The following is a 56,559-nucleotide window of genomic DNA, read 5'->3' as shown; positions in this document are numbered from 1 at the left end:
GCCGCAAGCTGGGAGAAACCGAGCCCCAGCAAGAACTTCAAAGCCATAGGCAGAACGACTGCGTAGGCAAAAACGCCGCCCATGACGAAGAGCAGAACCGAGGAAAGGAGCAGGGGTATAAAGAGCTTCTTCTCCTGGGGGTAAAGAGCTGGCTCAACGAACCTCCAAATCTCAAAGAGTATCACGGGAGAGGCTATTATCAGTCCCACCGTAAGAGATATCTTTATGAGTATAAAGAGGGGTTCCGTTGGAGAGAGAGTTATCAGCTCCACATCGGGATAGGACTTGACAACCGGCTCTTTCAGGAACTCAAAGACGTAACGGGCGAAGTAAAAGGAGCCACCCGCAGCGATCAAAAAGGCGATTATAGACCTAATCAGTCTTGTTCTGAGTTCCCTCAGATGTTCCGTGAGGGGCATCGTCGGGAGCTGATTGTTCTCTGTGCTCATCCTCTTCCAGTTCCTCCTTCTCTTCTTCAACCACGAGCTCTTCGTTCAGGTAGTCTTCATTATAATCTTCGGTTACAACGTCAGGTAGGGGCTCATCAACCTCGTCGTACTCATCTGCAGTCTCGTCCTCGGTTCTTTCATCAAGCTCCTGAGCCTTCTGCTCTTCCTCAAGCACCTTCTTGTTTATCTCCTCCATGTAAGCCTGCATCCTTACCTCTTCCCACATCTCTCTGACCTTCCTGACCGCTTCCCCGAGCTTGACAGCGAGATCCATCATCCTCTCAGGACCCAGAACTATGAAGGCTATTATCAGGACTATTACCAGCTGGATTTCCATAGCTTAACTATTATAGGAGCTTGTGAAAGCCGTTGGAAAGGCACCTTAACAGCATGATCTAAATCATTATTTATGAGTTTTGAGGGCTATATCCTTTTTAAAACGGCGTTTTATTTATAAACGAAGCGGGAGGGGAGCTTCGGCAGTACGGGGGGCAGGTGAAAACCGCCCCCTCTTTTTATACACTATCTCTTATGCTCTTTCATAAAGTTCCCCGACATCTCTGGAGAGATTACAGCTGGCAGATAAGGAACAGGATAAAGAGCCTGGAGGAGCTTCAAAGATATGTAAGGCTCACTGAAGAGGAGGTGGAGGGGATAAGGCTTACGCAGGGTCTCTACCCCTTGGCCATAACGCCCTACTACCTTTCCCTCATGGATCCCGATGATACAGAAGACCCTATAAGATTACAGGCTATACCGAGAAGGATTGAGGTTGACGAGGAGGCTCAGAGTGCTGGTGAGCCCGATGCCCTCAGGGAAGAAGGTGACATACCCGGTCTGACCCATCGCTATCCCGACAGGGTATTGATGTCCGTTACCACCTTTTGCGCAGTTTACTGCAGGCACTGTATGAGAAAGAGGATATTCGCTGAGGGGGAGCGAGCGAGGACGAAAGAGGAAATAGACAGGATGCTTTCCTACATAAGGGAGCATGAGGAGGTAAGGGACGTCCTTATATCGGGAGGTGAACCCCTGAGCCTGAGCAACGAAAAGATAGAGTACATACTTAAAGGTTTGAGGGAGATAAAGCACGTGGAGATCGTGAGGTTTGGCACGCGGCTGCCCGTACTCGCCCCTCAGAGGTTCTTTGACGAAGAGCTCCTCTCGATACTTGAGAAGTACTCACCGATATGGATAAACACCCACTTCAACCACCCGAAAGAGGTGACGGAGCTTGCCGAGGAGGCTGTGGATAGACTTCTGAGGCACGGTATTCCCGTAAACAACCAGACGGTTCTCCTCAAAGGCGTAAACGACAACCCAGAGATCATGCTATCTCTCTTCAGGAAGCTCCTGAGGATAAAGGTTAAGCCCCAGTATCTCTTCCACTGCGACCCGATAAGGGGAGCAGTCCATTTCAGAACGACTGTAGATAAGGGTCTTGAGATAATGAGATTCCTGAGGGGTAAAATATCGGGGATGGGTATACCAACCTACGCCGTTGACCTGCCCGGTGGTAAGGGAAAGGTACCTCTCCAGCCCAATTACGTCGTCGGAAGGGAGGGGAACAGCTTTCTCTTTGAGAGCTTTACCGGTGAGCTCGTGGAGTACACTATAGATGAACTTATTTAGGGCTTTTTTGCAGGGAGCTGTCCTCAGCCTGTTTGACCTCCTCAGGAACAACTACACCTACCACTCGGGAGCCTTAACGTACCACTTCCTACTCTCAATGGCTCCCCTGACAATAGTCCTTCTGAACCTTGTCAGCCTCCTGCCCATGGTTGAGCTTTCCGAGATTGAACGCACCCTTGACCGGTTCTTTCCCCAGTACACCAACAGGGTGGTTCAGGAGATATTGGAAGTCCAGAAGAGGAGCGGACAGACATCCCTCATAGCCTTGGGGATTTCCTACTTCTTCTCGGTCGGTTTTATAAAGTACATGGGTAGAGCGTTCGCTTTCGTATCTGAGGGAGAGCTCGGGGAAAAGAGGGAGCTCTTCTACTGGCTGTTCATGCCCGTGTTCCTGCTCGGGACGGTACTCGTTATATCGCTATCGTTCCTGCTCAGCATATACATTAAGCTCGTGATACCCACAGGGTACTCACTGCTCCTTGACCTCTCTTACGTCCTGCCGGGGGCACTAATGCTATCCCTTATATACAGGAGCTTCCTTAAAAGGGGAATAGGTGTAACGAGGCTTTTTCTCCTGTCCACATACATATCACTGCTTATGTTCCTGAGCCAGCTCGCCTTTACCTGGTACATAGCCCACCTGTTCAAGGGTAGCCTGCTTTACGGCTCGCTGAGCACCATAGTTGTATCCCTGCTATGGATAAACCTGATATTCCTAATATTACTGTACGGAGCCCGCCTCATACACAGACTCAGGGAGTTTGAGGACGCCAAGGGGAGCTAAAGACCCGGCACATCTGTTAAAATACTGTTTTATTCCTCAGGAGGAAGAAGATGGAAAGAAACTGGAACGTTGGAACCAAGTACCTCAACGACAAAACGAGGGTCATAGTGATAGGTATTACGGGAAGGGAAGCCTCCCAGGTGGTTTCAGAGACAGAAGCCCTGTACCCTGGAACGATAAAGGTCGGCGTTACCCCCGGAAAGGGCGGACAGGAGGTATCTGGAGTTCCCGTCTTCAACACGGTAAAGGAAGCCCTCAACTCCCCCGAAGGTAGAGACGTAAACACGGGACTCATATACGTTCCTCCTGCCTCCGTGAAGGATGCGGTCATTGAACTCGTTGACGCAGGAATAAGCGTAATATACATAATCACCGAGCACGTCCCCATAAGGGACACCGTTTACTTCTACCACTACGCCAAGGAAAGGGGTGTGACCATAGTGGGTCCTACCTCTCTGGGTTGCATTGTCCCGAGGGTGCCTGCAAGGATCGGTGCGATAGGTGGTAAGAACCCCTCCATAGCCTACAGAGATGGTGGTCTCGTCATACTCTCCAAGTCCGGAGGATTGACCACCACCACCGCAGAGATGTTTATGAGAAGAGGTTGGGGCGTTTACATGGCTCTTGCTCTCGGCGGTGACATAATAGCCTGTACCACCTTCGCGGATGTTCTTGAGGAGATAAAGGACGACCCCAACGTAAAGGGCGTGATAATTCAGGGTGAGGTCGGTGGAACATACGAGGAGCAGGCTGCTGAAACCATAAGGAGACTTTATAAGGAAGGTAAGTGGAACATACCCGTTGCAGCCTTCGTGGCGGGAAGGTTCCAGGAAGGGCTTGAGGGTGTGTCCTTTGGACACGCAGGTGCGATAGTGGAGAGAGGTAAAGGAAAGGCTACCGACAAGATAAGGCTCTTCAACGAAGTTGGGAAAGAGACGGGACTAGTCAAGGTGGCAGAGTTCTACCACGACCTCGTTAATTGCATAGAAGAGCTCGGAGTTGAGAGGGACTTTGAGGACTCAACGCCGGAAGGAAGGGTACAGCCCCTCTACTCAACCATAGACCCCGAAAGCTGTGAGTTTAAAGGTGATTGATGACCGACTGAGATGGAACAGGAGATATTTGGAGGGTAGGGAGTCTGCCCTCCATGCCACGCTCACACGCTTTTACCACCTTGCACCTTATGGAAGGGCACTTGATATAGCCTGTGGCACCGGAGAGACTTCCATATACTTGGCAAAAAAGGGATTCAGTGTTGAAGCCTTTGATGTTTCCGATGTAGCCATAAGGAAGGCACGTCTGAAGGCTAAACGTGAAGGTGTGAGCGTCAAGTTTAAACCCCTGGATGCGGACAGGTTCTCCTTTGGCGTTTCAAGGTATAACCTTATACTCAACTTCTATTTCCTGAACAGGAACACATTTCCTAAGATAAAGAGGTCATTAAAGAGCGGAGGAGTACTCATCTTTGAGACCTATAACGAAGACCACTCCTCAGTTAACCCATCCTTCAATCCAAGCTATCTACTGAGAAAGGGTGAGCTGATTGAAGAGTTCGGTGATATGGAAATCCTCTACTACTGTGAGGTCTCAAACATAACCACTCTGGTCGCAAGGAAGCCTTAGAAGAACCACCTTCTCTTCTTTTCTCTGCCAGCCTCCTTCCTGAGCTGTTCGTTTTCCTTGGAAAGCTCCGCAACCTTAGCCTCAAGCTCACTTATCCTCCTGAGGGCGTCCTTCAGCTCCTCGTTCACCTTCTTATACTCTAAAAAAGGGACAAAACCCTCCGAACTATTCTTACGATGAACATGCTGGAGATAGTATCTTATAGCCTCCTTTATTACTCCTGTTCTGGTCTTACCTTCTTCCTTAGATACCCTGTCCAGCTCCTCAAGAAGAGAAGGCTCCAGTCTAAAGGATATAACCCCCTTCATGGCACCTGATCTTACCACATTTGTGTATTACTTAGCTTTTTAAATTACTCACCGCCAAAGAGTATACAAGATCAGTCTGTAAATTATATGTATTACATTGTATATTGCTAATATAATCACAATTATATTAACAAAACAGGGGTGTTTTAGCCTTATCTGGGGGGTTATACTTAATAGAGGGTATGAAGAATAAGCTGAGGGTAGGGGTATTCAAGCTCTCCTCCTGCGATGGGTGTCAGGCGATTTTCCTTGACCTCCCTTCTCTATGGGAACACCTGGACTTCAGGTATTGGTTCCTGGGAAAGTCCGAAAACAAACTTGAACCTATAGACATAGCTTTCGTTGAAGGGTCTGTATCCACCCAAGAGGAGGCTGAGTTTATAAAAGAAGTTAGAGAGAAGGCACGCCTTCTTGTAACGATAGGAGCGTGCGCTACCTCGGGGGGAATCCAGGCTCTGAGGAACTTCGGCAGTTTGGAAGAGTTCAGCTCTGTATACCCGAAACCAGAGTTCATAAAGGTCCTTAAGAGATCAACCCCCATAAGTGAACACGTGAAGGTGGACTATGAGATATACGGATGTCCGATAAACCCCCACATACTTGAAAATTTCGTTAAGGCGCTACTTCACAGCAGGAGACCCGAGATCCCCAGCTACCCACTCTGTATGGAGTGCAAGCTGAGGGGAAACATCTGCGTAATGGACGCCTACCGAATACCCTGTTTGGGACCTGTTGTGAGGGCTGGTTGCGGGGCGCTCTGTCCGTCTGTGGGAAGAGGGTGCTATGGATGCTTTGGTCCCTGCAAAGGGGCAAACGTTGAGTCCCTTGTGAACTGGTTTGAGCAGATCGGTATGTCCAAAAGGGATGTGGTAAGGCTCTTTGAGAACGAAAACGCTTACTCGGAGACCTTCAGAAAGGTTTTGGAGGAAAAGGTTGAGTGAGGTCAGGATAGACCCTCTTACGAGGGTGGAGGGTCTGGGAAGGCTGTCTGTTCTCACGGAAGGTGAAGAGGTAAAGGACGTTCGGCTTGAGATATTTGAACCACCGAGGTTCTTTGAGAGGCTCCTGAAGGGGAAGAAACCCGATCAGGTCATAGACACAGTTGCGAGGATATGCGGTCTCTGTCCGGTCGCTTACCAGCTGACAGCAGTGGAAGCCTTTGAGAGTATATTTGAGCTGAAGGTTCCGAGGCATATAAGGGAGCTCAGGAGGGCTATCTACTGCGGTGAGTGGGTCTCAAGCCACTCCGCACACATATTCTTCCTGCACCTTCCGGACTTCTATGAGAGGGAAAGCTTCCTTGAGCTGATGAGGGAAAAGAGAGAACTTCTGGAGGCCGGTTTACAGATAAGAAAGACTGGGAACTCAATAATAGAACTCCTAGGAGGGAGGCATATACACCCAGTAAACATAAGAGTAGGTGGTTTTTACAAAATCCCTTCAGCCCCAAGGATAGAGAACACCCTCGCGGAGATAGAATCTGCGCTACCCTTCGCGGAGAAAGCCCTTGAGCTCTTCCTGAATTTTGACTACCCGGAGATGGAAAAGGAGAGAATTTTCGTCTCCCTGGGAAATCATGAGGTATATCCGATAACGGAGGGGAGTGCGGTCTCTTCAGAGGGTATGAACATAGAAAAAAATGAGTACGAAGAGTACTTCGTAGAGTACCAGCTGCCCCACTCAACCGCACTCTACTCCAGACTCAAGGACGGGAAAGCCTATGAGGTTGGGGCTCTGGCGAGGATTTACAACAACTTCGGCAAGCTGCCGCAGGACTTGAGGGAAAAGGTTGAAGGCGTTTTACCTGCCAGAAACCCCTTCAAGAGCATAATCGCAAGGATCGTTGAGGTCATATACGCCCTGAGGGAAGCGAAACACATCCTTGAGAAGTTTGAGGGTGGAGAACCTCATGTGGAATACAGCATTAGGGAAGGAGAAGGTGTTGGAATAACTGAGGCTCCGAGGGGAATTCTCTACCACAGATACAGAGTGAACTCTAAGGGAGAGGTCGTATTTGCGAACATAGTTCCTCCCACCTCCCAGAATCAGAGGGCAATGGAGGAGGACGTGCTGTTAGGTCTGAAAACTCTCAAGAATGGAGACATTAGGGTATTGGCTGAGAAACTTGTGAGGAACTTTGACCCCTGTATCTCCTGTGCGTCTCACTTCCTTGAGGTTATCAGAGTTCCTTAACGCCGAAGATAGGCTTTATCCTCTCGTAGGAGAATATGGGTCCGTCCTTGCAGACGAAGGTGTAACCGAACTGGCAGTGCCCGCAGGTTCCCACAGCGCACTTCATGTGTCTCTCCATTGAGAGGTAGATGTTCCCTTCGGAAAGACCGAGCTCCAGGAGCTTCTTGGTCGTGAAGTACATCATTACCTCCGGACCGCACATCATCCCGACGGTTCTGTCAGGATTGAGCTCCACAAACTTAAATAGCTCCGTGACAACGCCGACGTGTCCACTCCAGTCATCCGTAGGCTTATCAACGGTAAGAAGAAGCCCAATATCTCCTTCCTCCCATTTTTTGTATTCCTCTTTATAGAGAAGACCCGAGGGGTTCTTAGCACCAACGAGGAGAAATACCCTCCCGTAAGCTCCCCTTCTTTCTATCAGGTACTCAACCACCGGCTTTATGTCCGCAAGACCGAGACCACCCGCAACAAGGACTATATCCCATCCCTCGTACCTCTCAACTGGAAAGTGGGTTCCGTAGGGTCCCCTTATGCCTATACAATCACCTTCCTTCAGAAGGAAAAGGTCTTCAGTAACCTCCCCGACGAGCCTGACGGTGTGCTCTATAAGGTCTCTCCTAATTGAGCTTATGGATATGGGGACCTCACCCTGGGCGTAAACGTAGAGCATGTTGAACTGACCCGGCTTGAACTCTGGAAAGTTTTCAACTTCAAGGAGAAAGCGCTTCGTGTTCTCGTTCTCCTCAACCACCTTCCTTATAAGGGCTTTCCTCAGCACGAAGGGGCTATCCATCGGAGAGGAGCCTCCCTACTTCCTCAGTTATGTCTATCCCAACGGGGCACCAGGTTATACACCTGCCGCAACCAACACAGCCGAACTCACCGAACTGACCAACCCAATAGGAGAACTTGTGAAGGAGCCACTGCCTGTACCTTGAAGCGATGCTTGACCTTAGGGGAACGCCATGTATGGCAGAGAACTCCTCCCTGAAGCAGACGTCCCAGCTTCTGAACCTGACGGACTCCGAACCGTCAAGGCTGACTTCATCAACGACCTCGTAGCAAAAGCAGGTGGGACACACCATGGCACAGCTCCCACAGGCGAGACACCTCTTCGCAACCTCTTCCCAGAGGGGGCTCTCAAGCCTTTCCAGAAGTTTCTGCGGTAGCCCCTCCGTTTCCACCTTTCTTTTTATTCCTGAGATAGCACGCTCTCTGAGCGTCCTTTCCTCCCTGTAATCCTTTCCTTTGGGGGCTTCAGCCCTCAGCCCTTTAAGAATCTCCTCTCCCTTCTCCGTAAACGCCCTGACAAGGAATCCATCCTTAAGCTCAGTAATCGTAAGGTCACTCTTCCCTTCGGTAAAGGGACCTGTTCCCATAGATGTGCAGAAGCAGGTCTTTGCGGGTTGGGTGCAGTTAATAGCGACCGTAAAGACACCTTCCCTCAAAGCACTGTAATAGCTGTCCTTATGGGGATTTTTCTTTATGAAAACGTAGTCCAGAATTCTCAGCGACGCTAGATCACAGCCCCTTACGCCGAAGAAGGCGTACTTCTTTCTTTCAAGGTGTACCTCCTGAGAGAGGTCGGGCTTTATCCTGAGGAGCTCCGTTCTTGGAGGATGGAGAAAGTGCTTCAGAGAGTTCGGTCCGTGGACGTAGCCGAACCAAAATCCTGACTCCTTCACCCTGTAATGCCCCTTCTCCTGCTCCTCCTCTATACCCTTTGCCACCTCCGAGAAGTCATTAATCTCCTCAAATAGGACTACGCCGTCCTTCAGAACGGGTGCTACAACTGCATAACCCCTTTTCTTCAGGAGGTCTATGAGGACTCCAAGCTCTTCCTTGGGAACCAGCTTTTTAAGCATTAAAGGTTCAGATCCTCTCCTCGTAGGTGGGCTTTTCGGTTTTATAAAAGACCCCTATGGGTATTTTCACGTCCTCCCTGTTGTAGTCCCACTCCTTAGCCCTCCTGTAAGCCTGATCGTAGTCGGTGGGGTCGTGTCCTACATCTTCAAGCTTGTAAACGTGCTGGTTATAGAACTCGTAAGTGTTGAAGAAAACTACGCAGGGCTGGAGGACGTCAATGAAGGAAAAACCCCTGTGGAGTATAGCCTGCTTTATGAGCTCCTTCAGGTGGTCGGTGTATCCTGCGTAACCCCTCGCCACGAAGGTGGCACCAGCCTCAAGCATAAGGACTATCGGGTTCATGGGGTCTTCTGGGGGTCCCTCGGGCGTTGACTTCCCCTTGAAGATACTCGGGCTTGTGGGTGTAAACTGTCCAGTGGTTAGGCTGTAAGACCTGTTATCGTGGACTATCACAGTTATGTCGGAGTTCCTCTTCGCAGAGAATATGAGGTGAGATACGCCTTCGGCGTATATATCTCCATCTCCAACGAAGCATACGGGGTATAGCTCTGGGTTCGCCAGCTTTATGCCCGTTGCGGTGGCAGGCGCCCTCCCGTGAATAGAGTAAAAGCTGTTCAGGTCTATGTAATCAACTATCTTCCCGTGACAGCCTATCCCCGAGAGTATTACGAACTTTTCCAGAGGGATAGTATCGGAAAGCTCCTCAACCGCCCAGGCAAAGGCGCTCATCAAACCGAAGTTTCCACAGAGCCTGCACCAGGTTATCTCTGCACCGGTGTATAAACTCTTCGTTACAGCCATACTATACCTCCCCGAGCATCTCAATGAGCTCGTCCCTGAAGAAGGGTCTTCCGTCGTACTTCTTTATGTTCCTGTGAGACCTTATACCGTGCATGTTGAGGAGCCTCTCAAACTGCCCAGATGCAGAGCACTCCAGAGAGATTACGAGCTCCGCAGAGCCGATCTCCTCCATAACCCTGTCTGCGGGAAAGGGCTCAAGAAATAGGGGTCTTACGACCTTGTAGCCGAGCTCCTTGGCAACGTCAAGGGCTGTTCCCCAGGTGGAGCCCCATGTTACTATGACCTTCCTTGAACTTTTATCTCCACCAACGACCACAGCATACTCACGGAAGAGGATGTACTCCCTAAGGGTCTCTCCCTTTCTTAGCCTCTTGTCCTGCATTCTTTTGACGAGTTTTGCATCCTCAACGGTTATTCCCCTCTCGTCGTGCTCGTAGCTCGTCCCCTTCACGACGACTCCTTCCTGACCCGGGAAGGCGAGGGGTGATATTCCGTCCTCAGTTATCTCGTAACGCCTGTACTCCCCATTTCCCCTCCAGAGCTTCGGCTCTTCAACAACCCTTTCTCTCTTTATGTCCGCAAGGAAGTAGCTCTCACCGAGGTGCTTGTCTCCCAGAATTAACACGGGGATCTGATACCTCCAAGCTATGTTAAGGGAGTCCCTCGTTAGGTAGTAGGCTTCCTCGGGTGTTCCCGGTGCCACAACGACCCTCGGGAAGTCCCCGTGCCCCGCAAAGGTAACGAAGAGGAGGTCTGCCTGAGCGGTGTAGGTGGGGACGCCGGTGCTTGGTCCAGCCCTCTGGGCTTCGTATATGACCATGGGGGTCTCGCTCATTCCTATCAGGCTGAGGGTCTCTGTCATGAGGGCAAAACCACCTCCGGAGGTTCCGACCATTGAACGCTTCCCGGCGTAGGCAACGCCCACAGCCATGTTTATTGCGCCTATCTCGTTCTCGGGATGAACTACCTTTATACCGAACTCGGACTTCTTCTTCGCAAGATAGTGGAGCACGGGAGATGCAGGCGTCATGGGGTAGGCTATATAGAAGTCAAGCCCTCCATCAACGGCACCCAAGGCTATGTTCTCGTTCCCCGTCATTATCTCTCCCTTTCTTTCTCCGACCTTCTTCACCTCAAAAACGCTGTCCAGGGAGTTATAGACTTCCCTGTATATCTGCTCGTTCTTCTCCCTCTGGGGAAGGCTGAGGATAAAGGGGAGACCCTCTTCAAGGGGTATGCCAAGGAGCTTAAGGACAGCTCCAAGCACGGAGGAGCTCTTGAAGAACCCCGGAGCTACCTCTTTGAAGGGTACCCTTATTGCACCCTCCTTTTCCTCCTTCTCGTTTATGAGCCAGACGGTATCACCCTTTGCATCCTCTTCATGGGCTTTTATGCTTCTTCCATCCGTAGCGACTATTATGTCCGCCTTCTTGTTCACGCTGTTCACTGGTCTTTCAGAGAACCTGAGTGTAACGAAGTTGTGCCCGCCCCTTATTAAAGAGGGGTAGTCCACGTAACCGAAGACGTGATAGCCGAGGTTTGCAAGGACGCCAGCGAGCATCCTCCCCGCTTCCTTTATTCCTGCTCCTGCCTTCCCCCCGATTATTATCGTCTTATCCATAAGGATATCTTAACTCTCAGACCTCCATATGTGAAGATACCAGTAAAGGGGCATGCTGAGCACGGAGAAAAACAGGAAGGCGAAAGCCCAGAGAGCCTTCCTCTCCTTGCTCAACTCTCTGTTGCCGAGGAGGTGTATCACGTAAAAGGCAAACAGCAAACCCGTGTAAAGGTACATGAAGAAGTGAAAGGCGGTGAAGTAAAGGAACCAGTCGGGTGCGTCTGGGGACGCCGGGTCACTCGTGAATACAACCCTGAGTGGTGTAAGTACCACCACGAGCAGGTATAAGAGGGGTATCAGGGATGCGAGCCCTAAAGCTAATCTCTGCCCCTTTGTCATCGTCATCAAAAGCCGGCGGCGGGACTTGAACCCGCGACCTAGGCATTACGAGTGCCTCGCTCTGCCGACTGAGCTACGCCGGCTGGGTATTTAATTTTAACTTCATTCGGGGCTTAGCTCAATAAGAACCCTTGCCGGACCTACCCTTCTCTGGCTCTCTTATTAAGGGCAGCCTCTATGAAGGATACGAAGAGGGGGTGGGGATCAAAGGGTTTGCTCTTGAACTCGGGGTGAAACTGACAACCTATGTACCAGGGGTGGTCTGAGAGCTCCATTATCTCAACGAGCTTGCCGTCGGGCGATAGACCCGAAAATCTAACTCCGTTACTCTCAAAGGGTTCTCTGAACCTGTTGTTGAACTCGTACCTGTGCCTGTGCCTCTCGTATATCACCTCCCTGCCGTATATCTCACGGACTTTCGTCCCCTCCTGAAGGACGCAGGGGTAGGCACCCAATCTCATAGTTCCTCCGAGCTCGTTTATGTTCTTCTGCTCCTCCATAAGGTCTATGACCGGGTAGGGGGTGTCCGGGTCAAACTCGGTGGAATTGGCTCCCTCAAGACCGAGGACGTTCCTCGCAAACTCCACAGCCATCAACTGCATCCCAAGGCATATACCGAAGGTGGGTATGTTCCTCTCCCTACCGACCCTGAGGGCGTCTATCTTCCCCTTCGTTCCCCTCTCTCCGAACCCTCCCGGTATGAGTATGCCGTCCACCTTCAGTAGCCCTTCCTCGTCAAACCTCTCGGAGCTCATCCAGGCTATGCTCACCTTTGAGCTGTTCGCTATGCCCCCGTGGGTGAGAGCTTCTATTATGCTCTTGTAGGCGTCCTTAAGCTCAACGTACTTCCCTATGACCGCTATGTTCACCTCCCTCTGGGCTGTCCGGAGGACGTTGACCACCTTCTTCCACTTGGAGAGGTTCGTGTCCCTGAACTCAAGCCCGAGCCTCTCCGCCACGAGCCTGTCAAGACCCTCCTCCTTGAACTTGTTGGGAAGGTCGTATATGTAGTCAAGGTCTGGTGCGGATATTACCGCCGACTCCTCCACGTTTGAGAAGAGGGCTATCTTGCCCTTTATCCCCTTTGGTAAGTCCCTGTCAGCCCTGCATATCAGGGCGTCCGGCTGGATACCTATAGCCCTGAGCTCTTTCACGGAGTGCTGGGTGGGTTTTGTCTTGAGCTCTCCTGCGGTCTTTATGTAGGGGACGTAGGTAACGTGTATGAACATGGAGTCGTTTCTCCCGAGCTCAAGGGAGAGCTGTCTGACCGCCTCAAGGAAGGGGAGTCCCTCAATGTCCCCGACAGTCCCTCCGACCTCAACTATGACAACATCGTGGTCGTCAGAGACCCTCTTTATGAGCTCCTTTATCTCCTCCGTTATATGGGGTATGACCTGAACGGTCGCACCGAGGTAATCTCCCCTCCTCTCCCTCGTTATCACGTTGAAGTAAACTTTCCCCGCGGTAACGTTGTTGTCCTTGCTCATCACCGCGTCGGTAAAGCGTTCGTAGTGCCCGAGGTCAAGGTCTGTCTCCGCCCCGTCCTCGGTGACGTAAACCTCACCGTGCTGGTAGGGACTCATAGTTCCAGGGTCAACGTTCAGGTAGGGGTCAAGCTTCTGGAGGGTTATCCTGTAGCCCATCCCCTCAAGTATCGCCCCTACGGACGCTGAGGTTACACCCTTTCCGAGGGAGGAGAGAACCCCTCCGGTCACGAAGATAAATTTGCCCATGTGAGAAAATTATATTATGGAGATACCCTCCCGGTGGTGGGATACCGCAGAGCGAAAGCTCTTCAATCCTGAAGAGGCAAGGAGGCACTTTGAGAAGCTCCTGAGCCTACACCCGGAACCCAGAAGCCTCATAGACTACCTGAACGAGAGGCGCTTCACCCTCCTCCTTGAGCTCCTTGAACAGTCCGAGTGCATAAGGAGTTTCCTCTTCAGACATCCAAAAGAGTTTCAGGAGACTATACCGGAGCTATGGTATCTCGCAAAGGACAGGGAGCTGTACTTATCCGAACTGAGCGCTCTTGTGGGAGAGTCCCTTGACGACGAGAAGTTCTCCGAAAAGCTTGCCTACTATAGACACAGGGAGCTCATGAGGCTCTTAGCAAAGAGCATACTCCAGACAGCGAAAACGGAGGACATACTCAGAGAGTACTCTTACCTGCCCGATGCCATGCTTGAGCTGTCCTACCGGAGGGCATACAGGGAAACTGTTGAGAGGTACGGAAAACCTTTATCAGAGGAGGGGAAGGAGGTTCACGGTGTTGTGATAGGGCTGGGAAAACTGGGTAGCGAGGAGCTGAACTTTTACTCGGACATAGACGTTATCTTTCTTCATTCCGATGACAGGGGTTCTGCGGGGAAGCTATCCCTAAACGAGTTCTTCTCAGAGGTTTTCAAGAAGACCTTTAAGCTGATGACCACCCAGACGCAGGAGGGAAGACCCTACGAGGTTGATTTAGACCTAAGACCCTTCGGGAAGACGGGACCCATAACCATGTCTCTGAGAAGCGCAGAGCTGTACTACGAGTCCTACGGGAGAGTGTGGGAGAGGTTCGCCCTCCTCCGTGCGAGACCGGTCGCCGGGGATATGGAGCTCGGGGAGAGGTTCATGAAGGAAGTAGTCACGCCCTTCGTTTACTCCTCCGCGGACTACAAGCTTGTTGAAGAGATAAAGCTCATGAAGCAGAGGATAGAAGCAGAAGCGAAGAAGAGGTTTTTAAAGGGATACAACGTGAAGACGGGAGAGGGAGGCATAAGGGAGATAGAGTTTACCGTTCAGTCTCTCGTGATACTCCTCGGGAACAAGAGCAGGTTCGTTAGAGATAGCAACACCTTCAGGGCTATATGGAAGCTGAACCAGAAGGGGGTATTTTCGGACGAGGAGGCTCTTTTTCTTGAGAGAGCCTACGCCTTCTTGAGAGAGCTTGAGCACAGGATTCAGCTGAGGAAGTGCCTCCAGACACAGGTTCTAAACGAGAGAGAAACCCCTTACTACGCAAAGGTTCTCGGCTTTGAGAACGAAGAAAAGTTCAGAAAGGAGTTGGGAAGTATAAAAGAGGGAGTGAGGGAGATATTTGAGGGGCTTATTCCGGAAAGAAAGGAGGAAGAGCTTGAACCCATACAGATAGCCCTTATAACCGCAGACCAGGACTACGGGGCTCACATACTCAAGGAGAAGGGATTCTCAAACCCAAGGCAGTCCTTCTCAATACTTACGAGCTACCTTTACGGGAAGGAGGGGATGAAACTATCCGATAGAGAGAAGGAAAAGCTCATTTCTTTAACGCCGAGACTCATAGAGCTGTCCTCAAGCTCCTCAGACCCAGACGAGACCTTAAAGAACTTTGACAAGTTCTTCTCAAACCCAACGGGTAAGAAGGTCATACTGAGCGACCCGAGGGAGGACTTTTTGGAGGGTCTCTTCAACGTGTTCTCCCTATCCTCAACGCTATCCTCTCTCGTTAGCAAAAATCCCGACCTCGTAGAGGACGTTCTGACCCTCTACAGGGAGTATCCAAACTGGGAAAAGCTTGAGGAGGAGTTCAGGAAGTACGAAGAGACCCTGAGTCTTTCGGAGGAGAACCTCTTCAGGAGGTTCAAGAGGGTGTGGGAGGTGAGGATAGGGCTCGTTTACCTGATGGGTGAGAGAAATTACGAAAACCTGAGGGGGCTTTTTAATGCCCTGAGCATGCTTGCAGACTTCCTTTTAACAAAGCTGTGGGAGAAATTGACCCTTGCAGGAAACAGGGCGGTTTTATGCTCCCTGGGAAAGCTGGGGAGCAGAGAGCTGAGCTTTGGCTCAGACCTTGACATAGTTTTCGGAGTTGAGAGCTACGATGAAAAAGAGGAAGTAACTAAGAAGGTTCAGAGGCTCGTGAGGTTTATAACGGCTCACACTTCGGAGGGATACCTCTACGACGTTGACTTCAGGCTCAGACCGATGGGCTCAAAGGGGGAGCTTGTTCCCGCCCTTGAGTTCTACAGACGTTACTTTGAGAAAGAGGCGAGAACTTGGGAGAGACTCGCCTGGACGAGGGCACGTTTCATAACGGGAGACGAGAATCTAATGGAAAAACTTGAGGATGAAATAGAAAAGCTCCTCTTTGAAAAGCCCTGGGGTGAGGAGGAGAGGAGAGAGGTCTATGAGATGAGGATGAAACTACAGGAACAGGCAAAGAGGAGAAGGGATGTGGTAGACCTTAAGTTCGGTGTTGGGGGGATAGTGGATGGAGAGTTTCTGGTTCAGTACCTTCTAATAAAAGAGAGGATAAGGGAGACCTCCATGATAGAGGGATTTGAAAAGTTGATAGAGAAGTACAACTTCCTCAAACCTGCTTACACCGCCTTCATGTTCCTCAGGCTTGTGGAGACACACCTCAGACTGACGAAGGAGAGGGGAAGCTCCGTGCTTACGAAGGAGGACATGCCCAGAATAGCGAGGTCTCTGGGGATGGCTTGTGATGAGTTTGAAGAAGAGCTGGGGAAGAGCATGAAGACTTTAAGGGAGGTGTTTTTGGAGTTTCTGGGGTAAGATCGTTTTTAGATTATAATAATTTAGAAACGAAAATGAGGTTTATAGGCAGGGAGAGAGAACTTAAGACCTTGGAGGAAGAGTACAGGAGGGATTCCTCTTTTATCGTTATCTACGGAAGAAGGAGGGTGGGAAAGACCACGCTCATAGAGAAATTCATAAAGGGTAAACCTGCGGTTTACTTCCTTGCGGATCTGCAGAATGAACTTCTTCAGCTCGGGAGGTTTAAGAACGTTGTCGCCGAGACCTTCAGGGACGAGGTTCTGAAAGGTATAGAGGTGAAGGACTGGGAAACCATCTTCAGATACATCCTAAGGCATAACACACAGGGAAAACTGATAATAGCGATTGACGAATTTCAGTACCTTGCGAAGGTAAATCCGGCGATACCATCCATACTTCAGAGGATATGGGACACTTTGCTCAAAGACAGTGAGGCCATGCTAATACTCTCTGGCTCAACTGTGAGCATGATGTACAACCTGACACTCAGTTACTCAAGCCCCCTTTACGGCAGGAGGACAGCCCAGATAAGGCTCCAGCCCCTGGATTTCTTCAGTTACAGAAGTTTCTTCAAGGGCAGGAAAAACGATGAGATCTTTAGGTTCTACTGTGTCACCGGTGGAATTCCAAAGTACGCAGAGTTGATGAACCCCTCCAAAGAAGTTTTTACAAATATAAGAGAAAACGTTCTCAATAGGGACAGTTTCCTTTACTCAGAACCCAAATTCATACTCAGAGAAGAGATAAGAGACCCCATCACTTACTTCTCCATACTTCAGGTTATCTCTCAGGGGGAAAGGAAGATAGGGAGAATAGCGGGGAAACTTGGTATGAGCACCCAGAACCTAACCTCATTCATGGAGAGGTTGATAGAGCTCGATATACTTGAGAGGAAAGTACCTGTTACGGAGAGGAACCCGGAAAAGAGTAAAAAGGGGCTGTACTTCATAAAGGACAATTTCTTCAACTTCTGGTTCAGATACGTCTTCCCAAACCAGAGCTTTTTAGAAACGGAAAACTACAACCTTGTCATGAACAAGATAAAATCTGACTTCAACCAGTACGCCTCGTTGATATTTGAAGACGTGTGCATAGACTTCTTGAAAAAGAAGAACATACACTTTAGGATTGAAAGGATAGGGAGATGGTGGAACAGGGATACAGAGATAGACATATTAGCTTGGGGAGAGGGGAAAGTTCTGTTTGGTGAGTGTAAATACAGGGATTCAAGGGTGGGAGCGGAAGTATTGAAGGAGCTGATGGAGAAATCTAAAAGGGTGAACCTTGGATTTAAGCCTAAAGAGATTTTCTTTGCTCTCTTCTCTAAAAGAGGTTTTACAAAGGATTTGAAAAGGAGTTCTTTTAAGAACCTCTTGCTCTATACGGTTGAGGATCTTGTGTAATACTTTACTGTTGCTAATCCTCCACTCCCAGACAGTCTTCACTATAAACTCAAAGTCATCGTACTTGGCTCCCAGCCCTTCAACGCCACATGAGAGTATATGTGCCCTGCTATACCCATTACGAGAATTTTCACTCTGACCACACCTCTATCTTATTTCCGTCTGTGGAGAACACAACCGTTCCGTGCTCGTAGGTAGTGTAAAGTCTAACTCCGTATTTTTTCAAAAGCTCAACTTTCTCCTTTGACGGATATCCTCTTATGTTTTTCCTGTTTATTGAGATGACCGCATATTCTGGCTTTACCTTTCTTAGAAATTCCTCGGAGAGTGTGTCACCTGCTCCATGGTGCCCCACCTTAAGAACATCGCTCCTCAGGTCTGTGCCTGATCCAATCAACTCCTTCTCCGCTTTAACGTTCGCATCTCCCATGAAGAGGAATCCCACCTTGCCGTAGGTGAGCTTTATCACGAGAGAGTTGGCATTCCAGCCTCTATTCAACCTCTTTGGGGAAAGAACTTCGTAGATAGCCCCGTCTTCCTCCCACCTATCTCCAGCCTTGAGAACTCCGTAGTTTCCCCTCCTGAAAAGCTCTCCATACCACCTGTAGAGGTCTTCACAGGAAACTTTTTCCAAAGGCTGTCCGTTGTCGTACCACTGTTTTACATCAAAAGACTGCAATAGTATAAAGACCCCTCCCATGTGGTCGGGGTGAGGGTGGGTAACTATGAGCCTCTCTATCTCATTTATCCCCTTAGACTTGAGAAACTTTAGGACTTTGTAGCCTGTGATCAGATTCCCCGCATCTATCAACGTCGCCTTCCCGGAGGGACTCATTACGAGTATGGACTCTCCCTCGCCCACGTCAATAAAGTAAACCCTCAGCTCCTTTGAATGGGATATGAAGACAAGAAGAATCAGGAGTAGTAAAGCTTTCCGAACCATACTCCAAGCAGTCCTCCGACAGCATTCATGAGAACATCTCTTAAATCCCCAACCCTGTTCGGCAGAAACCACTGAATGAGCTCGTCAACAGAACCAATTAGGGTTACCAGAAGGGCTGAAAAAGTAAGAGTCCTTACAGATGCGGAGCTGAAAGCTTTGATAAAGAGAAATCCGAGGAGACCGTACTCAACAAAGTGGATCCTCTCTTCTGGTCTATCCAGATTAAGGATGATGGTGACAAGGAGTGCTCCCAACAGAAGCAAGTGCACCAGAGAGGTAAGCCCTTTTCTCCTGTACATCTGAATGGCTATGAAAGAAGAGACGCTGACGAGAAGGGTATTTACAAGTAAACCAAGGTTAAAAGCACCAAGAGTTTCGTATAAGGTGTTCAGAACTAACCTTGCGATGGGTAATGTGGTGTATATGAGTACTACGTAGAGAATTATGAATATCCAAAGTCTGTTCATAGACCTAATAGGCTCCCTCCCTCTTAAATACAACCTTTATTGTTTTGAACAGGATCACCACATCAAGCCATAGAGACCAATTGAGCACATACCAGGTGTCAAGCTTTAATCTGTCTTTAAAGGTGAGCTTGTTCCTGCCAGAGATCTGCCATAGTCCAGTTATTCCCGGTCTGGTCATTAAGATCGTGTCTATGTAGCCCTCCATATCTTCTCTCTCTCTGGGAAGGTATGGTCTTGGACCCACAAGGCTCATCTCTCCTTTGAGGACGTTAAAAATTTGAGGAAGCTCGTCGAGAGAAGTCTTTCTCAAGAACTTTCCGATCTTTGTAACCCTGGGGTCGTATCCCTTCAGCTTCTTATACCTGTTCCACTCGGTTTTTAGCTCTGGGTTGTTTTCCAAGAAACCCTTCAACAGTTCATCTGAATTCTCATACATGGTTCTGAACTTGTAACACCTGAAGACCTTTCCATTCCTACCAAGACGCTCCTGGACAAAGAGGATACTCCCAGGAGAATCCAATTTTATAAGGAGAGCTATGAAGCCCATAATTGGTAACAAAAAGGGAAGCATAAAGAGGGATAATAACAGGTCAAAACTTCTCTTTAGGATCTGGTTAAGTCTTGAGTCAAAGTTGTTCACCACCTTTATCAGAAACAGCTGTTGTACGAACAGATGATAGAGCTCGCTATTCAGAAGAGCTATACCCTTTAAGTCTGGAACTATAAATATTCTCTTTACATACTTGTGAACATTATTTGCCAGAGCTGAAAGACGTTCCTTGTCCATTGAAGGTATAGCGATCACCACAGTGGCAACATTCTTATCTCTAATTATGTCTTTAAACTTGCTTATTTTCCCAAGTACGGGTATGCTTCTATCTCCGACCTCAATAGAACCTTTCTTGTAGTCATCAAGGAAACCCACTATCTCGTATCCAAGATGCTCGTCACCCTGAAGACCCTTGGCTGTGCCAACACCTGCCCTTCCAGCTCCCAAAATCAATAGGTTCCTCCTCCAGACCCCAAGTTTGTAGAGCAGCTTTTTACCAAAGTACCTGAACAATGGGAACATAAATATGCTGTATCCCCATAACATCAATACGGTGAGCCTTGATATGCTCTCGCTCTTCTTCCCGAGAGAAACTACAGCAAACACAACGACCACGGATATAGTCAGAGCTTTTAGAAGCTCCCTTGTTTCATCCCAGAAAGGGTACCTTTTAACGTAAAGCTGTTCATAGGCTATGAATAAAATAAATATTAAAGGTATCCACCACAGCTTTAATAGAGCTGAGTAACTTATGTTGAACTGGACGATATCCAGAGGGAATGCATTTAGAAGTTTTCTTGTGAAATAGGCTAAAGTGAAGGAGGTGTAGAAGGCGACTGTGTCAAGCGTTATAAGAAACAGAATATTAAAAGATTCTTTATTCATCACTTTCTTCAAGGAGCTTGAGGATATCCTTTACCTTTTGAGAATGCTCTAATGATACCACGAGTAGATAATCCTTTGCGTTTATCACAGCCAAATGGTTTAAACCCACAACTATTACGGGCTTGTCTTCAGAAAAGACAAGGACATCTTCAGCATCAACTCTCAAGACATCCCCCGAAAGCACAGCACATCTGCTATCGTCACAGAGAACTTCATACAACCCCTTAAATGTTCCCACGTCCGACCAATTTGCCCTGAAGGGAATACAAACAGTTCTCTTTGACTTCTCCATTATTGCCTTATCTATAGGTTCAGATTGGAGTTTATTAAATACGTATAATGCTTCATCCCTGCTTTTTGTATTAAGTAACTTATAGGCAAAAGGTTGATAGAGTTTACACTCTTCCTCAAAGGTCTTAAAAGAAAAAACAAATATACCCGAGTTCCACAGATATTTCCCTGACTTGACATACTCAAGGGCTTTTTCGTAAGAAGGCTTTTCTGTGAACTCTTCTACTCTGAAGGCTTTATCTAATTTTTTTCCCAGCTTTATATAGCCAAAACCTGTATCTGGTCTGTTGGGTTTAACACCAAAAAGTACAACATAGCCTCCCTTAGCGCATTCACGTGCCAAAGAAAGGTCTTCTCTGTAAGTCTCTACAGGTTCTATATACTGGTCTGCAGGGACTACAGCCACGATATCGTCATCTTTTAAACCATACTCAATCCTCATAACATACAGAGACCAGACTATAGCAGGAAAGGTATTTTTAGGGGATGGTTCTTTTATAAGGTTTGCTCCAATACCAACTTCCTCAGCTTGTTCCTTAGCAAGAGAGGTGTAGTCTTCTTTCAGAGAAACATAAACAGGAAAATCACTATGCCTTTCAAGTGTCCTCTGAAAAAGGCTTCTGTTACCCAGTCTAACGAACTGTTTCGGAAGCTCTTTTCGAGAGAGGGGGAATAATCTTGTGCCTCTACCACCAGCTAATATTATGGATTTCATCTTATCTATCCTATTATTAATTTATGTTATTTTTCACTTGAAACTCTTTTTAAATCAGCCCCAATTCTGCATGCCGTTATAAATTTTACCCAGTTGAACTTTTGATTAATAAATTTATTTTAACCCTACATTACTCACACTGCATCCATGCATTTCTGTTTCATTATTTGCCTCCTAGTAATGATTTATAAACTTCAAATGTTTTTTTGGCAGTATTTTTCCAGGAAAACTGGCTAAGAATTTCTTTCTTTTCTTTTTCATTAAAAGTTAATGGATGTTCAAGTAAATTTTCTATAGCCTTGCACAATCCCTGTATATTTGTGGGATTTACTTGGATAGCAAATTTTGACGTTATCTCCCCCAAGGAAGTATTATTAGATGTGATTATATTATTATTTAACACAAAGGCTTCTAAAGGCGGAAAACCAAACCCTTCATGCTTGGATGGAAATAATATCGCTTTTGCATGCCTTATATATCTTGCCAATTCATTATCATCAACATAATCTAAATGCTTTATATTATTATTCGACTTCACAAGTTTTATGAAATCATAAAATGCATTTCCCTTCTTTCCTATTATTATCAATTTTAAATCTGGATATTTTTTATTTACTAAATTAAAAGCTTTTATGGTCTCTATAACACCTTTGGAACGTTCTATTACAGACCAATATAAAAGATAATCGTATTTTTGTGGTTTTTTGCTTATGAAGCAAAGATCTATTTTTCTATAGAAATGTTCTATGCCTAAATAAATGGGGATAACTTTTTCCCCACAAATAGAAAGTTTGCTTATAATACTATTCGCTGAGAACTTGCTAACCGTTATTATCTTATCTACATTTTTTACAGAAATTCTAAGCATTTGTCTCCTATACAACCTTTGGATATTAGAATATTTTTCGGGAACAAAGAATTCTGCAATATCATGAATAGTAATTACACTCGGTATAGGTGTTTTTCTAATTATAGGCAATGTGTTATTATAATGAATAATATCAATTTCTATATTTTTCTCTCTTAAAAAATTAAAAAGCTTAAAAGCTGTAAAAAAATGTCTATGTAGCTTTGAATTTTCTAAGTTTTCTACAGTAAAAACCCTTACATTTTCAAGCCTAGAGAGTTCTTTATAATACATCTGCCATGCACCTCTTAGTAAATAAAAAGTAGAATCTGGATATAATTTTGCTAAATAACGGGTTAATTCTAATGTGTATCTTTCAACACCTCTAATATAGTCATTTTCGGTTATCCCTACAATTCCCACTTTCATAACTCAATCCTATCTGTGAAAAACTTAATAAAAAATTTGGGATATATATAAAAATATCTCTTTGGCAATCTTCTAGGTTCTTTATATAACCTATACAACCATCTTAGATGTAACTTATCTATTACCTTAGGATAATAATTTATACTTTGTGCTGTTTGCTCTAAAAATCCTCCACATGTAAATCCTGTTCCCTGCCAACTTAATTTTTTTAAATCTAACAAAAATAATTCTTGCAAAGGGGTTCCTAATCCAGCAATAACTATATCAGGATTTAATCTTTTTATAGAAGAAATAACCTTATTATATTCATTTCTATCCTTGAAATAGCCATGCCTATATCCAATTATATTTAATTCAGGATATGTTTTTTTTATATTTTTTATAGTCTGAGGAATAATATGCTCCTTAGTTCCTATAAAATAAATAGATTTATTATTATTTATAGCGTGCTTAAAAACTTTAGGAGCCAATGAGGTCATATCAAAACTAACCCGTTCCAAATTTTTTACTTTGTATTTTATTTGAATAGCCTTTACTAAGCCTATCCCGTCAATTCCAATGTAGTCAAATTCATCAAAAATCCTTTTCAACAATTTTTTTTCTTGAAGTATATACATTGAATATGGATTAACAAAAGTTACCAAATTATTATTTCTCACTAAACTTTCTATATCTTTTGCGCATATCATGATTTTACGCATCATAATCATCAATATCTTTCAAAATTTTCAGATTTATACCCAAAAAGGAAAATATAGCAAAATTTGCATTTGGTGAAAAACTGTTTTCTTGAAATAATGATGCAGTAAGCCATCCAAAAATTATAAAAACCTGTACCTGTATTAATTTCTTATGACCTGTATATAGCCAGTTATGATAATTATTATTGATCTTTTTAATAACAAGGAACCAATACAAGTAATAAATAAAGGTAAATACAGCTCCTAATTGATAGAGCATTGTACCAAACCCACTTTCGGATGAAGCCAACCATTTTTCATATGGTATATGAGAAAACCCTTTAGCAAAATTTCCTCCACTACCCAAACCATGACCCATAATAGAAATATTAAGTAGTGAGTTGTAAAGCCCTATAAAATGGAAAATTGCTGTAGGGAAAACATAATTAACAATAGGAATTGAAAATAAAATAAGGACCAACATAAACATTAGCACTTTTTTATAGTTTTTTAAATAAAAAGACATGGGTAAAGCATAACCTAGAATAAAGAAATAAAAAATCATCCACCCCCCTTTTCCTAATGTAAGAATTAAAAACAAGAATATGCAAGATAGTATAAAATAGTATACAGGTTTTATGAATTTGTTTAAATATTGTTTATAAATAAACAATATAGCAAATGCTGTAGCCAAAAAATAGCTAAAATTTACACTATCCAAAAAAGATCCACTTAATCTAACTAGAACGTGTTCAAAAATAATAGTTTCTGTCACTGTAACATCCCCAAACCCTCTTGCTAAATTGATAAGTTCTCCTTTAAGGATATACCACAACCTATATCCTGACAACAACTCATACAATACAACACCTGTTTCTACTGCCAACATAAAAATAAATGAATAGATTAAATATCTTAAGCTTTTGAATGAAGCCAAAGTGTAACCAATTATAAGAAAAATAAATGGCATTATTAGATTTCTTATATACGCAAGAGCTACAATAGAATTTCCAGTTTTGTACCAGAAAAGGGAAGCTATTAAGTAGATTCCTATAAAAAATGGGAAAATATATTGTTTTTCGATTTTATAGGGCTTGCGAAACAATAACAACAACGAAACAAGAAGAAAAATAAAAATTGTAGTCATATCTTTTAAGATTAACATATGCCTAATTAATGAAGTAGAAGCTGTAGAAAAATCTAATAAATTAGATATAATACCGATAAAAAAGTTCTGGAAAATATAAAAAATAAATATATATATTATTATCAAGTATTTTCTTCCTGATATAAGTGAATAAATAAAAAAGAGTACATTAAATAAAAAATCAATCAGTAAGATCGCCTCTATACTTTGCAAGATTGCAAAAACATAATAAAGTACGAATACCATACCTATTATTAACATCAATTCAGCTATAAACATAACAGGTTGAACAGCTAAAACCATTTTACTATTTAATGTTATATGAAAATTTCTTTATTGTATAGCTCAAATATGAAAATAGACACACAAAAATATTCCTTTCTATTTCATTTATCCTCAATGCCTTACCTTTAATATAAAATCTTATAAGTTGCCAAGAAAGAAGATTTTTTTTGAGCATATTTTCACTAAAAAAATTTTCACAAAATTCATCAAAATTTATACCGAATTCTATAAGACTTTTATTTCTCTTGCCTCTTGCAACATCCAATATAGATAGTAAAATTTTTGCGTGCTCTCTATAAAAATAAGCTTTTTGTTCTTTATATTCTTTAAAAGATCTATACATTTTCTTTACGCCTACAAAACCAAAATTATTATCATGACTTCTATACTCGAGCAACACATCATCTATATAATAAACTTTACCCAACATAGCGCTTTTATAGCCCAATTCCCAGTCCTCAAATTTATGCTTAACTTCCCCAAATTTATTAAAAACTTCCTTTTTGTATGAGGCAGATGCACCTAATACTATTGGCCTCAATAGAATATCTTCAAGGGTGTAAAATCCTTTTTTATAACTTAAAAAATCTTTCTTTAGCATCTTGCCTTTTTCGTCAATCAAATCAACATTTGAAAACACTGCATATACATCATGGTATTTATTAAAGATTTCCATTGTTTTACTTACTCTATTTGGTAAGCTTACGTCATCTCCTGATTGGCCAATATAAATATCTGTTTTTACTAAATTTTCTAATACATAATTTAAATGAGCTGGATGTCCTAAGTTCTTTTCATTTTTGTTTAAAATAATCTTATGAGTTCCCTTATAGTTTTTTATAACTTCTTGAGCTATTTCAAATGTTCTATCTGGAGAATTATCGTCAGATATTATAATAGTTAAATTAGGATAATCTTGATTTAAAGCGCTTTCTACTGCTTCTTTTATAAATTTTTCGTGTTTATATGCAAATATCACTAATGTAGTTTCCGGATAATTGTTCATAGAATTATCCTCCTAAAATAAAAACCTAAAAACAGAAGATACAATATGTAGTTAAACGTAAATGCATACACAGAACCAATCAGACCAAATATATATACAAATACTATAGTAAATACTACCCATGATATTGTAAATAAAATTTCACTTAACACAAATAATTTAGTTAATGCTTTTGCTACCATAATATAGCCTAACAACCAACTTGCTATTTTTATAACATCTCCTATTAACTGCCATTTAAATAATTCTAACATAGGCAAAAACTTTTCCGAAAAAAGCGTTACAACTATAAATTTCTTAAAAATAAATATCAAAAAAGCCAAAAATATAACTATTGGCATAATAATTCTGTATCCGTTTAATATCTCTTTTTTTAATTCTTTTTTATCCTGAATTTCTGAAAGACGAGGTAAGTAATATACGCTTAAAGATGTAGTTATAACCATAAGGTAAACTTCAGAAATAAAAAATACCCCTTGCCAATATCCAGCACTATCCCAACCTAATTTTATTCCTATATAATTTCTAATAGCTATTTGAGATAAGGGAACCATTGTTGCTGCTGTAATAGTCATTGATGAAAATTTGAGTAATCTTCTTAAACTTTCTTTATCTATACCTTGCAAGAAATATTCAACTTTAAACCACCTGCTTTTTATAACTAAAAATAATGTAAATACTATTATTAAAGATTGTCCTAAAATTAAAGATAAAAAAGCTCCTTTTAACTTGAATTTTATTACAAGTAATATTGTAAGTATAAGTACAAAAATACTACTAGCTATATTAACAGATATATATTTTTTTATTTCCTTTTCTCCATTTAGAATAGAGAGGAATATATTATTTAAAGAAAATAAAACAGTGAAAATTCCAAGTATAATAAAAACATCAGAAAATTCAGTAGTATGTAAAATTAATTTTGATAATTCATTCCTAAATATAATAATTAATATTCCTAGCACTATTGAACTTATAAATCCAATAACTAGACTTGTACTAAAAAGTTTTTGTTTACTTTCTATATCCTTATATTCGGCAGTATATTTTACAATTCCTTGATTAATAGCTCCATTTGAAAAGGTTATAACCATCGACATAAAATTCCTAAACTGCCCAAAAAGAGCTACTCCAGAAGGTCCTATATAAACAGCAATCATTTTATTAATTATAAACCCTGCCAAAATTCTAATAATAGTAGAAATCGCAGATAAAATAGAAGTTTTAATTAAATTCATTTACTATTTTTACTACCTTTTTTATTTCTTCTTCAATCATAACCGGACTTATAGGTAAACTTAACACTTCCTTATGAATTTTTTCTGTTATTGGGAAGCTTAAATCATTCCATTCTTTATAAGCTTCTTGTTTGTGCGGTGGTATAGGATAATGAATTAATGTCTGAATTTCGTTTTCTTGTAAATATTTTTGTAATTTATCTCTTTCTTTTGTTCTTATTACAAATACATGCCAAACACTATCTGTAACAACCTTTGGCAATACAATTTTTTCATTTTTTATATTCTCTAAATAATATTTAGCAACCTTTTTTCTTTTTTGGTTGTCTTTGTCTAAATACTTTAATTTTACTCTTAAAATTGCCGCTTGGAGTTCGTCAAGCCTTGAGTTTACACCTTTATACAAGTTTTCGTACTTTTTATAACTTCCATAATTTCTTAAAGCTTTTATTGCTTCAGCTAATTCTTTATCATTTGTAGTTATTGCTCCACCATCTCCTAATGCTCCTAAGTTTTTGCTTGGGAAAAAACTAAATCCACTTGCATCTCCTAAATTTCCAGTTCTTTTATCCTTATAAAAAGCTCCATGGGCTTGAGCCGAATCTTCTATAATTTTTAAGTTATATTCTCTTGCTATTTCCCAAATTTTATCCATCTCACAAGTTTGCCCATATAAATGGACTACCATTATCGCTTTTGTTCTTTCTGTTATTTTTTCTTCTATTTTATCTGGGTCTATTAAATAAGTATCTAATTTGGGTTCAACAAAAACTGGCTTTAATCTATTTTCACTTATAGCTAAAATTGTTGCTATATAAGTGTTTGCAGGAACTATTATTTCATCTCCTTCTTTAAAAATTTCAAGCTCCTTATATCCTCTAATAATAAGCTTTAGAGCGTCTAATCCATTTCCAACACCTATTGCATATTTCGTTCCACAGTAATTTGCAAATCCTTCTTCAAATTTTTTTACTTCTTCTCCTAAAATATACCATCCACTTTCTAAAACTCTTTTACAAGCTTCTAATATTTCTTCTTTATATTGTAAGTTAATTTTTTTTAAGTCTAAGAATTTAATCATTTAGTAACCTTCCATATTTTTTTTCTAAATTAATAAATTTATTTTTCTTAAATAGAAAGTATATACTCTTTTGATCCTCTCCTATCTTTTCAGCACCATAGGATTTATGAAACATTATTACTTCTTTATTTTCTTTAATCACATCGAATGTAACTTTTTCAAACTCCAACTGACTAAATATAAATTTATAGATTAATATTATACTATCTATTGCAATAAGGGGATTATTAGATTTTAATATCCAACTACCCCATTCACATATATCATTCCTCATATTATAAACTCTCACTGTTCCTTCTTTTTCCCCACTAGATTTGTTTTTTATTATAAAGTAATGTTCTTTTCCCTCTTTTTCCCTCTGTTTATATTCTTTTATCCATTCTATTTGTTTTTTTATATCTTTCTCTGTTTTGGATATAAATCTACTTAATTTAGCGTTAGTTCTTAAATTTAATATAAATTCTGCATCATCTTCTTTTACATACTCAAATTTTATATATCTTCCTTCAAGCATCTTTTCTCCTAATTTTTTTAAATCTATTTCCTATATTAATCTCTTCAAGAAAATTTATTTTGGTTGGGACTTTATAATTATCTAATTTTTTTATACAATGCTTTCTAATTTTCCTTTTCGCTTCCTTTTTATCAATTCCATCTTTTATTACAACATCTGCTACTACTGTTTGTCCTGTGATTGGATTTCTTTCTCCATATACTATACAATCAATTACTTCTGGTATTTCAAGAATTATAGTTTCCACCTCTTGCGGCAAAACCTTTTCTCCTCCAACATTAATAATCTCTTTACTTCTTCCAATTATTCTGATATATCCATCATCAGTAATTTCTACTAAATCCCCAGTTTTAAACCAACCATCTTCAGTAAAACTATCCATCGGAGCATTTAAATATCCTAAAACTTGAGTTTTACTTCTTAACCAAAGTTCACCATTTACTATTTTGTATTCTATATCTGGGTCATCTATTTTCATAAATGTTGAATCGGAAGATTTCGAATAGGTATTGGCAATTCCTGTTTCGCTGGTACCAAAAGTTTGTAAAAATCTTACTTTTGGAAAAGTTTGCTTTAACCTTTTTAAAAGAGTTTCAGGCATGGGTTCTGTTCCATAAGTAATCATTTTCAATGAACTTAAATCATATTTCTCGTAAGATTTACTTATCAATATTAGATTTAAAAAAGTAGGTGATGCTGGTAAAACCCTTATTTTATATTTCTCTATTAATTTACAAACTTCATCTGCATTTCTATTTTTAGGTATTATTGCAGTTGCACCTATAGATAGTATATTTAATAATGTATTAAGTCCTCCTATATGGTCAAACATTAAAAAAATTAGCATATTTATATTCTTTTCTTTTTTGCCTTTATAGTAATTAACTAAATTATCAAAATCATGTATCATTGCTTTTGGTTTGCCTGTGCTTCCACTAGAAAAAAGAATTAAGCCAGAATGTTTTTTCTTTTGCAAAGTTTTAATAAACTGATGTTTATCCTTATAATTTAAATTATCAATTATCAATTTTCTATTATCAATTCTTATTACTTTATCACAGTTAGCTTCTTTTAATCTTTCTTTTATTTCATTTCCTTTTGTACTTGTTATAGGAACTATTATGTTTTTATTTAAATGCAAAGCCAACAGTAAGGCAATATTTTCAAAAGAATAATCTCCTAAGATTGCAACTACTTCACCTATTTTTATTTCTTTTTTAATTTCATTTAAAAACTCATTAATTTTATTATATAAATCTTTATAAGTATACTTTTCATCATTATGAATTATTGCTATCTTTGAACCAAATTTTTTAAAGTTCTCTACTAGCCAACTCATTTATTTACTCCACCTAAATAGATAATTTGACCTGTAATAAAATCACTTTTTTCATTAATAAAAAAGTCAATAACATTAACTATATCCCTAAATTCACCGAATCTTTTTATTGCTTGTCTATCTAATAAGGCATCCATTTTTTCTTTAGGAACATTTTTAATTAAATCTGTTGGAACAGGGGTTGGACCTACAGCGTTAACAGTTATATTAAATTCCGCAAGTTCTTTTGCTACTATTTCGGTTAGATTCTCTATAGCCGCTTTACTTGCAGCATACATCGCCTCTCCATCAAGCCTGAGAGGTGTTGCAACTGTAGTAAAATTAACTATTCTTCCCCATCTTTGCTTTATCATTATTTTTGCAACTTCTCTAATAAATAGAAATGTTCCAAAGAAGTTTGTTGAAAATATATCTTTTGCAGTCCTGTAAGGGGTAGTTATAATATGATTCATAGAAGCAATACCTGCATTGTTTAATAAAATGTCCACCCTTCCAAATTCTTTTTTTGCCTTTCTAACCATATCTATTACTTTTTTTTCATCGCTAACATCCAATTGAAAGTGTCTGTAACTATTATGATTAATAGAACTTTCTCCCCTACTGCAACCAACTACAATATTGCCTTTGCTTAAATAATATTCTGCTAACTCTTTACCTATTCCTTTTCTTGTTCCTGTTATTATAATAACTTTACTCATTATCATCCTCTTTTAAAAGAGTCTCTATATATTCAGCTAAACTTTTAACATCTCTAAATGGAGAACGTCTTTGACTCATGGCTCTTTCATCAGCTAAAGTTATGCTTTTACCAAATTCTTCTGATACTTTTTCTTCCAAATCTGTTATTAAAGTAACTAATGCTAAACTATCTAAAACTCCACCAGCTCCATATAATTTTGTTTCAGATGTTGGATTTTTTAACTCTTTTTTTTCTAAATCTTCATTTAGTTCTTTTAAACTTTCTATGATTATAGTAATTAATTGCTTTCTCATTACTCTTCTCCCTTCTGAAATTTCAAAAACTCCTCATAATCCCTTATATAATCACTCTCGTCATAATAATCACTTGCCAATACTATTAAAACACAATCTTCACTAAAATCATACATTTCATGCCAAATCATTTTATCAATAAATAAACCTTTATTTGGACTATCTAAGATAATATCTTTAACTTTTTCCTTCCCATTGTCTAATAAAAATTTACAACCTCCCCTAATGCAAATAGCTACTTGTTGCAAATTTTTATGAGCATGAAATCCTCTTGGTATATTATTTTTTAAATTATAAATGTAATAAACCCTTTTTATTTCAAAAGGAATATTCTTAAACTGTTCTAAAGCTATGAGTTTACCTCTTTCATCTCCTTTTATATCAAATTCTATAAATTTAACTTCCATTTTCAAATCTCCCACTTAATATTTAAAATACCTCCGTACATTTCCAATTCCTTTATTATATTATACCATCTCTCAAGCTCTTTATACCAATTTAAAGTTATGGTTTCAGTAGTTTTTTCAAGTTCTCCAGTCTCTAATTTATTAACTATTTCTTTAACTCCCATTTTAGCATCCCATTTTGGTTCCCAACCTAAAATTTTGCGAATTTTATCAAAAGAAACCTTATAACTTCTCCTATCAGGGTCTCCATACCATTCTATTTCTACTTTTTTACCTGTTTCTTCTTCCACAGTTTTTGCAACAATTTCTCCTAACTTTCCGATTTGGTAATTTAGATTATTCCCTCCTACATTAAAAATTTCTCCGTTTACCTTATTTATATCTGCAGATAGAAGCAAAATCATTACATCTGTTGTGTCCTGTACATGAACCATAGGTCGATATTGTGTTCCATCTCTCATTAGAGGAAGCTTGCCAGTTTTCCAAGCTCCGTATGTCATTCCATTAATTGCCAAATCAAACCTCATTCTTGGGCTGTATCCGAAAACTGTAGCTTGTCTAATAACAGTAACAACAAAATTATCATTTGCTAATGGTAATACACTTTGTTCTGCTTTTTCGTTTGCTTTTGCATAAGTAGTAAGAGGATTTGTTTTAGAAGTTTCATCAACAATGTTTTCTTGAAAACCATATATACTACAACTTGAAGGAAGTATATATCTTTTCACCTCATATTTTTTTGATAAATTTGCAGTTCTTACCCTTGATTCATAGTTTATTTGCCAAGTTGCTTCATTAAACAACTCTCCCGAAGGGTCATTAGAAATTGCTACCAAATCTATTACATAATCAACATCTTTAAAAATTCCTTCTGGCATCTTTCTGGTATCTTCCTTTATTATCTGTAAATTTTCGTGTTTTTTTAATTTATCCTTTCCAAAAAAGTATCTATCAACTGCTTTAACCTTATAGCCTTTATTTAATAATTTTGGAATTAAAACACTTCCTATATATCCTCCTGCTCCTGTAACTAATACTGTTTCCAAAGTACACCTCCTTTATAAATAATTTTCAACTATCCATTTTGTAAATGGATAACTTGCAGTGAATGCTGGAGATACAGCATTTAGTATATGAACTGTTGTTTTATCTCCTTCGACTATAAAATCCATCTCTAATTTTCTTGTCTTCGTATTTAAAAGCTGTGCTCTTATGCCTGGCTCACCCCATTTTGAAAATTTAGTTTTATCTATATTTTTCACTAATTGTAAAGCTTGCTCTATAAGATAGTTTTTATTATACTTCCTCATTTCTTCTAATGCTAAGCTCCTAAATCCAAAAGAATTTGTTAAAAACAAAATGCTTTCCCAAGTAATTATCTGTAAGAATTCATCTAATTTAAATTTTTCAAGCCCTTTGTAATTTTCCCTCCAAAATGCAGGTATTGCAGTTGGACCAATTTTTATTGTTCCATCTACTTTTATTGTATAGTGAACTCCTAAAAAGGGATTTTTAATATTTGGAACAGGATATATATTTGTTTTTATTGGTTTACCGTTTCCACTATATTCAATATATATTCCCTTAAATGGAATTATTATATAATTTTCCGAAAACCCAAAATCTTTAGCTATTTCATCTGAATAGAGACCTGCACAATTTATAAGTTTTTTATAATAAAATTTATAGTTGCCAGCTACTATAGTATTATTATCTAATTTATATTTATAAGGTGTTTTAAAGAAAAAATTTACTCCTTCTTCTTTTAATTTATTTTTCAAATGAGTCAATATTTCTTTAGGATCTATTGTTGCTGTTAAAGGAGACCAGAGGGCTTTTTGATATGTTTTAGCATTAGGTTCATATTCTTTCAGTTCATTCTCATCAATAACTTCTAAAGGAACCTCATTTGTATCCCCTCTTTTTTTTAGTTCAAAAAGTGTTTCTAATTCTTCTTCATCTTTACAAACGACTACTTTACCACACTCATTGATCTTTAAATTATTTTGCTTACAATAGTTTCTCCAATATAAACATCCTTCTTTTGTAAATTTTGCCTTTAAACTGTCAGCTGTATAGTAAAAACCTGCATGTAATACTCCACTGTTTCTTCCACTACTGTGGAAACCTACATTTGGTTCTTTTTCTATAATAGCTATACTACTTTTTGGGTACTTTTCTTTTACATTTTTTGCAAGAGTTAGACCTATAATTCCTGCTCCTATTATTACGTAATCAAAGTTATATTCCTGCATATATTTATAATTCCTTACTTATTTCTATTAAATATTTTCCATAATCTGTTTTTTTCAAAGGTTCAGCAAGTTCCATAAGTCTATTTTTGTTAATCCAGCCGTTTCTATATGCTATTTCTTCAATACATGCTATTTTATAGCCTTGTCTCTTTTCTATTGTAGATACAAATAAACTTGCTTCAAGTAAACTCTCATGAGTTCCAGCATCAAACCATGCAAAGCCTCTACCAAGTAATTGAACTTTTAATTTGTTTCTTTTTAAATATTCACTATTAATTGAAGTTATCTCTAACTCTCCTCTTTCAGAAGGATTGATTTTTTTTGCTATATCAACAACTTCGTTATCATAAAAGTACAATCCAGTTACAGCCCAATTGCTTTTTGGTTTTTTGGGTTTTTCTTCCAAGGAAATTACATTAAAATTTTCATCAAATTCTGCAATCCCAAATCTTTCTGGATCCTTTACAGGATAAGCAAATATAGTAGCCCCTTCTTTATTCTGAAAGGCTTTTACTAGAATATCAGAAAACCCTTGACCATAAAATAAATTATCCCCTAATATTAAAGCAACATTGCTGTCCCTTATAAATTTTTCTCCTATTATAAATGCTTCTGCTATCCCTTTAGGTTTTTCCTGTGATGCGTAAGATATATTTATTCCAATATGGCTTCCATTTCCTAAAAGGTTTTCAAAATTTTCAACATATTCTGGATTAGTAATAATTAAAATATCTTTTATTTTTGCCAGCATCAAAACAGATAAGGCATAGTAAATCATAGGTTTATCATATATATGTAATAGGTGTTTATTTATACCTTTTGTTATAGGATAAAGCCTTGTTCCACTTCCTCCGGCAAGGATTATTCCTTTCATAAAACCACCCTCAAAAACAACCACAAATTTATCCCCACAAGAGGAAATACCTTCCTGTATCCTCCGAGCTGATAGAGCAGTACCAATCCAGCCACACAGAGCATAACCGCCTCGTACAGACTAATATGGGGATAGAGTCTGAAGGATAAACTCGCACCGGCGTGAACGGTGGTCTCAAAGAACCTTCCGGTAAGGTTGAATAGGTCAACGAAGGGAGGGAAGCTCATGAATGTGAGAAGGGAGAGGACGCCGAGTGCGGAGTAAAGCAAAACTATAGGGGAGAGAAGGGGTGTAAGAACAACCGATAGGGGTGATACTCCATAGAATATGCTCACAAGGGGTGCCACTCCGGTGAAGGCTGATGCGGAGGCTATAAGCGTCTTCACACTGGTGCTCGCCTCTAAGTCTTTGAGTGCAAGTATTATATAGGCTGTAGCTGTAAAGGATAGCCAGAAGGAGTATGAGAATACGTAATGGGGGTATATGAGGAGTATAACCGTACCGGAGAACAGGAGGATGCTGAGCATGTTGGGACGATGGAAGGAAAGAATAGCGAGGATAGCAACGCCAAACATCAAAGAAGCTCTCAGAACAGGAGGTTCATGGGGAACTACAAGGAGGGAATATAGGAGAACCCCTGCGAGGGCTAACTTCATTCCTTGAAATCTCGGAAGCATTTTAGAGAGGACGAGAGCGATGGTGCCAACGTGGAGACCGCTCACAACGAGCAGGTGAACGAGCCCGGTGTTCAAAAAATCTCTCTGGGCTCTGGAGGGCAGAAGCTCTCTCGGTTCACCAAACAGGAAGGAGAGTCCTAAAGGAACCATGCTCTTGTCCATGGAGACTGATGAGTACCTATCCATGAGCTTCTCTCTCAGACTCTCCGAGTGGGGCAGTATCTCCACATCCTGACCTTTTGCGTACACAAACACCCTGTTGTTTCTCACGCTGACGTTGCCAAGCAGGGAGAGCTCCCTTGTATTGGGAGGGAGAAAACCGAATATCTTGAGAAAAGCCTTCCTCCCCTTTATGTCTTCTATCTCACTCTCCTCAATCCTGAGCTTAGTAAGGGTGTGCCCCGGTTCTCTGATTATGTCTCCCACAACACTTCCCTTCACGTAAACCTCTTTCTCCCTAAAGTCAGGTAGGTTTGCCCGCTTATAGGCAATTGTGACAACCGCAAGGAAGACAAAAAGGTGAAGTAGCTCACCCCTCCTGATGAAGTCCAGTTCAACTCCCCCTGAAGAGCTCAAGGAATTTCCTAAGAAGCTGAATATGCTCCCCCATCCTGCTCACGATCTCCTCCGCAACTTCTTCCCTGTATGTGTGAACCGTAAGGCTCCTATCCTCTATAGTCCTAAAGAACGTCCTTGTATCCTCTTCCGATATGTAGCCCGCAGAGAAGAGCTCCCTGGCACATCCCCTCGGAGACCTGCACAGAATTCCTTCCTTTCCAAGGAACTCCTTCATAGCCCTCCATGCGGTTTCAAAGGTGAACTCAAACCTCTGAACGGTTGAATCCTTGTAGAAGGGATACTCCTCCTTTCCTTTCAGCTCTACCGTCTTCTCATAAGCCTCTTCAAGCCGTTCCAGGGCGTTCTCAAACTCAGATATTACCTTCTTAAATCTATCCAAACTTTCCCTTCCCTCTCTATCTCCTCCCTTAAACTCTCAGGTGCTCTTTTGAGGTCAATTACGTCCACCTTCTGGGGAAGGTCTGACTCCTCAAGCAGTCCTCTGAGCTCCGTGATGACCCAGGACAGCTCCTCGTCCGATTCTACAGCTATATCCACGTCCGAGTGCTCTGAGTGTTGCCCTCTCGCCCTTGAGCCGAAGAGTATGACACGTGCCTTCACCCCCTTTTCCCTGAGGAAGTCCTCTATGAAGTCCCTGAGTTCCTCAACAGTGCTCACCTTCAATGGAGCGTCTCCTCAACTCTGAACTGGAGAGCCTGAGCCAAGTGCTCCGGGGCTATCAACTCACTTCCCTCAAGGTCCGCTATCGTCCTTGATACCTTCAGGGTTCTGAAGTAACCTCTCCCGGAGAGGTTGAATCTGTCCATTGCGTCCTTCAGAAGTCTCTTTGACTCCTCCTTCATGAGCTTCAGGCAGAACCTCTCAACTTCGGCGTTGGTCATTCTCCCATTGAAGTCCGTCTTTGAATCTCTGAACCTCTCCTTTTGCACAGCGTAAGCTCTCAAAACCCTCTCCCTGACCTCTCTTGAAGTCTCACCCTTCGCGTTCTTCACGAGCTCCTCGTTTGTGACCGGGTCAACCCATACCCTGAGGTCTATCCTGTCCTTTATGGGCTGGGAGACCTTTGAACTGTAAGCCCTTATCTGATTCCGAGTGCAGGTGCACTCCCTGAAAGGGTTTCCAGAGTTCCCGCAGGGGCAGGGATTCTGGGCTGTTATGAGCGTAAAGCTCGCTGGAAAGCTCACCCTACCCTGTGCCCTGGATATGTTTATGTGGCCGTCCTCCATGGGCTGTCTCAGAACCTCAAGGGTCCTTCTCGTGAACTCAGGAAGCTCGTCAAGGAAGAGGACGCCCTTATGGGCGAGGGATATCTCACCGGGGGTTGGTATGGAGCCTCCACCTATGAGGGATACCTCCGAGGCTGTGTGATGGGGTGAGCGGAAGGGTCTTCTCGTAACGAGCCCATCGCTCAGAAGTCCTGCGACGCTGTATATTCTGCTAACTTCAAGCATCTCGTCAAACTCAAGAGGAGGGAGTATCGTAATCACTCTCTTAGCGAGCATTGACTTCCCCGAACCGGGAGCTCCCACCATGGAGAGGTTGTGGGCACCTGCAGAAGCTATCTCAAGGGCTCTTTTCGTCATGCTCTGTCCCAGGACATCCCCTAAGTCTATGTCAAGCTCTCTCTTCTGGAGAAGGTTTTCGTAGTCCACCTTAACCGGCAGGACAGACCTCTGTCCGTTCAGAAATTCCACCACCTCACCGAGCCATTCAGAACCGAATATTTCCGTACCTTCAACGACAGCACCCTCAACAGCGTTCTCAAGGGGGAGGATGAATCGGGTCAATCCCCTTTCCCTCAGAGAGGACACTATAGGAAGAACGCCGTTCACCCTGTTCAGCCTCCCGTCTAAAGAAACCTCACCGAGGAAAATAAACTCGGAAACCCTCAGGGCGTCTATCTGACCGCTTAAGGTGAGGATACCTACCGCTATGGGCAGGTCGTAGAGAGTTCCCTGCTTCTTTACGTTGGAAGGAGAGAGGTTCACGGTTATCCTCTTCTGGGGGAAGCTGAAACCAACGTTCTTTATTGCACTCCTGACCCTCTCCTTAGACTCCTTTATGGCTGAGTCAGGAAGACCAACGATGTTGAAGGACGGTATCCCGGGTGATATGTCCACCTCCACGTCCACCTCGTACCCGTCTATCCCCCATATCCCTCCGCTCTTTACCTTTACAAAGCTCATTTTGCGCAGTTATCCCTGAGGGCTTTAATTATGCTCCCGAAGACCGGTATAACCTTCTCTCTGATGAACTTAAAGAGGTCTTCCGCAAGAGAGAAATCGTATATGTGAACGATGTTGTTTCTCATCCTAACTATCTTCGGAATATCCTCTGAGTGCTTTTCATCTATAAGACCTACAGAGTATAGAGCTTTAAAGCAGTCCATCGGGGAGTTACACTCTATTCCTTTCTCTTCTAACAGAAAAAGTCTTATTGTTTTCCAGAGGGCTTCGTATGTGTACTCAAATCTCTTTGCGGTTACCTCGTAAAGAATCTCAGCAGGAAGGGTCTCTTGCAAGTTCCTCACTTCCCTCAACTTTTCAAAGGCTCTTTCCGTTTGATCCAGCTTCTTAAGTAATCTCTCCCCACATGCCATATAATCGCCCCCTTGAGTGCGAAAAGGAGGAAGTCTTCATCTAGATCGCTCAGCTCAACGAGATCTATCTTTTTAAGGGTGTTTACCTCTTCGTTGAGCGCCCTCTCCAGCTCAAGAAAGACACTGTCCGAAATGGGTTCTACACAATCAACGCCTAAGTCTATATCTGACCTCCCAGTAGCTTCCCCAAGGGCTTCGGAGCCAAAGAGAACAACCACGCACTTATCCATCTCCAGATGCTTGCTTATAACCTCAATTATCTGAGACTTCAGCTCCTCAGAGATCATTTCCTGTTCTTATAGAACCTTATGACCTCTCCGCTGTCAGCCTCCATTATCACGTATCCCTGCGTTCCCTTAACTTTCCAGAAGCATTCTCCCGTCCTCTTTGACTGGCTGACTCATGCTTTAAAGGGTATTCCCACCTGAGGTCTTGCTATTTCAACAGCCCTTTCAATGTCTATAGCGTTTCTCACGCAGTCGTAGAAACTCCCAGCGAAGGTAATGGTGGTTGCGAAGATCATGGCAGTTAATGCTTTCATCTCCCACCTCCCTTAATCTGAGCTTAAACACACTAACACCCCGTATGGCGAATATTTTAATTTCACGAAGTTGTTATTGCAAGTGAATTTTCACCAACCCGCCTTGACAACAGTGGACTCAAGTTTTACCCTCCTCCTCGTGCCGCCTTCTCGCTTCTTCCAGCCACTCTAAGAAGAGTGCCAAGAACACACCTAAAAACAGGGACGAAACGCCAGCTACAGCAATTATTAGCTTCTTCTTAGGCTTGTCTGGCTTTTCAGGTATGGGCGGCTTTACGCTGATCTCAAAACCTTTCAACGCCTTTAGTTGTACCTTCAACGACACGAGCTGGTTCTCAAAGCTCTGTATGGTTTTATCTATCTCAGCTGGATTGAAGTACACCTCTCCCCCCTGCTCTACAAGTCTGTTGACCAGCTTTTTTGTTTCCTTAAGGGCTTTAACCCTGTTTTCTATTATGGCTATTTTCTCAGAGAGCTCGCGTTTCCTGAGCTCTATCTTCTCGGCGATCAACTCGTTGTGGTTTAAATAGTTCACAATCGCTTTACTCAGTCCGTTTATTACAGAGGGGTCATATACCTCAAGGGTTACCCCTATTACGTCCTTGCTCTTCCGGAGTTCCCTTGCCTCCAGGTTATGGATACTTAGAACTGTATCTTTATCAACACTTAATAGTTTTGCAACTTCTTCATACCTCTTCTCTTTCAACAGACGTTTAACGCTCTTCACGTACTCCGAAGCCTCCACAGGGGTGATGATCCCGGGCACCTTTATAAGGAAGGAGGTTCTGTACACAGGCTTGGTTATAAACAAATAAGTCACGGAAGCTGCTATAAAGACGACAACGGTGACTAAGATCACCCTCCATCTCTTCTTCAGTTTGAGCCAGAGTTCGTACAGGTCTATCTCGTCCTCGTAATACAGCTCTTCCTTGCGCTCTTTTTCCATAGTGGAAGATTTTATAATAAACGAATGCCCACCAAAAGCCTGAGAGAGTTTTTAGAACTCTTGGAGAAGAAAGGAGAGATCGTAAGAATAAAGGAGCCACTGTCTCCCATACTGGAGCTCACCGAGGTTATAGATAGGGTTTCTAAGATGCCAGGGGGTGGGAAGGCTCTGATCTTTGAGAATGTGGAGGGCTACGATATACCCGTGGTCGCCAACCTTTACGGATCTGAGAGGAGAATGAAGCTCGCTTTGGGGTATGAGAACCTTGAGGATATAGGCTGGAAGCTCTACAGGATCCTCAGACCGGAGGTTCCTCAGACTTTCTTAGATAAGCTCAAGAGACTGCCGGAGCTGAAGAAACTCAACGACGCCATACCCAAGGTGGTTAAAAAGGCACCCGTTCAGGAGGTTGTGGACAGAGACCCGGATCTATTCTCTCTACCCATACCAAAGTGTTGGCCTAAGGACGGGGGGAGATACATAACCTTCGGTCAGGTGATAACCAAAGACCCGGAGAGCGGTATAAGGAACGTGGGTCTCTACAGGCTTCAGGTGCTTGACAGCAAGAGGATCGCAGTCCACTGGCAGATACACAAGGACGGGAGTCATCACTTCTGGAAGGCTAAGAAGCTGGGAAAGAGGATAGAGGTGGCGATAGCCCTCGGTGGGGAGTCTCCTCTTCCTTACGTTGCCAGCGCTCCGCTACCACCGGAGGTGGACGAGTATCTGTTTGCAGGGATAGTAATGGAGAGACCCGTTGAGCTTGTGAGGGGTGTGACCATAGACATAGAGTATCCCGCCAATGCGGAGATAGTTATAGAGGGCTACGTTGATCCTTCGGAAGACTTGGTGGACGAAGGACCCTTCGGTGACCATACGGGCTACTACACACCCGTTGATAAGTATCCTCAGATGCACGTGACAGCTATAGTTAGGAGGAGAAATCCTCTGTATCTGCATACAATAGTGGGAATACCTCCGCAGGAAGACAAGTATTTGGGCTGGGCTACAGAAAGGATATTCCTGCCTCTCATAAAGTTCAACCTACCGGAGGTGGTGGACTACCATCTACCCGCCGAAGGCGGGTTTCATAACTTCTGCTTCGTTTCTATAAAGAAAAGGTTTCCCGGGCACGCCTACAAGGTTGCCTACGCTTTGCTGGGGTTGGGGCTGATGTCCTTGGAAAAGCATATAGTTGTATTTGATGACTGGATAAACGTTCACGACATAGGGGAGGTTCTCTGGGCGTGGGGTAACAATGTGGATCCTGTTAGGGATGTTCAGATACTCAAGGGTCCTATAGACGTGCTTGACCATGCAACCAACGAGGTAGGTTTTGGTGGAAAGATGGTGGTGGACGCCACGACCAAGTGGAAGGAGGAGGGCTATACCCGTGAGTGGCCGGAGGTTATTAGAATGGACGAGGAAGTCAAGAGGAAGATAGATGATCTGTGGGGTAGGCTGGGGATAGAGTGATTATACTTGACAGGATAATACTATAAAGTATAAATTAATTATGCTGTGAAGCATGATAACCCGTTCTTCTTCGGGGGTGTGGTTGAAGAAGAGGACTTCTGCGATAGGGAGGATGAGCTTAACTCCCTTGAAAAGGACGTGCTTTCGGGCATTAATGTCCTTCTCTATGCGCCCAGAAGGTTTGGGAAAACCTCTCTCCTGCTTGCTTCACTCAAGAGGCTAAAAAACAAAGGTGTGAAAGGCGTTTACATAGACCTCTTCCCTGTCTCCTCAGAGGAGGAGTTCTTGAACCTTTACTTCGGGGCGGTGGTGTTCTCTTTAGAGGGAAGTGTGGAGAGGGTTATACGCACCATAAGGGAGACCCTCAAATTTAAACCTTCCTTCAGTGTGAACGTGGACTCGGAGGGGAGAACCAGTTTCAGGTTGGACTTCGGCAGGGTGCAGAAGGACAAGACCTTTGAGGAGGTTATTGACCTGCCCTTCAGATACGCTGAGAAGAGAGGTAGTAAGCTGTGTGTGGTGCTGGACGAGTTTCAGGAGATATACAGACTCGGGCTTGAAGCAAAGCTCAGGAGCGCAGTTCAAAAGCATTCAAGGAAGGTCTCTTACCTTTTCTCTGGAAGCAGGAAGTCCATCCTTGAAAAGATGTTCTCGGACAGGAGGGAACCCTTCTACAGGTCTGTTAAAAAGGTATCTTTGAACCCTATAGGAGAAAAGGAGTGGATTCCCTTCATACGGGAGAGGTTTGAAAGAACGGGAAAGAGCATACCCGTTGAGTTTATAGAGGAGGGTGTAAAACTCTTAGAGGGTCATCCTCAGGGAGTTCAGGAGTTCTTCCACTTTCTCTGGGAGGAGACCGATAAGGTTGTGGACAGAGGTTCTTTCCTTAGAGCAATGGACAAGCTCCTTGAGACGGAGAAGGATACCTTCTGGTTCATGTGGGAGGAGCTCACCAATATCCAGAGGAAGGTGCTGAAATTGATAGCCTACACGGACGGGGTGGAGGTATACAGGCGTGAAAATTTGGAGAGGTTCTCTCTAAGCGCCAACTCGGTTCAGAAGGCGGTGGGGTCGCTGATAGAGAAGGACGTGATTGAGCGTAAGGGTAAAAAGCTCGTTTTTCAAAACCCTATCGTAAAGCTCTGGCTGAGGAGGGAACTCAACCCTTCAGTGTTCCCATAGGTTTTAGTCTTGCCACCACCTTGGCTATGCCAAGGTCGTTTATAACTCTTACCACTTCGGAGACGTCTTTATAAGCCTGGGGTATCTCCTCCATTATGGTTCCTTTACCTCTCGCCACTACGGTGAGACCTGCTATCACCTTTTCAAGTCCCTGCTCCTTGACAAACTTCTTCGCCTTCCTGCGGGACATAACCCTTCCCGCTCCGTGGCAGGCTGTTCCAAAGCTCTTTTCCATAGCTTCAGGTTGTCCTACCAGCAGGTAGCTCGCCCTTCCCATGTCTCCGGGGATTATTACGGGCTGACCCACATCTCGGTATGCGGGCGGGACTTCGGGGTTGAATGGAGGGAAAGCCCTTGTGGCACCCTTTCTGTGGACTACCACCTTCTTTACTTTATTGCCTACCCTGTGTCCCTCCACCTTGGCTATGTTGTGGGCGTGGTCGTATATGAGCCTGTATCCCAGATCTTCCCAAGATAGCCCTAAGAACTTCCTTACGGTGTTGGCGGTCTTAAAGCCGAGTATCTGGCGGTTGGCGAAGGCGTAGTTGGCGGAGGCACACATCGCCTTGAAGTAAGCCTGCCCTTCCTTTGAGAGAAAAGGCATGCAGGCGAGCTGGGGATCGGGTAGTTCTATCCCGTATTTTGGGAGGGTGTTTACAGCCACCTTCAGGTAGTCGGTGCAGACCTGATGACCGAAACCTCTGGAACCAGAATGAACCATGATGGTCACCTGACCCTCATTTAAACCGATCTTCTGGGCCACATCTTCGTCGTATATCTCCTCAACGAACTGAACCTCTACGAAGTGATTGCCGGATCCCACCGTCCCAAGCTCGTCAGAGCCTCTTTCGTAAGCTTCCTGCGAGGCCTTGTCCGGGTCTGCCTCTGGCAGAGCACCGAAGCTCTCTATGTGTTCCAAGTCCTCTTCAAAGCCGTATCCGTGTTCCACAGCCCAGCGGGCACCTTTTACGAGAACCTCCTCCATCTTGGAATGGGAGAGCTTTATATCACCCGTTGAGCCCACTCCTGCAGGGACGTTCTTGAGTATCTCCTGCATGAGCTCCTTTATCCTGTCCGCTATGTCCTTGGTATGTAGGTTCGTGGCTATGAGCCTGACGCCGCAGTTAGAGACCACAAAGCTCTGGGCTACGAAGTTGTGCTCTTTGTCCTTCACTGTAAAGTCGTAAACCCAGCCGTTGTAAGGTCGTTCTTCTATCTCTTCTACTGTATCCCAGACAATATCTCCCTCTGTGTTCTTTTCTACCCACTCTTCAAAGGTTAGAGTGTTTTTTCCTATCCTGACGGAAGTCCTACCCTCGTACAAACTTCTCTCAACGAAGCGTTTGTTTATATCCAACGCATTTGCTATCTCACCAACGCCCATGCCGGATGCCTTCAATAGGCGCGCTTCTTCGGCTTTTTTATCTCTTTCTTCTCTCACAACCCTCTTGTATCTCAGGTATGCGGAGGCAAATCTGGAAATCCTCTCTTTATATCTGGAGTATTCGTAGGAGACCTCTTCCAAAAACTTAAGCAGATTTTCTTCTTCCATAGATATGTGGAGCCTGAGTCTTAGGCTCTTCCCTTCTAAGAATTCCTCAATCTCTTGAGTCTGAATGCCCAGTCCGCTTAGCAGACCTGATATCTGCTTTATAAACCTGCGCCCGCTGCCCGCATACTCAGGATGTTTGTTCATCGAAAAGGAGAGGTTTATGAAATTGTATCCGTTTGAGGTCATAGGCTTGTTCATCTCTGCTCCGAAAAGACCTGCAAGGTAAAGCCTCTTCATCCAATTAGGAAGCTTGAATATCCAAGAGGGAACTTCAAAGTCTTGAGTGGTCTTTTTGCCGAGTGGGACTCCTAAGCTACGAAGCATAGAAACAAAAGATTTGGATGGTATGTAAAGGTAGTTCTCTTCGGTGGTGTAAGTCTTTCCTCTTATCTGTGTTTTCCTCTTTCTCGTATAAACACCGCAGGATGAGAAATCTATTTTTTTAACGTCCTGTGCAATTCTCAGGAGATCTTCTTTAGTTCCATAAAGGTTTACCCTGTTTTCTCCAAGATTGCCATCGCCGGTTGTATAGCCTATGAGCTTCAGAAGTATTGGAAGCTTATCGCTGTCTGAGTAAAGGGGGAGTAAACCTCTCTTTGAAAGCTCCCTGTCGTGGAAAGGATTGCCCGTAGTTTCAAGAATCAGGAACCTATGGGGCTCTTCGTACTCAATACCCTTGAAGGGATATACGGCAACTCTATCGCCCACATCCAAAAATCGGGCTTCCTTCATGCCCTCGGGTGTAAGAACCGGATGGTCTGGAGTGAGACTTATCTCGTATCCGAGTTTGGTTCTTACCTTTAACAGCCTGCTCTCCCTTTTTTTGAAGAGAAGAACTGGCTGGACGCTCTTTGAGTTAAACCCGTCAGTAACACCTATGAGATTTTCTCCTTTAAACTCCTCTATTCTGAACCTGTATCCATGCTCTGAGAGCACCTCCGTTCCTTCGGGCAGACAGTTTATGTCGTAACCCACGCTTCCCGGGCTTATTATTCCGATCTCGGTGTTGGTCGCCATCACACCGCCGACCGGGAATCCGTATCCCACGTGAACGTCGGGCATAACGTATATGGCTTTCTCCACACCTCTCAGGGTTGCGGCGTTCGCCGCCTGTTTTATGGCGTCCTCTTCCAAGAGTTCAAATAAGGCATCGCTCAGATACAGGATTACGGGAACTTTCTGTCCTTCTGTAGTGTTCTTGGGAAGCTCCCACACGTATTCACCCTTTCTTACGAGTTGTTCCTTAAGACCCACCTTGCCCACCTCCTCTCTTTAAATTTACTTTACAAACCTATCTATTATCTTTGCACCGTTGAGGTCTCCCCACACGTTTACCGCGGTCCTGAGCATATCAAGGAACCTGTCCACTGCTATTATTAGACCTATACCCTCAAGGGGAACTCCGACCGAACTCAGGACGAGGGTTAGCATAACGAGTCCCGCACCGGGTATGGCAGCCGCACCTATGGAGGCGAGGGTAGCGGTAAGAAATATCATCAACATCTGGGAAAAGCCAAGCTCCACGCCGTAAACGTTTGCGATAAAGACAGCCGCGACCGATTCATACAGAGCCGTCCCGTCCATGTTTATGGTGGCTCCGAGGGGAAGGACGAAGCCTGCCGTCTCCTTCCTTACACCTCCCTTCTCTTCGGCAACCTGCATTGAGACGGGGAGAGTTGCAGCACTTGAAGCCGTTGAAAAGGCAAGTAGGGGTGCTTCCCTCACATTCAAGAGGTACCTGTAGGGGTTATACCTGCCGAAGAAGAAGGCGAGAAGAGGTAGCGTTACGAATGCATGGAATATGAGCCCCAAAACCACGGTGAGAGCATACTTCCAGAGGGAGAAGAAGACATCTATACCCATCTCGGCGACCATAAAGCCCACTAAGGCAAACACGCCGACAGGCGTCAGTTTTATGACCCACTTCGTAAGGTTTATAAGTCCGTCGTTCAGCCCGTCAAAGAGGTTAAAGACGTGTTTCATCTTCTCCTTAGATACGGCGAGGGTGGCGAGCCCAAACAGGACAGCAAAGAAGATTATCTGGAGAACCTTCCCCTCGGTGAAACTCTTGAAGGGGTTTGAGGGGATTATGTTCCAAACCACGTCCTCAAAGGTGAGCTCCTTTACCTCGGGGACTTCTGCTCCGTGGTGTGCGTGCTCGTTGCCCTTTCCAGGCTCAAGGAGGTTCACGAGTATAAGACCCACCAGAACCGAGAGGCTCGTCGTGGCTACGTAATAGGCTATCGTCTTGAGTCCCATGTCCTTGAACTTTGCCACATCTCCCAGACCGAGCATGGCTATGAAGACGGAGGTAAAGACGAGGGGAACTATTATCATCTTGAGCAGGTTGAGGAATATCTCTCCCAGTATTTTCAACTTGAGGACTATGTCGGGTGCGTATATGCCCGCAAGTACGCCCAAGAATATGGCGACCAAAGTTAGGTTTTCCACAGATAGAACTCGCCTCATGGGGTATTAGCATATACTATTCTTAAATGAGTTTCGTTAGCAGGGAGTTCAAGCCTTACTTTGAGAGGTCTCTGTCCCCGATAGTAGACTACCTATCATCCAAAGGCGTGCACCCCAACCTGATAACCTTCACCGGTTTCGGTCTCATAGCCCTGGGTTCGGTCGCCCTTTATTACGGAATGAACCTCGTTGCAGTCCTGCTGATGGGCTTTGGAGCCCTCCTGGACGCCTTGGACGGGGCTGTTGCACGGAGACTCGGGCTTGAGTCGGAGTTTGGAGCCTTCCTTGACTCCACCGTGGACAGGCTCTCTGATGCTCTGCCTCTCTTCTCACTTGCGCTGCTCTATGCTGGAATAGGGGAGGTTGTCGGCGTCGCCCTATCCTTCTTAGCCCTGATAGGTTCTTACGGCGTAAGCTACACGAGGGCAAGGGCGGAAGCCCTCGGAGTCTACGGCATAGGCGGTTTCTTTGAGAGGACTGAGAGGTGGATAGTGCTTCTGCTGGGTGTAGCCCTTGAGCTTATACCCCTCGCGCTCCTTGTGGTCTCTGTAGGTGGTTTCGCAACCACTCTTCAGAGGGTTTACGAAGTCAAGAAGACCCTGGACAGGAGGTTTCTATGAACATATACGACATGGTCAAGCAGCTTAAGAACTTCCAGCAGGGATTTGAAGAGGTAAAAGAGAGCCTCCGGCTGAGAAAGGAGATACTGGAAAAGAGTGGGGTTGAGCTTGTGTTCAACGGTCTCGGGGAGGTAGTTGACATAGAGGTCAAGGACGAAGAATTAAGGAAAGACTGGAACAAGCTCAAGCCTGTGTTGATAGACCTCATAAACCAGGCTCAAGACATATCAAGAGATATAGCCAAGGAAGAGTTCAACCGCAGGTTCGGTGGTCTCTTAGGAGGCTTGGGGCTTGGCTTTTGAAGAGGTCTTCCCCAAATCCCTCAAGCTCGCCCTGGAGAGCGTTAAGAGGATACCAACCTACGGAGAAAGAGGGGCGAGCAGGCTCGTTTACAACCTTTTAAAGCTGAGCCCAGAAGAGAGGGAGCTCGTGGTCAGCTCCCTGACAGAAGCGAGCGAGAAGCTGAAACCCTGTAAAGAGTGCTACCTGCTGACCGAGGGTGAGCTTTGCGCTGTATGTTCAGACCCCAGAAGGAGTAAGAAGTTCGTGTGTGTGGTGGAAGAGTCGCAGGACGCTTACTCCATAGAGAGGCTTGAGCGCTACAAGGGGGTTTACCACGTTCTACAGGGCAGGATAGCTCCCCTGGAAGGCGTGTCGCCCCAAGACCTCACCATAGACAGACTCCTTGAGAGGATAGAAAAGAACAGGGTCAGAGAAATCATAATTGCTACAAACCCCAACGCCGAGGGAGAAGCCACCGCTAACTACCTGATGAAGCTGTTGAAGGACAGGTTCCCATCGGTGAAGGTCACGAGGGTCTCCTACGGGCTTCAGTTCGGCTCTCTCCTTGAGTTTGTAGACGAGCTCTCCCTTGAGAAGTCCTTTGAGAACAGGAAGTAAATCTCATCGTCTTCAACGTAGCTCACGAGCTGAGGTAGCTCCCCAACAAGGAAGTTAACCCTCTCGGGTATGCCGTAACCTCTCCAGACATGCCCCGAACCAACTATAACCACGAGCTTGGCTTCTGGATAAGCCAGCACAGCCTTAGCCACCCTGTAGGACATACCCGTATCCCAGGCGAGCTGTATATCAAAAAAGGTCTTCTTCACAGCCTTCTTGTGCTCGCCCATAGCTTCAAGCAGGAAGGCTCTGTGCCTCTCTCTGAAGGGCATTATGCGTCTTGGGAAGTACCTGCTCCTCACCCCGCCAATGCCCCTCTTCCTCACCTCTCCAAGTAGCTCGGAAGGTATGTTAAGGGCAATGAGCTTTATCCCCCTCTCTTTGGCGAACCTCCATATTGGTGCGTAGAGTTCCACATTAAAGCGCCACCGGCGGTGGTACTCCGTCCTCCTAAGCATTTCCCCTTCACCTATCTCACACTCCACGTATTCGTCCAGGGCATCCTGAAAGGGCTGCTGGAAAGCCTCCATGAGTATGACGATAGGGTATCCTTTCTTCTCAAGCTCCTTTATAACCCTGAGCTGGAACTCGTGAACGTCCTTCCTGTCGTGGGTCTCTCCAAGATAAATGACCCTCGCCCGTTCTGCCTTCTCCATGAAGCGCCCAAAGGAGCTGCTCTCAAAGAAGAAGAAGTCGGCGGAGAAGGCTAAAAAGGGAAAGAGCACCAAAAGCGCATGCATCGGACTTAGTATATCCTACTAACCATGTCTGCAATTCTGATAACGGGCACGGACACGGGGGTTGGCAAGACCTTCATAACCTACAACATAGCCTTAGCCTTGAAGGGAGAAGGCGTTAACGTGGGATGCTTCAAGCCCGTGGAAACCTACGTTAGAGACGTTCCCGAGGACGGAAGGCTCCTCGCAAGCGCTACGGGTCAATCCGTTGAGGAGGTCGTACCTGTGAGGTTTTCCCTGCCCTTAGCTCCTTACGCGGCGGAGATAGAGGAGGGTAGGAGCGTTAACCTGGAAGAGCTCGGGAAACGGTTTGAAGAGCTCAGGGAAAAGTACGAGGTTATCCTCGTGGAGGGCGCCGGCGGTATAGCTGTGCCGATAAAGAGGAATTACACCTACGCAAACCTCGCCAAGGACTGGGGGCTCCCCATCATAATAGTGGGCAGGGCTGGGCTCGGAACGCTGAATCACACCTACCTCACCTACAACTACGCCAGAAGCATGTCCCTGAAGGTGCTCGGCATAGTTCTGAACCGCTTCACAGGAGAGGACGTCTCCGAGAGAACTAACCCGATTATAGTCTCTGAAATGACGGGCTTTCAGCCCGTGTGTATCGGAGAGAAAAAGGGTCTATTGGTCAGTGAAGAAGAGAAGCGCTCACTTCTTGAGCTTGTCGGGTTTTAGCCCGTAGTAGAAGGCAACCTGCTCTGCCAGCTTTCTGAAGTAGGGCGCACTCACCTCCCCTCCGTACAGCTTCTTTCCCCTGGGCTCGTCCACCACTATAACCGCAACGAACCTCGGGTCAGTGGCGGGGAAGAAGCCTGCGAAGTAGGTAACCACTTTGTCCCTTGAGTACCTCCCCTGACTCACGTCAAACTTCTGAGAAGTCCCGGTCTTGCCCGCTATGGTGAAGTACCTTGAGCGCGCCTTCTTTCCGGTTCCCTTCTCAACCACCTTCATGAGGGCTCTGCGCAGCCACCGGAGGGTCTTCTCGGAGAGAACCCGTTCCCTCCACGCCTCAGTCTCAGCCTCGTATACGATCTCTCCCTCGGAGGACACTACGTTCTTAACTATGTGAGGCTTTAAAACCCTTCCCGTAGCGAGACCGCCGAAGGCGACCGCTATGTTCAGAGTGTTCATGGCTATACCCTGACCTATGGAGGAGTAAAGTATGTTTGCGGGATAGTTGAAGTCGGGTATCTGGGGGTTTGCCTCCCCCGGGAATATTCCAAAGCGTTTGTGCATATGGAAGGATTCAAGGAGCTCCTCCACGTCCTCCTTTTTCAAGTGCTTGGCTACCTCTATGGTTCCTATGTTGGATGAGTGGACAAGGACGTCCCTGAGTATTATCGTCCCGAGACGCTTTGTGTCCCTTACGTACCTGTCGTAAACCTTTACCCTTCCCTTACCGGTGTTCACCCAGAAGTTGGTCGTTATGTATCCCTTCTCCAGAGCCCATGCCACAAAGAAGGGCTTCATTATAGAGCCAGGCTCAAAGGCGTCCGTCACGGCGAAATTCCTGAGCTTGTCAGGAGAGTACTTCTGGAAGTTATTGGGGTCAAAGTAGGGATAGGTAGCTATCCCGAGTATGTGTCCCTGGGATAGGTCAAGGAGTAGTATGGAAACCTTCTTGGGTCTCCACTTACGGACTATGTCGTCCCTGAGCTTCTCAAGTATGTTCTGTACCCCTATATCCAGGGTGAGGTAGACGTCCTTCTCCTCACCGAGCATGCCTTTCAAAGGGTGAAGGTATATCTTCCCGAGCCCACCGTTCATGTATATCAGAGCCTTGGAGTATCCTCCCCCAAGGTACTCGTTCAGGCGGTATTCCATACCTTCAAGCCCCTTGCCATCAACACCCACGAATCCAACCGTATTTGAGGCTATGGTTCCGTTAGGATAGAGCCTCGTGTACTCCTCCTGTATGCCCAGATAACGGGTGTTTCCCGTCTCGCGTATGAGCTTCCTTATCTCCTCCTTGAGCCTCCTGTCTATACGGGAAAGTATCTTTACAGGTTTTTTGGTCCCCGAGCTTACCTTCTTCTTTATCAGCCTCTCGGGTAAGCCTGTAAGCTTTGATAGACCTTCTATAAGTCTCCCCCTGTTGTTGAGCCTGCTCGTATCCGGATGGGCATAGATGGAAAGAGTGGGAACGCTAAGGGCAAGCTCCCTGCCGTTCGTGTCCTTTATGCTACCCCTGTAAAGGGGTACCTTTATAGGAATTATCCTGTCAAAGCTCTTCTCTATCCTCTCGGCTACCTCGCTCTCCTTGGTGACCTGAAGGTCTATGATCCTTAAGAGGGAGAATCCAACGGAGAGGAAAAACAGGACGAGGACGAGCCTCGCCTTAGCTTCAAACTTTCTGCTGAACCCCCAGCCCTGCTCCACAAAAGATTATTTTACTGATACCTGAATACGCTGGGGTTGAGCACGTCCGGGTAAGCCTTCTCCATCTCGTAGTCAAACATCTGCTTGCGAACCTTCTTCAGGTCGTTCTTGTTGGGCTGGAAAGGATAGCTCTTTATGTCAGAGACGGAGCTGTCCCCGAAGGGTCTGTTGCAGGCAACCTCGGTGGTCTTACCCCTGCAACCTGCAGTCATGAAGGGCTTTCCGCTCCAGAAGATCTCCTCAAAGACCTCCTCGGACACGCCCCAGTCTGTTATCTGCCCCTTCTCGTTGAACTTCATGTCCTCGTATCTGGAGAGCCCGTTGTCTATCAGGTATCTTGCCATCTGAACCCTTCTGTACTGAGGTGCAGGGCAGGGCTTTTCCTTCTCCATAAGAGACCCCTCTTCAGGCCAGAAGGAGAACAGGTGCGTCCTCGCTCCAAGGTCTCTTACCCTCTGTATGGTCTCCACCATCTCTTGCTCCGTCTCACCGAGACCCACTATGAGGTGGCAACCCGCGTAGCCATCTCCCATAACCTCTCCGCACCACTCAAGGACTTCCCAGTAGGTATCCCACCTGTGAGGGCTGTTCATGGGTCTGCCCCTGAGCTTGTCAAATATCTCCGGAGTAGCCGCATCAAGGGCAACCGTCAGGGTGTCAGCACCCAGCTTTTTGTAATCCTCTATGTCTTCGTAAGTCTGACCCGTAGCGTTCATGAGTATAGACACGAAGAGCTGGTCGCCCAGTTCCTCTATAACCCTCTTAAGCACATACTTGGTGTCCCTTATGGATCTGGGATGGGTTATCTGGGATATACAGAGACGCTCCGCGTGACCAACCTCCTTAGTCCTCTCTATAATATCGTCAAGCTTGACGGTAGGCCACTCAACTCTGATAAAGTTCTTCTTTGAATACTCCATGTCCCTCGCCTTCTGAAGCCCACAGTAGGCACAGGTTGCGTGACAGCCGGAAGGGTAGGTCAGGAGTGTATTGATACAACTGAGCTTGGTATTCCTATAGAACTGACCCGGTATCAAACCGAGGGTCATGGCTGCCGCCCAGCTTATCTGGAGATACTCAGGACTTTCCTTCTGCTCGGTGAGGCTCTCAAGGGCAAGTTTATTCATATCCTTAACCTCCCATACTCGTGAACTTCTGTGTAATTATACTACGGCTGGGGCAGACTCAGAAGCTCACAAAGAGGTTGAGGCTCACCACATCAACCGACTCAACGGAGTCGGTGTCAACGGACTTGTACTTGTACTCCAGACCCGCTCCGAACTTGCCCACGGTCAACTGGGCTCCTACGAAAGCCTGAGCTCCCCCGCCAGTCTCATCACCGAGGGTGCCCACGGGGGTTCCCGTGCTGGGGTCTTTGGCGTCAAGACCGAACCTGTTGGAGGATATACCGAGCCCACCGTAGAGATCAAGCACCGGTGTAACGTCAAGAATCGCCTTTGCGTTGACCTCAAGGGTGGTGTAGGTCAGGTCAACGGAGCAGGTGCCGTAACCAACGCAGTAAAAGGTTCCTATATCCTTCTTACCGTAACCTATCTCCACGTTGGGTCCCACACTGAGGACGGGCGTGACGGGAAACATATACTCACCGTAAACTGCGAGGTAACCCTCAAGGGTGGTGCTGTCGTTTCCACCGTCCCAGTTTATCCGGGCGTTACCGAGCTTTACACCGAGTTCAATAGCGTAGAGCTGTGAGGACATCAGAAGAAGTCCGGCCAAGAGTGCTCTCTTCATATTTACCTCCCTGTATCATTTTTTGAGAACTACCCACACGTAAAGGTCTCCCGTTTTAGGGTCAACCCACTCGTCCTCTATGACGGCGTTCCTTATAAGCATGGCTCTGACTTCCTGCTCCGAATAGGAGCTGAACCTTTTTTTGTAGTACTGAAGCGTGCTCATGTCCACGTTTACCTCAACCTTGGTGAGCTCCGTTTTCACTATCAGCTCTATCTGCTTTGCCAGATCAGCGAGGGCTATCTGCTTTGCAAGCCTCTTCTGCTCTGCGTAGCCCTTACCGGGTATCTTCCTTGCTATACCCACGCCCCCGAGGACTCCCCCGTAGTTGGGATTGCTCACCCAGACCGGGAGTCCATCCACTATTGGGTACTTGGTCTTGGGAGCTGTCCTTTTGGCAAGTTCTGTCGGATACTTCTTGTATTGAGGCTCGGGCTTTCTCACGGCAGGCTGCGTCCCCTCATCAAGGGTGAGATCCTTAGCGGGCTTGGTCGCCTCCACATCAAGTTCTTCAAAAGCCCTCTCCGCCTTGTAGAGCTGTTCCTCCTTTGAAGGAGAGGGTGGTTTTCTTACGCTCTCCGACTTCTGACCACAGGAGACAAGAAGGGAAAGGAAAAGGAGGGGCAGGAGTATCTTCATAACATTCCTCCTCACAGGAGTCTCGCTTCCACCTCTGTGGGTGAAAACCTTATAAGCTGCAGCTCCGGCATCCTCTCTATAGCGTTTGCAAGGTAAACGGTGTTCTCAAGGTAGTTCACCTTGAACCTGCCAAGTCCGAGGTCTTCAACCGACTGAACCCAGGGAACCCTCTGGAGCTTCTCCTTTATGGCGAAGTTCTGACGCGTGCTCCTCACACCTCTAACGACCACCGTAACGACCTTCCTCTTGGAAGCCATGTACCTCTCAAGCTTGCCCATTATGTCGGAACCGAGCCTTTTGGCAAGAGCCTCCATAGCCCTGTAGCCCGCGTCGTCTATGTGGGGACCCCTTCCCTGTGCGGACAGGGAACCGGAAGCCACTATCCTAAGCCCCTGGTTGTCCCTTGCGAGCAGGTAGTAGTTCAGTCTTGCGGTAACAACGTTGAAGGGGGCGCTTATACCGTACCCTATGTCCTGTCCCGTTCTCGTGGAGGGAATGAGCTCAACCTTTCCCACAACCATGGCACCCGAAAGGACACGGGACATGTAAGCCCTGAGGGCTATAAACCTCCTCTGGGCGATTATGTTCTCTATATCGTAAGGGTTCACGTTGGGGTTGCCTGCAAAGTCGTAAACCTTGAAGCCCTGCTGGTTCAGTATGTTCACAAGCTCCGTGGTTACAGGATTCATCTCGTCCAGCTCAACTGTGCCGGGCTTTTTGGTAACCACTATCACGCTAAAGGCTGTGTCCCTTGATATGAAACTCAGGGCCCTTTCAGCCTCATTCGGATATACGCAACCCCTGACCTTTATTCTCACCATGTCGGCGAAGTTCTCCTCTCCGATAACCTTTACGTCCTTTATGAAGCCCCCAACCTCGTTCTTTATAACCTCGTCAAGGAGTCTGAAGTTCTGGACTATGGTCTTAACGCTCGTTGTGACACCGAGAGCCTTCTCTATCGCGTCCCACTTTGCCCTTGCGAGAGCCTCCGCCTTGGCAGATCCCCTGTCGCCACCTATAACGGAAGCCTCACCCACTCCGGTGGAGGGAATGCACCTGACCGAGCCTCTTGAAGAGGTTCTTTGGGCGACCCTCTTGGCCAGCGGCATCGGCTGCATTGCAGGCATAGGAGGCATATGGGAGGTGGAACCTGACATCTGGGGCTGATTGGATGGTGGTGCTACGGGCTGTGGTTTATGAGAAACAGCCGGACGGGAAGGTGAAGACGCTTTTCCTGTGTAAAGAGAAACCTTTAGGTTCCCCACGAGGGCAGGGTATTCACCGAAAGGTTTATCGGTAGAAAACTTTCTGTAAAAGTAAATCCCGAAACCCCTTATAGGCGTCTGAGGATTGAAGGGTTCCGAAGCTATCTTCTTCCCATCAAGGTATATGGACGCTTTCCCGTTCCTCACCGTTATTGCGATGTTGTAAATTTTTTCCTTCTGGAGCTTCCTGGTGTACTCCTTCAGTCTGTGTGCATCCACAGGGGTTGATGAAATTCCGGCAGCTATATCCCCACAGCTCGCCCAGATAGCTATGAGGGACTTTCCTGTAAGGGCGTAATGATCCTTTTTCTCCGCTCTTTTGAGGGTTTCTTCGGGAAACAGGGTAAGTAAAGCGTATGGGCATCCAGGCTCAAAGGCGTAAAAATTGAAAGAGATTGAAAAATCACCTTTGAGGTCTAAAGGCTTGTAAAGGCGAAGTCCGGCATCGTACGCCCTGATCCACCTGACCCCATTGAAGTCAATACACTCATAACCTCCAACGATGGTTGACAGGTCTTTAGCCACATCACCCGCGGGACAGGTATTGGCGTCAACGGTGAAGATGTCTTTGTCGCCAAGTTCAAGAGGGGCAGACCGGAAGCCGAGCTGAGCAAAGGAAAAACCGATAAACAGAGCTACTAAAACCATCAAGTGATGCATTTTTTCTCCTCCCTCAGAAAAGTTTGTTCAGCCCGCTTCCTCCTTCCAGAGGTTTTCTCTCTACAACCTGCCCGAGCTTTACCCTCATTATCTGGTTCTTATCTCCCTGAACAACCGTCCAGGCTTTGTCGGGCTGTATCTGGGTGGAAACCACAAGGGTTACGGGGAGCCTTATCTGGTCACAACTGGTCCTTCCGGTAATGGGGTCTTGAATCACCTGGAAGTCTATTACGAAGAACTCCTGTCCTTCCTTCACGCCGTTCTTTGAGCCCACGTTTATGAGCGCATACCTTGACTTGCCGTCAGGAGCGGTTCTGAGCTGGATTATGTATCCCCTCAGAGGGAAGAGCTTAGAGAGTTCAGGTCTTATGTCCTCAAGGGCTTCCTGAGCCGCCTTCTTGGCACCTCCTATTATTGAGTCAAAGTTGAAGGTGGGGGTCTTGCCAAGCACCTCCCTTCCAGAAACGGTCTTGGTGAGGACTACCTCCCCCGTTTCGGTATCTATAACCTTTACGACTATGTCTATTGAGAGGTTCCAGCCCTCCTGGGTGGAAGCCCCCACTGCGAGCGCCGTCCCAAGGAGCCCAAGGTGTTCAGAAAGACCTCTCTTCACACCCTCACCAACATCAACCCACTTGAGGTTTATGTTGTTCACGGAACCGGTTACTATGTACTTCACGCCCGCAAGCTGACCTATCTGGACGGCAGTGTTGGGGTCTACGAGCCCCGACATCTGGAACTTCTGTTCCTGAAGAACCTTCTGCAGGTCATTCCTCGTATATATCTTCATTCCGCCTATGTTGGCAAGTTCACTGAGACAGCCTCGGCAATACTCTCTCCGAGCCTTGCGTTCACGTCCCTTGAAACGGTTTGAGCCTGCCTCTTCCAGTCCGTCTTTGACGCACTTGCACCAACGTGTCCAACTCCTATACCTGCGGGACCGGCGGTACACCCCAAACACCACCGTGACTTCTTTCCTTTTAACTGTTCCGGAAGCCTGGGATGAACGACCTTGGCAAGGTCAAAGGTGGTGTTGTTTGCAAAATCAATAACAGCTATCCTCGGTA

Annotated in this window: 59 protein-coding genes and 1 tRNA gene (1 of these 60 only partly in view); 14 read left to right on the top strand and 46 right to left on the bottom strand. The window is 44.7% G+C overall.

Going from position 1 to position 56,559, the window contains the following annotated elements; genetic code table 11:
* On the bottom strand, window positions 1-449 hold the 5' portion of the coding sequence (tatC, locus tag HG1285_RS12500) for a twin-arginine translocase subunit TatC (protein ID WP_232219458.1). The gene continues 331 nt to the left of window position 1, outside the view; only the first 449 of its 780 coding nucleotides appear in the window; the start codon lies at window positions 447-449; its stop codon lies off the left edge, out of view.
* Window positions 373-786, bottom strand: coding sequence for a twin-arginine translocase TatA/TatE family subunit (locus HG1285_RS19430; RefSeq protein ID WP_008286773.1), 414 nt, complete (start codon window positions 784-786; stop codon window positions 373-375). The genes tatC and HG1285_RS19430 overlap by 77 nt, the downstream gene beginning before the upstream one ends.
* Window positions 787-980: 194 nt before the next feature.
* Between HG1285_RS19430 and HG1285_RS12505 the strand changes: the two genes are divergently transcribed.
* Genes HG1285_RS12505 through HG1285_RS12520 form a run of 4 tightly spaced genes read left to right on the top strand, consistent with a single transcriptional unit; the run spans window position 981 to window position 4,488 of the window.
* Complete coding sequence (locus tag HG1285_RS12505) at window positions 981-2,081, top strand: KamA family radical SAM protein (protein ID WP_032496447.1); 1,101 nt, start codon at window positions 981-983, stop codon at window positions 2,079-2,081.
* Window positions 2,068-2,865, top strand: coding sequence for a YihY/virulence factor BrkB family protein (locus HG1285_RS12510; protein WP_008286771.1), 798 nt, complete (start codon window positions 2,068-2,070; stop codon window positions 2,863-2,865). Before HG1285_RS12505 ends, HG1285_RS12510 begins: the two co-directional genes overlap by 14 nt.
* Before the next feature lie 50 nt (window positions 2,866-2,915).
* Window positions 2,916-3,959, top strand: a complete 1,044-nt coding sequence (locus HG1285_RS12515) for a succinyl-CoA synthetase subunit alpha (RefSeq protein ID WP_008286770.1) — start codon at window positions 2,916-2,918, stop codon at window positions 3,957-3,959.
* Window positions 3,952-4,488: a class I SAM-dependent methyltransferase gene (locus HG1285_RS12520; RefSeq protein WP_050777663.1), complete on the top strand. Its 537-nt coding sequence runs from the start codon at window positions 3,952-3,954 to the stop codon at window positions 4,486-4,488. Before HG1285_RS12515 ends, HG1285_RS12520 begins: the two co-directional genes overlap by 8 nt.
* Here HG1285_RS12520 and HG1285_RS12525 read toward each other — a convergent pair.
* Window positions 4,485-4,796 carry a ribbon-helix-helix domain-containing protein gene (locus HG1285_RS12525; RefSeq protein ID WP_008286768.1) on the bottom strand — a complete coding sequence of 104 codons (312 nt, stop codon included), beginning with the start codon at window positions 4,794-4,796 and terminating at the stop codon, window positions 4,485-4,487. The two genes, HG1285_RS12520 and HG1285_RS12525, sit on opposite strands and share 4 nt — an antisense overlap.
* Before the next feature lie 182 nt (window positions 4,797-4,978).
* Here HG1285_RS12525 and HG1285_RS12530 point away from each other — a divergent pair, with 182 nt between their 5' ends.
* Window positions 4,979-5,737, top strand: a complete 759-nt coding sequence (locus HG1285_RS12530; protein WP_008286767.1) for an NADH ubiquinone dehydrogenase — start codon at window positions 4,979-4,981, stop codon at window positions 5,735-5,737.
* A complete protein-coding gene (locus tag HG1285_RS12535; RefSeq protein ID WP_008286766.1) occupies window positions 5,730-6,989 on the top strand; it encodes a Ni/Fe hydrogenase subunit alpha in 1,260 nt (419 codons plus the stop codon). Before HG1285_RS12530 ends, HG1285_RS12535 begins: the two co-directional genes overlap by 8 nt.
* Here HG1285_RS12535 and HG1285_RS12540 read toward each other — a convergent pair.
* The 7 genes from HG1285_RS12540 to HG1285_RS12570 form a co-directional block, all read right to left on the bottom strand.
* Entirely contained in the window at window positions 6,976-7,785 is an 810-nt protein-coding gene (locus HG1285_RS12540; protein WP_008286765.1) for an FAD/NAD(P)-binding protein, read from the bottom strand. The genes HG1285_RS12535 and HG1285_RS12540 overlap by 14 nt on opposite strands.
* A complete protein-coding gene (locus HG1285_RS12545; protein WP_008286764.1) occupies window positions 7,778-8,857 on the bottom strand; it encodes a 4Fe-4S dicluster domain-containing protein in 1,080 nt (359 codons plus the stop codon). Before HG1285_RS12545 ends, HG1285_RS12540 begins: the two co-directional genes overlap by 8 nt.
* A 7-nt stretch (window positions 8,858-8,864) precedes the next feature.
* A complete protein-coding gene (locus HG1285_RS12550; RefSeq protein ID WP_008286763.1) occupies window positions 8,865-9,659 on the bottom strand; it encodes a thiamine pyrophosphate-dependent enzyme in 795 nt (264 codons plus the stop codon).
* A 1-nt stretch (window position 9,660) separates the two neighbouring features.
* A complete protein-coding gene (locus tag HG1285_RS12555; RefSeq protein ID WP_008286762.1) occupies window positions 9,661-11,280 on the bottom strand; it encodes a 2-oxoacid:acceptor oxidoreductase subunit alpha in 1,620 nt (539 codons plus the stop codon).
* A 9-nt stretch (window positions 11,281-11,289) separates the two neighbouring features.
* Window positions 11,290-11,625 carry a hypothetical protein gene (locus tag HG1285_RS12560; protein WP_157560500.1) on the bottom strand — a complete coding sequence of 112 codons (336 nt, stop codon included), beginning with the start codon at window positions 11,623-11,625 and terminating at the stop codon, window positions 11,290-11,292.
* Between the two features lie 4 nt (window positions 11,626-11,629).
* A tRNA-Thr gene (locus HG1285_RS12565) sits at window positions 11,630-11,702 on the bottom strand.
* 57 nt (window positions 11,703-11,759) lie between these two features.
* The gene (locus HG1285_RS12570; RefSeq protein WP_008286760.1) at window positions 11,760-13,352 is read right to left on the bottom strand and encodes a CTP synthase; all 1,593 of its coding nucleotides are present in this window, start codon (window positions 13,350-13,352) and stop codon (window positions 11,760-11,762) included.
* Window positions 13,353-13,368: 16 nt separating this feature from the next.
* Here HG1285_RS12570 and HG1285_RS12575 point away from each other — a divergent pair, with 16 nt between their 5' ends.
* Together HG1285_RS12575 and HG1285_RS12580 are read left to right on the top strand one after the other, a co-directional pair.
* Window positions 13,369-16,161 carry a glutamine-synthetase adenylyltransferase gene (locus tag HG1285_RS12575; protein ID WP_008286759.1) on the top strand — a complete coding sequence of 931 codons (2,793 nt, stop codon included), beginning with the start codon at window positions 13,369-13,371 and terminating at the stop codon, window positions 16,159-16,161.
* 35 nt (window positions 16,162-16,196) lie between these two features.
* Window positions 16,197-17,567, top strand: a complete 1,371-nt coding sequence (locus HG1285_RS12580) for an ATP-binding protein (protein ID WP_008286758.1) — start codon at window positions 16,197-16,199, stop codon at window positions 17,565-17,567.
* 130 nt (window positions 17,568-17,697) lie between these two features.
* Here the strand turns inward: HG1285_RS12580 and HG1285_RS12585 are convergent, their stop codons facing one another.
* The 26 genes from HG1285_RS12585 to HG1285_RS12700 all read right to left on the bottom strand — a co-directional run bounded on the left by HG1285_RS12585 (window position 17,698) and on the right by HG1285_RS12700 (window position 39,855).
* A complete protein-coding gene (locus tag HG1285_RS12585; protein ID WP_008286757.1) occupies window positions 17,698-18,510 on the bottom strand; it encodes a ComEC/Rec2 family competence protein in 813 nt (270 codons plus the stop codon).
* Window positions 18,483-18,977, bottom strand: a complete 495-nt coding sequence (locus HG1285_RS12590) for a VanZ family protein (protein ID WP_008286756.1) — start codon at window positions 18,975-18,977, stop codon at window positions 18,483-18,485. Before HG1285_RS12590 ends, HG1285_RS12585 begins: the two co-directional genes overlap by 28 nt.
* Before the next feature lie 4 nt (window positions 18,978-18,981).
* Window positions 18,982-20,412, bottom strand: a complete 1,431-nt coding sequence (gene wbaP, locus HG1285_RS12595) for an undecaprenyl-phosphate galactose phosphotransferase WbaP (RefSeq protein WP_008286755.1) — start codon at window positions 20,410-20,412, stop codon at window positions 18,982-18,984.
* A complete protein-coding gene (locus HG1285_RS12600) occupies window positions 20,405-21,418 on the bottom strand; it encodes a mannose-1-phosphate guanylyltransferase (RefSeq protein WP_008286754.1) in 1,014 nt (337 codons plus the stop codon). Before HG1285_RS12600 ends, wbaP begins: the two co-directional genes overlap by 8 nt.
* 163 nt (window positions 21,419-21,581) lie before the next feature.
* Window positions 21,582-22,694: a glycosyltransferase family 1 protein gene (locus HG1285_RS12605; RefSeq protein ID WP_008286753.1), complete on the bottom strand. Its 1,113-nt coding sequence runs from the start codon at window positions 22,692-22,694 to the stop codon at window positions 21,582-21,584.
* The gene (locus HG1285_RS12610; protein WP_008286752.1) at window positions 22,691-23,404 is read right to left on the bottom strand and encodes a WecB/TagA/CpsF family glycosyltransferase; all 714 of its coding nucleotides are present in this window, start codon (window positions 23,402-23,404) and stop codon (window positions 22,691-22,693) included. Before HG1285_RS12610 ends, HG1285_RS12605 begins: the two co-directional genes overlap by 4 nt.
* On the bottom strand, window positions 23,388-24,824 hold the full coding sequence (locus HG1285_RS12615; RefSeq protein ID WP_008286751.1) for a hypothetical protein: 1,437 nt from the start codon (window positions 24,822-24,824) through the stop codon (window positions 23,388-23,390). The genes HG1285_RS12610 and HG1285_RS12615 overlap by 17 nt, the downstream gene beginning before the upstream one ends.
* A gap of 4 nt (window positions 24,825-24,828) precedes the next feature.
* Window positions 24,829-25,812 carry a glycosyltransferase gene (locus tag HG1285_RS12620; protein WP_008286749.1) on the bottom strand — a complete coding sequence of 328 codons (984 nt, stop codon included), beginning with the start codon at window positions 25,810-25,812 and terminating at the stop codon, window positions 24,829-24,831.
* Window positions 25,809-27,050, bottom strand: a complete 1,242-nt coding sequence (locus HG1285_RS12625; RefSeq protein ID WP_008286748.1) for an O-antigen translocase — start codon at window positions 27,048-27,050, stop codon at window positions 25,809-25,811. The genes HG1285_RS12620 and HG1285_RS12625 overlap by 4 nt, the downstream gene beginning before the upstream one ends.
* Entirely contained in the window at window positions 27,037-28,131 is a 1,095-nt protein-coding gene (locus tag HG1285_RS12630) for a DegT/DnrJ/EryC1/StrS family aminotransferase (protein ID WP_008286747.1), read from the bottom strand. The genes HG1285_RS12625 and HG1285_RS12630 overlap by 14 nt, the downstream gene beginning before the upstream one ends.
* The gene (locus tag HG1285_RS12635; RefSeq protein ID WP_008286746.1) at window positions 28,124-28,645 is read right to left on the bottom strand and encodes a GNAT family N-acetyltransferase; all 522 of its coding nucleotides are present in this window, start codon (window positions 28,643-28,645) and stop codon (window positions 28,124-28,126) included. Before HG1285_RS12635 ends, HG1285_RS12630 begins: the two co-directional genes overlap by 8 nt.
* Complete coding sequence (locus tag HG1285_RS12640; RefSeq protein WP_008286745.1) at window positions 28,638-29,984, bottom strand: fatty acid--CoA ligase family protein; 1,347 nt, start codon at window positions 29,982-29,984, stop codon at window positions 28,638-28,640. Before HG1285_RS12640 ends, HG1285_RS12635 begins: the two co-directional genes overlap by 8 nt.
* Window positions 29,981-30,682 carry an SDR family oxidoreductase gene (locus tag HG1285_RS12645; protein WP_008286744.1) on the bottom strand — a complete coding sequence of 234 codons (702 nt, stop codon included), beginning with the start codon at window positions 30,680-30,682 and terminating at the stop codon, window positions 29,981-29,983. The genes HG1285_RS12640 and HG1285_RS12645 overlap by 4 nt, the downstream gene beginning before the upstream one ends.
* Window positions 30,675-30,977 carry a hypothetical protein gene (locus HG1285_RS12650; RefSeq protein ID WP_008286743.1) on the bottom strand — a complete coding sequence of 101 codons (303 nt, stop codon included), beginning with the start codon at window positions 30,975-30,977 and terminating at the stop codon, window positions 30,675-30,677. Before HG1285_RS12650 ends, HG1285_RS12645 begins: the two co-directional genes overlap by 8 nt.
* Window positions 30,977-31,384, bottom strand: coding sequence for an FdtA/QdtA family cupin domain-containing protein (locus HG1285_RS12655; protein WP_032496444.1), 408 nt, complete (start codon window positions 31,382-31,384; stop codon window positions 30,977-30,979). The genes HG1285_RS12650 and HG1285_RS12655 overlap by 1 nt, the downstream gene beginning before the upstream one ends.
* A 2-nt stretch (window positions 31,385-31,386) precedes the next feature.
* Window positions 31,387-32,430, bottom strand: a complete 1,044-nt coding sequence (locus HG1285_RS12660) for an SDR family oxidoreductase (protein WP_008286740.1) — start codon at window positions 32,428-32,430, stop codon at window positions 31,387-31,389.
* A gap of 12 nt (window positions 32,431-32,442) precedes the next feature.
* Complete coding sequence (lhgO, locus tag HG1285_RS12665; protein WP_008286739.1) at window positions 32,443-33,639, bottom strand: L-2-hydroxyglutarate oxidase; 1,197 nt, start codon at window positions 33,637-33,639, stop codon at window positions 32,443-32,445.
* A gap of 4 nt (window positions 33,640-33,643) precedes the next feature.
* Window positions 33,644-34,513, bottom strand: a complete 870-nt coding sequence (gene rfbA, locus HG1285_RS12670; protein WP_008286738.1) for a glucose-1-phosphate thymidylyltransferase RfbA — start codon at window positions 34,511-34,513, stop codon at window positions 33,644-33,646.
* On the bottom strand, window positions 34,510-35,766 hold the full coding sequence (locus HG1285_RS12675; RefSeq protein WP_008286737.1) for a ComEC/Rec2 family competence protein: 1,257 nt from the start codon (window positions 35,764-35,766) through the stop codon (window positions 34,510-34,512). The genes rfbA and HG1285_RS12675 overlap by 4 nt, the downstream gene beginning before the upstream one ends.
* A complete protein-coding gene (locus tag HG1285_RS12680) occupies window positions 35,744-36,148 on the bottom strand; it encodes an HI0074 family nucleotidyltransferase substrate-binding subunit (protein WP_008286736.1) in 405 nt (134 codons plus the stop codon). The genes HG1285_RS12675 and HG1285_RS12680 overlap by 23 nt, the downstream gene beginning before the upstream one ends.
* Window positions 36,127-36,426 carry a nucleotidyltransferase domain-containing protein gene (locus tag HG1285_RS12685; RefSeq protein WP_232219465.1) on the bottom strand — a complete coding sequence of 100 codons (300 nt, stop codon included), beginning with the start codon at window positions 36,424-36,426 and terminating at the stop codon, window positions 36,127-36,129. Before HG1285_RS12685 ends, HG1285_RS12680 begins: the two co-directional genes overlap by 22 nt.
* 2 nt (window positions 36,427-36,428) lie before the next feature.
* Window positions 36,429-37,955 (bottom strand): YifB family Mg chelatase-like AAA ATPase, encoded by a 1,527-nt coding sequence (locus HG1285_RS12690; RefSeq protein WP_008286734.1) that lies wholly within the window; start codon window positions 37,953-37,955, stop codon window positions 36,429-36,431.
* Window positions 37,952-38,299 (bottom strand): nucleotidyltransferase substrate binding protein, encoded by a 348-nt coding sequence (locus HG1285_RS12695; RefSeq protein WP_232219464.1) that lies wholly within the window; start codon window positions 38,297-38,299, stop codon window positions 37,952-37,954. Before HG1285_RS12695 ends, HG1285_RS12690 begins: the two co-directional genes overlap by 4 nt.
* 5 nt (window positions 38,300-38,304) lie before the next feature.
* Complete coding sequence (locus HG1285_RS17240; protein WP_008286732.1) at window positions 38,305-38,655, bottom strand: nucleotidyltransferase domain-containing protein; 351 nt, start codon at window positions 38,653-38,655, stop codon at window positions 38,305-38,307.
* Between the two features lie 113 nt (window positions 38,656-38,768).
* Window positions 38,769-38,909, bottom strand: a complete 141-nt coding sequence (locus HG1285_RS19425) for a hypothetical protein (protein ID WP_008286729.1) — start codon at window positions 38,907-38,909, stop codon at window positions 38,769-38,771.
* A 118-nt stretch (window positions 38,910-39,027) separates the two neighbouring features.
* A complete protein-coding gene (locus HG1285_RS12700; protein ID WP_008286728.1) occupies window positions 39,028-39,855 on the bottom strand; it encodes a Wzz/FepE/Etk N-terminal domain-containing protein in 828 nt (275 codons plus the stop codon).
* 24 nt (window positions 39,856-39,879) lie between these two features.
* On the opposite strand from HG1285_RS12700, the gene HG1285_RS12705 reads away from it, so the two are divergent.
* Both HG1285_RS12705 and HG1285_RS12710 read left to right on the top strand, forming a co-directional pair.
* A complete protein-coding gene (locus tag HG1285_RS12705; RefSeq protein WP_008286727.1) occupies window positions 39,880-41,331 on the top strand; it encodes a menaquinone biosynthesis decarboxylase in 1,452 nt (483 codons plus the stop codon).
* A 45-nt stretch (window positions 41,332-41,376) separates the two neighbouring features.
* Window positions 41,377-42,513 (top strand): ATP-binding protein, encoded by a 1,137-nt coding sequence (locus tag HG1285_RS12710; RefSeq protein WP_008286726.1) that lies wholly within the window; start codon window positions 41,377-41,379, stop codon window positions 42,511-42,513.
* On the opposite strand, the gene HG1285_RS12715 is transcribed toward HG1285_RS12710, so the two are convergent.
* Complete coding sequence (locus HG1285_RS12715; RefSeq protein WP_008286725.1) at window positions 42,491-45,319, bottom strand: RtcB family protein; 2,829 nt, start codon at window positions 45,317-45,319, stop codon at window positions 42,491-42,493. The genes HG1285_RS12710 and HG1285_RS12715 overlap by 23 nt on opposite strands.
* 24 nt (window positions 45,320-45,343) lie before the next feature.
* Window positions 45,344-46,534 (bottom strand): dicarboxylate/amino acid:cation symporter, encoded by a 1,191-nt coding sequence (locus HG1285_RS12720; protein ID WP_032496438.1) that lies wholly within the window; start codon window positions 46,532-46,534, stop codon window positions 45,344-45,346.
* A 26-nt stretch (window positions 46,535-46,560) separates the two neighbouring features.
* On the opposite strand from HG1285_RS12720, the gene HG1285_RS12725 reads away from it, so the two are divergent.
* Genes HG1285_RS12725 through recR form a run of 3 tightly spaced genes read left to right on the top strand, consistent with a single transcriptional unit; the run spans window position 46,561 to window position 48,054 of the window.
* Window positions 46,561-47,154, top strand: coding sequence for a CDP-alcohol phosphatidyltransferase family protein (locus HG1285_RS12725; protein ID WP_008286723.1), 594 nt, complete (start codon window positions 46,561-46,563; stop codon window positions 47,152-47,154).
* Complete coding sequence (locus tag HG1285_RS12730; RefSeq protein WP_008286722.1) at window positions 47,151-47,456, top strand: YbaB/EbfC family nucleoid-associated protein; 306 nt, start codon at window positions 47,151-47,153, stop codon at window positions 47,454-47,456. The genes HG1285_RS12725 and HG1285_RS12730 overlap by 4 nt, the downstream gene beginning before the upstream one ends.
* Window positions 47,446-48,054 carry a recombination mediator RecR gene (gene recR / locus HG1285_RS12735; RefSeq protein ID WP_008286721.1) on the top strand — a complete coding sequence of 203 codons (609 nt, stop codon included), beginning with the start codon at window positions 47,446-47,448 and terminating at the stop codon, window positions 48,052-48,054. The genes HG1285_RS12730 and recR overlap by 11 nt, the downstream gene beginning before the upstream one ends.
* Here the strand turns inward: recR and HG1285_RS12740 are convergent.
* Window positions 47,985-48,794: a ChaN family lipoprotein gene (locus HG1285_RS12740; protein WP_008286720.1), complete on the bottom strand. Its 810-nt coding sequence runs from the start codon at window positions 48,792-48,794 to the stop codon at window positions 47,985-47,987. The genes recR and HG1285_RS12740 overlap by 70 nt on opposite strands.
* 24 nt (window positions 48,795-48,818) lie before the next feature.
* Between HG1285_RS12740 and bioD the strand changes: the two genes are divergently transcribed.
* The gene (bioD, locus tag HG1285_RS12745) at window positions 48,819-49,472 is read left to right on the top strand and encodes a dethiobiotin synthase (protein WP_008286719.1); all 654 of its coding nucleotides are present in this window, start codon (window positions 48,819-48,821) and stop codon (window positions 49,470-49,472) included.
* Here bioD and HG1285_RS12750 read toward each other — a convergent pair.
* The 7 genes from HG1285_RS12750 to HG1285_RS19660 all read right to left on the bottom strand — a co-directional run.
* The gene (locus HG1285_RS12750) at window positions 49,446-51,176 is read right to left on the bottom strand and encodes a penicillin-binding protein 2 (RefSeq protein ID WP_008286718.1); all 1,731 of its coding nucleotides are present in this window, start codon (window positions 51,174-51,176) and stop codon (window positions 49,446-49,448) included. The genes bioD and HG1285_RS12750 overlap by 27 nt on opposite strands.
* Before the next feature lie 11 nt (window positions 51,177-51,187).
* Window positions 51,188-52,303: a radical SAM protein gene (locus HG1285_RS12755; protein ID WP_008286717.1), complete on the bottom strand. Its 1,116-nt coding sequence runs from the start codon at window positions 52,301-52,303 to the stop codon at window positions 51,188-51,190.
* Window positions 52,304-52,361: 58 nt separating this feature from the next.
* Entirely contained in the window at window positions 52,362-52,928 is a 567-nt protein-coding gene (locus HG1285_RS12760; RefSeq protein WP_008286716.1) for an outer membrane beta-barrel protein, read from the bottom strand.
* Between the two features lie 15 nt (window positions 52,929-52,943).
* Window positions 52,944-53,567 (bottom strand): LPP20 family lipoprotein, encoded by a 624-nt coding sequence (locus tag HG1285_RS12765; RefSeq protein WP_032496437.1) that lies wholly within the window; start codon window positions 53,565-53,567, stop codon window positions 52,944-52,946.
* Window positions 53,568-53,578: 11 nt separating this feature from the next.
* Window positions 53,579-55,492: a hypothetical protein gene (locus HG1285_RS12770; protein WP_157560498.1), complete on the bottom strand. Its 1,914-nt coding sequence runs from the start codon at window positions 55,490-55,492 to the stop codon at window positions 53,579-53,581.
* Between the two features lie 13 nt (window positions 55,493-55,505).
* The gene (locus HG1285_RS12775) at window positions 55,506-56,282 is read right to left on the bottom strand and encodes a CsgG/HfaB family protein (protein ID WP_008286713.1); all 777 of its coding nucleotides are present in this window, start codon (window positions 56,280-56,282) and stop codon (window positions 55,506-55,508) included.
* 5 nt (window positions 56,283-56,287) lie between these two features.
* A partial coding sequence (locus HG1285_RS19660) for a hypothetical protein (RefSeq protein ID WP_008286712.1) occupies window positions 56,288-56,559 on the bottom strand: 272 nt, incomplete at its 5' end.

Source organism: Hydrogenivirga sp. 128-5-R1-1, assembly GCF_000171895.1.
This window is presented reverse-complemented; position numbering and strand designations above follow the sequence as displayed.

Excerpts from the sequence above, each read along its gene's own strand:
- HG1285_RS12515 (WP_008286770.1), top strand. The coding sequence starts at position 2,916 with ATGGAAAGAAACTGGAACGTTGGAACCAAGTACCTCAACGACAAAACG.
- HG1285_RS12725 (WP_008286723.1), top strand. The coding sequence starts at position 46,561 with ATGAGTTTCGTTAGCAGGGAGTTCAAGCCTTACTTTGAGAGGTCTCTG.
- HG1285_RS12635 (WP_008286746.1), bottom strand. The coding sequence starts at position 28,645 with ATGCTTGAAGGAAGATATATAAAATTTGAGTATGTAAAAGAAGATGAT.
- HG1285_RS12705 (WP_008286727.1), top strand. The coding sequence starts at position 39,880 with ATGCCCACCAAAAGCCTGAGAGAGTTTTTAGAACTCTTGGAGAAGAAA.
- HG1285_RS12610 (WP_008286752.1), bottom strand. The coding sequence starts at position 23,404 with ATGATTATGATGCGTAAAATCATGATATGCGCAAAAGATATAGAAAGT.
- HG1285_RS12645 (WP_008286744.1), bottom strand. The coding sequence starts at position 30,682 with ATGAGTAAAGTTATTATAATAACAGGAACAAGAAAAGGAATAGGTAAA.
- HG1285_RS12615 (WP_008286751.1), bottom strand. The coding sequence starts at position 24,824 with ATGGTTTTAGCTGTTCAACCTGTTATGTTTATAGCTGAATTGATGTTA.
- HG1285_RS12755 (WP_008286717.1), bottom strand. The coding sequence starts at position 52,303 with ATGAATAAACTTGCCCTTGAGAGCCTCACCGAGCAGAAGGAAAGTCCT.
- HG1285_RS12740 (WP_008286720.1), bottom strand. The coding sequence starts at position 48,794 with ATGCATGCGCTTTTGGTGCTCTTTCCCTTTTTAGCCTTCTCCGCCGAC.
- HG1285_RS12650 (WP_008286743.1), bottom strand. The coding sequence starts at position 30,977 with ATGAGAAAGCAATTAATTACTATAATCATAGAAAGTTTAAAAGAACTA.
- HG1285_RS12730 (WP_008286722.1), top strand. The coding sequence starts at position 47,151 with ATGAACATATACGACATGGTCAAGCAGCTTAAGAACTTCCAGCAGGGA.
- HG1285_RS12545 (WP_008286764.1), bottom strand. The coding sequence starts at position 8,857 with ATGCTTAAAAAGCTGGTTCCCAAGGAAGAGCTTGGAGTCCTCATAGAC.
- HG1285_RS12540 (WP_008286765.1), bottom strand. The coding sequence starts at position 7,785 with ATGGATAGCCCCTTCGTGCTGAGGAAAGCCCTTATAAGGAAGGTGGTT.
- HG1285_RS12775 (WP_008286713.1), bottom strand. The coding sequence starts at position 56,282 with ATGAAGATATATACGAGGAATGACCTGCAGAAGGTTCTTCAGGAACAG.
- bioD (WP_008286719.1), top strand. The coding sequence starts at position 48,819 with ATGTCTGCAATTCTGATAACGGGCACGGACACGGGGGTTGGCAAGACC.
- HG1285_RS12550 (WP_008286763.1), bottom strand. The coding sequence starts at position 9,659 with ATGGCTGTAACGAAGAGTTTATACACCGGTGCAGAGATAACCTGGTGC.
- HG1285_RS12605 (WP_008286753.1), bottom strand. The coding sequence starts at position 22,694 with ATGAAAGTGGGAATTGTAGGGATAACCGAAAATGACTATATTAGAGGT.
- HG1285_RS12720 (WP_032496438.1), bottom strand. The coding sequence starts at position 46,534 with ATGAGGCGAGTTCTATCTGTGGAAAACCTAACTTTGGTCGCCATATTC.
- HG1285_RS17240 (WP_008286732.1), bottom strand. The coding sequence starts at position 38,655 with ATGATCTCTGAGGAGCTGAAGTCTCAGATAATTGAGGTTATAAGCAAG.
- HG1285_RS12575 (WP_008286759.1), top strand. The coding sequence starts at position 13,369 with ATGGAGATACCCTCCCGGTGGTGGGATACCGCAGAGCGAAAGCTCTTC.
- HG1285_RS12700 (WP_008286728.1), bottom strand. The coding sequence starts at position 39,855 with ATGGAAAAAGAGCGCAAGGAAGAGCTGTATTACGAGGACGAGATAGAC.
- HG1285_RS12655 (WP_032496444.1), bottom strand. The coding sequence starts at position 31,384 with ATGGAAGTTAAATTTATAGAATTTGATATAAAAGGAGATGAAAGAGGT.
- HG1285_RS12560 (WP_157560500.1), bottom strand. The coding sequence starts at position 11,625 with ATGACGATGACAAAGGGGCAGAGATTAGCTTTAGGGCTCGCATCCCTG.
- HG1285_RS12525 (WP_008286768.1), bottom strand. The coding sequence starts at position 4,796 with ATGAAGGGGGTTATATCCTTTAGACTGGAGCCTTCTCTTCTTGAGGAG.
- HG1285_RS12580 (WP_008286758.1), top strand. The coding sequence starts at position 16,197 with ATGAGGTTTATAGGCAGGGAGAGAGAACTTAAGACCTTGGAGGAAGAG.
- HG1285_RS19430 (WP_008286773.1), bottom strand. The coding sequence starts at position 786 with ATGGAAATCCAGCTGGTAATAGTCCTGATAATAGCCTTCATAGTTCTG.
- HG1285_RS12765 (WP_032496437.1), bottom strand. The coding sequence starts at position 53,567 with ATGAAGATACTCCTGCCCCTCCTTTTCCTTTCCCTTCTTGTCTCCTGT.
- lhgO (WP_008286739.1), bottom strand. The coding sequence starts at position 33,639 with ATGCAGGAATATAACTTTGATTACGTAATAATAGGAGCAGGAATTATA.
- HG1285_RS12505 (WP_032496447.1), top strand. The coding sequence starts at position 981 with ATGCTCTTTCATAAAGTTCCCCGACATCTCTGGAGAGATTACAGCTGG.
- HG1285_RS12590 (WP_008286756.1), bottom strand. The coding sequence starts at position 18,977 with ATGAACAGACTTTGGATATTCATAATTCTCTACGTAGTACTCATATAC.
- HG1285_RS12630 (WP_008286747.1), bottom strand. The coding sequence starts at position 28,131 with ATGATTAAATTCTTAGACTTAAAAAAAATTAACTTACAATATAAAGAA.
- rfbA (WP_008286738.1), bottom strand. The coding sequence starts at position 34,513 with ATGAAAGGAATAATCCTTGCCGGAGGAAGTGGAACAAGGCTTTATCCT.
- HG1285_RS12510 (WP_008286771.1), top strand. The coding sequence starts at position 2,068 with ATGAACTTATTTAGGGCTTTTTTGCAGGGAGCTGTCCTCAGCCTGTTT.
- HG1285_RS12690 (WP_008286734.1), bottom strand. The coding sequence starts at position 37,955 with ATGAGCTTTGTAAAGGTAAAGAGCGGAGGGATATGGGGGATAGACGGG.
- HG1285_RS12585 (WP_008286757.1), bottom strand. The coding sequence starts at position 18,510 with ATGGTTCGGAAAGCTTTACTACTCCTGATTCTTCTTGTCTTCATATCC.
- HG1285_RS12555 (WP_008286762.1), bottom strand. The coding sequence starts at position 11,280 with ATGGATAAGACGATAATAATCGGGGGGAAGGCAGGAGCAGGAATAAAG.
- HG1285_RS12770 (WP_157560498.1), bottom strand. The coding sequence starts at position 55,492 with ATGCATCACTTGATGGTTTTAGTAGCTCTGTTTATCGGTTTTTCCTTT.
- wbaP (WP_008286755.1), bottom strand. The coding sequence starts at position 20,412 with ATGAATAAAGAATCTTTTAATATTCTGTTTCTTATAACGCTTGACACA.
- HG1285_RS12760 (WP_008286716.1), bottom strand. The coding sequence starts at position 52,928 with ATGAAGAGAGCACTCTTGGCCGGACTTCTTCTGATGTCCTCACAGCTC.
- HG1285_RS19425 (WP_008286729.1), bottom strand. The coding sequence starts at position 38,909 with ATGAAAGCATTAACTGCCATGATCTTCGCAACCACCATTACCTTCGCT.
- HG1285_RS12620 (WP_008286749.1), bottom strand. The coding sequence starts at position 25,812 with ATGAACAATTATCCGGAAACTACATTAGTGATATTTGCATATAAACAC.
- HG1285_RS12530 (WP_008286767.1), top strand. The coding sequence starts at position 4,979 with ATGAAGAATAAGCTGAGGGTAGGGGTATTCAAGCTCTCCTCCTGCGAT.
- HG1285_RS12570 (WP_008286760.1), bottom strand. The coding sequence starts at position 13,352 with ATGGGCAAATTTATCTTCGTGACCGGAGGGGTTCTCTCCTCCCTCGGA.
- HG1285_RS12625 (WP_008286748.1), bottom strand. The coding sequence starts at position 27,050 with ATGAATTTAATTAAAACTTCTATTTTATCTGCGATTTCTACTATTATT.
- HG1285_RS12600 (WP_008286754.1), bottom strand. The coding sequence starts at position 21,418 with ATGAAATCCATAATATTAGCTGGTGGTAGAGGCACAAGATTATTCCCC.
- HG1285_RS12640 (WP_008286745.1), bottom strand. The coding sequence starts at position 29,984 with ATGAGTTGGCTAGTAGAGAACTTTAAAAAATTTGGTTCAAAGATAGCA.